Here is a 45046-nt window from a genome sequence, read left to right as displayed (position 1 = left end):
TTTAATAATTCTTTAAAAAACTGTTTATTTTCTTCAAAAGCAGTACCAATTACTACAAGATCTGCTCCAGCAATGTATGCGTTTTCTAGTTGTTGTAGAGATCTAATTCCGCCTCCAACAATTAAAGGTATTTGTAGACGTTTTTTAGTTTCTGTTATAATATCTAAAGCAACTGGATAATTTGCACCACTACCAGCTTCTAAATAAATAAGTTTCATTCCTAGAAATTCACCTGCTTTTGCCGTTTGACTTATTATCTTTTTATCGGATAATGGTAATGTTTTGGTAACACGTTGTACGGCTGTTTCTTTACCACTTTCAATTAAAATATAACCTGCAGAGATAATTTCTAAATCGGTTTTCTCTAATAAAGGCACACTTTTTACGTGTTTACCTATTAAATAATCTGAATTTCTACCAGAAAGTAAAGACAAAAATAAAATAGCATCTGCAGCATCAGAAATTTGAGTCACATCTCCGGGAAATAAGACTAAAGGTAAATCTGTCTTTTGTTTTAAAGCTTTTACAAGTTGTTGCGTAACATTAGCCTCAACAGTACTTCCACCAATAAAAATATGTGTAGCAATAGTTTTGTGTATGTTCTTTAGAAAGACATCTAATTCACTTAAAATAAATTTATCAGGATCTATTAAAACGGCTAATAGTTTGTTTTTATCAGTAATTGCTTTTTCAATATGTTTTAAGATTTGTTTCATTTTTCTATAGCATAAGCACAAGTAAATCCTTCAAACTCTAAAAAAGACGTGTTATAACGTTTTTTTATACCATTGTAATCTATCCAAGCTATGGTGTTTTTGTCTTCAACAGAAAATGGAATTACTAAAAAATGTTCTCTAAACAACATTCCTGGTGTAGCAAATAATTTATATAACGATTCTTTAATACACCAAATTACGGTTAACTTATTAATATAATCTTTAGATTTTTTGTTCAAATATTTAAACTCATAATCCACAAATTTATCTGCTATACGAGTTATTTTATCACGTTGTTTTTCAACATCAATTCCTACTTTTTGAGAGCTTACAATAACTGCCGAAAACGTAAAAGAATGTGTTATAGAAATTTCTTTACCGTCTTTTAAATGTGGTTTTCCATTTTCGTCGTAATACAAGTCAAAATCTGTATAACCAAACTCAGCTAATAATTGTCTCACACTTAAAAACCCACGTTGGTGTAGCTCACTTTTCATCCCATTTACGCGCTCTAAACTTCTTGGTTTAAGCTGTTCTGGATTGAATAAATCCGTGAAAGATTCTTCAATCTTCCAGATTTTAACAGTAGTTTGTGAGTTTACACTTATGGATTTATAAAGAGGCATTTAAATTTCTAAAGGTTATTGCTTACCTTTGCACTGCTATAATGCATGAGTAATAATTTAGTAGCGAATTTAACCAAATATAAGGCTAATCGCAAAGTTGTTTCTCGTATAATATTTCAAAAGAAAAAAATGAGTACAAAAACTGTAGCTTACGTACCTAATAAGGTAAAAGATATGTCTTTAGCGGCATGGGGAAGAAAAGAGATTTTATTAGCTGAAGCAGAAATGCCAGGTTTAATGTCTTTGCGTGAAGAATATAAAAATGAGCAACCTTTAAAGGGTTCAAGAATTGCTGGTTGTTTACATATGACTATCCAAACAGCTGTTTTAATAGAAACATTACAAGCTTTAGGAGCAGAAGTTACTTGGAGTTCTTGTAATATTTTTTCTACACAAGATCAAGCTGCTGCTGCAATTGCAGAAGCTGGAACTGCGGTTTATGCGTGGAAAGATATGACAGAAGAAGAATTTGACTGGTGTATTGAGCAAACTTTGTTTTTTGGTGAAGATAGAAAGCCATTAAATTTAATTCTTGATGATGGTGGAGATTTAACTAATATGGTTTTAGATCGTTACCCAGAATTAGCAGCAGGAATTAAAGGTTTATCTGAAGAAACAACAACAGGAGTACATAGATTATACGAACGCGTTAAAAATGGTACATTAACAATGCCAGCTATTAATGTAAACGATTCTGTAACAAAATCTAAATTCGATAATAAATATGGTTGTAAAGAATCTGCAGTAGATGCAATTCGTAGAGCAACAGATGTTATGTTAGCTGGAAAACGTGTAACGGTTTGTGGTTATGGAGATGTTGGTAAAGGTACAGCAGCTTCTTTTAAAGGTGCAGGTTCTATTGTTACTGTTACAGAAATTGATCCTATTTGTGCTTTACAAGCTGCAATGGATGGTTTTGAAGTTAAGAAATTAGAAACTGTAGTTGGAAATTCTGATATTGTAATTACTACAACAGGAAACAAAGATATTGTTCGTGCAGAACATTTTGAAGCAATGAAAGACAAAGTTATTGTGGCTAATATTGGACACTTTGATAACGAAATTCAAGTTGGTTGGTTAAACGAAAACCACGGACATACAAAAGATACGATTAAACCTCAAGTTGATAAATATACAGTTAACGGAAAAGAAGTTATTTTGTTAGCAGAAGGTAGATTAGTAAACTTAGGTTGTGCTACAGGTCATCCAAGTTTTGTAATGTCTAACTCTTTTACTAACCAAACGTTAGCTCAAATAGAGCTTTGGAAAAATAGTGAAAACTATAAGAATGATGTGTATATGCTACCTAAGCACTTAGACGAAAAAGTAGCAAAATTACATTTAGCTAAAATAGGTGTAGAGCTTACAGAACTTAAGCCTTACCAAGCAGAATATATTGGCGTAACTGTTGAAGGACCATACAAACCAGAACATTATAGATACTAATAATTAATTTAGAATCTTAATATTTAAAAATCCCAAACCTTAGGTTTGGGATTTTTTGTTTTAAACTTAATGTTAAATTTTTTTAACATATTAAAAAAAAATCGTTTAACAAGATGATATGAAATCGTTACAATGTTTTATATCAGCAGTTAAACGAAGTTCGGCTAAAAAAATGACAAAGTCAACTTTTATAGCCTTTTGTGTAATATAAAATCCCTTTCAAGTTAAACTTAAAAGGGGTTTTAATATTTTAAAATAATCTGTTATAGATTACATCATTTGCAACGTATTTAACTCTAAAGCACTTAAATGTTTCCAATGTCCGCGAGGTAAATCTTTTTTAGTTAAATGTCCAATAGTAACACAATCTATACGTTCCATTTCGTAATTAAAATGATCAAATATAGTGTGTAAAATAGTGTTTCCAGTGTTTTTAATTCGTAAACCTATTTCTTTTTTATTGTTGTTATCTGTATAGCTAATCTCTTCAACAGTAACCATTTTCCCATCGACTCTAAAACCTTCTTGGATTTGTTTAAAATCTTCGAATCTTAAGTTTTTATTTAGTTCTATATGGAATAAACGTGGAATTCCTTTGTTAGAGTTTGTAAACTTACTAGAGATGTCTATGTCGTTAGTAAACAGTAATAATCCTGTAGTACTTCTTCCTAATCTTCCAATTGGTTTAATTCTAGATGTTGTAGCATTAGCAACTAAATCCATTACAGTTCTACCTTTTCCTTCGCTTGTAGTTGTAGCAAAACCTTTAGGTTTATTTAATAAAACGTAAGCTTTTTTCTCTGGGTTAATTCTGGCGCCATCATATTTAACTTCGTCTTCAAGTTTTACTTTGTAGCCCATTTCGTTAATAATCTTACCATTAACAGTTACTAATCCCATGGCAATAAAAGAGTCTGCTTCTCTTCTAGAGCAAACACCAGAATTAGCAATATATTTATTTAAACGAATTACATCTGGATTTGCCGGTTTAGGCATTTTTGTAACTATTTTTTTAGCATCAAAAGCTTTGTCTTTTGTTTTAGGTTTGTCTGCTGAGTTTTCTGCAGATTTACTAAAACGTTTTTTAGCAGGTCTTTTAGAAACAGGTTTGCTTGGTCCATTAGTTTTGTTTGGATTTCTTTTGTTGTTTCTGCGTTCTGACATGGTATTTTCCTTATTTAAATGCTTAGCATTTTACATTATATGCTACAAAGATAATCTTTAATTGTAATAGACCATTTTTTGGACTAGATTTTATGTTAATTAATGTAGCTTATTTAAAACCAAGTTAATATCTATTAGAACAATACAAAAAACGCCTGCGGCTATAATAATTTTAAGAATATTGTGAAGCCAATTATAGTGTTGCTTACTATTAGATTTCCAAAGCAAAAGAATAAAAAAAAGCAGTAGAGCTGAACAAATATAAAAATACCAAGACATTAAGCCAACCGCTTTAGTGCTTAGTAAAAAGTAGATTGGTATAAGTGTTAAGCTGAGTAAAAAAGTAATTAACAACTTTGTTGTTGTAAGGCCAAAAACAATAGGAACTGTTTTGTAATTTTGAGTTAAATCGCCTTTTAAATTCTCTAAATCTTTAGTTAATTCACGAACTAACATAATTAAAAACAAAAACACTGCATGTATAAATACAATAGTCCTAAAACTTGAATAATACAGTACAACAATAAAAAAAGGAGTTATAGTTAGTAGAGTAGACGTTATATTACCAATAAAGGTAAGTCGTTTTAATTTATGTGAGTAAAACCATATGCCAAAAATATATGCAGAAAAAAATATTACAGCTTTAAACGACACATAGCTTGCTAAAATTATAGCTAAAAAATTAAGCACAAAGTAAAAAGACAATTTGGTGTTTTGACTTACCAGTTTATCCAACATACTTTTGTTTGGCCTATTGATTAAATCCTTCTCAGAGTCGTAAAAGTTATTAATAATATAACCAGCTGAAATAGTAGCTGAAGATGCCAACACTAGCATTAATAAATTTAGATCTAAAAGGACCTCTTTAATAGTTAATTGAGGTGCAAAAATGTATATAGAAGCTAAATACTGTGCAATAATTACAATAAGTACATTGTAGCCTCTAACGACAGAAAACATACTAAAAAATTTTAATAATATATGTTTCTGATTACGCTTTAGCATAGTAAGAATAAAAATGAAATAAATTAATTATGTGATAGAAGCTAGTTTTAGAAGTTATAAACTACTTCTAACTTATAATCTTTTAAAGATTCTTGAGCCTTATCTATATCTTCAGTAAACCCTAAAATATATCCGCCGCCGCCAGAACCACATAATTTCAAATAGTAATCGTTAGTTTCTAAACCTTTTTTCCATAACTCGTGAAATTGTTGAGGTATCATTGGTTTAAAATGGTTTAAAACAACTTTACTTAATTGTTTTGTGTTGTTAAATAGTGATTTAATATCTCCTTTTAAGAAATCTTCTACACAAGCATCTGTATGTTTAGTAAACTGATCTTTAAGCATATTACGAAAACCAGAAGCTTTCATGTTCTCCATAAAAATACTAACCATAGGAGCGGTTTCACCTATTTTACCGCTATCTAATAAAAAAACAGCACCTTTACCCGTAGCACTTTGTGCAGGAATTCCAGTAGCTTCTATGTTATCTTTAGAGTTTATTAGAATAGGTAAACTTAGATAACTATTTAAAGGGTCTAATCCAGACGATTTTCCATGAAAAAAAGATTCCATTTCAGAAAAAACAGTCTTCAGTTTTAATAATTTTTCTCTTGTTAAGTTTTCTAAAACGGTAATTTTATCATTTGCATATTGATCATACAAAGCGGCAACTAAAGCACCAGAACTTCCAACACCATAACCTTGTGGTATAGAAGAGTCAAAATACATTCCTTTAGAAATATCTTCGTGTAAATTATCTATATTAAAAGAAACAATATCAGAATTAATTGTTGCTAGATAATCTGCATATTTTTTTAAGTTAGAATTAGACTCTAAAGCAATTTTAGAGGTGTTACCATCATTTTTTAGTGCACCATTATAAAAACTATAAGGTATAGAAAGTCCTTTAGAATCTTTAATAATTCCGTACTCTCCAAATAATAATATTTTCGAATAAAAAAGTGGTCCTTTCATAACCTAATATTTTAATTAATTAAGACTTATAATTGCTCTAAGCCTTTACCAATATTATCACAAATATAATGACCATTTTGGCAATACACAACTAACTCATTTTTAATAAACTGTAAAACAGAATCTTTCTCTGATTCAGGATATAAAACATGTACATTTGCGCCTGCATCTAAGGTAAAACAAACTTTTGAATTTGTTGCTTTTCTAAATGCCCAAATTTTGTTAATTATTTCTAAAGTATTTGGCTTCATTAATATGAAATAAGGCATACTAGACATCATCATAGCGTGAAGTGTAAGCGCTTCACTTTCAACTAAAGAAATAAACTCGTCTAAATTTCCATTCTGAAGAATAGCTGTGATTTTTTCTAAATTCTGATTTGCCTGAACAAAACGTTGTTGAGAAAACGGGTGATTATGCATTAAGTTATGACCAATAGTGCTACTCACTTGTTTTTCTCCTTTATCTACCAAAAGAATTGTGTCTTGATAGTTTTTAAAGTTATTGTGCGTATTAAATGGAAATTTTACACCAAATAAATTACTGCTATTTACTATTGATTTATGTTCTCCCCAAACTACTAAGTCTCCTTCTAAACTTCTGCAAGCACTTCCAGAGCCTAATCTTGCAAGAAAAGATGTTTTTTGTAAAATAAATTGAGAGTTCATTTCTGGATTTAGCTCTTTATCTATAGACATTAAACAAGCTGCTAAAGCACTCATTCCTGATGCTGAAGAAGCAATACCAGAACTATGTGGAAATGTGTTTTTTGTTTCTATTTTAAAATGAAAATCTTTTAAAAATGAAAGGTAAGGCGTTATTCGATTAAAAAAAACTTCGATTTTAGGTTTAAAATCATCTTGTTTTTCACCATCTAAAAATACATCAAAACTAAAATTTAAATTGTCCTCTTTTTTAGTATAAGTTAGATTGGTAATTGTTTTGCATTGATTTAAAGTAAAACTAATAGACGTGTTTTCTGGAATTTGCTCCTTTCTTTTACCCCAATATTTCACTAAAGCAATATTACTCGGTGAAGACCAGGTTGTTACACCATTTTCTATAGATTTTTGTTTGGTGTTAGCTAAAAACCGTATCTCTTTCATTTATTATCATTCTTTAAGGCAAAGATAATGCTATTTTGAATATTATTTAATGAAATAAATATTCGGATATAAAGAAGAAAACTTTACATTTGTAAATCATTTATTACAGAATAAACATTACGATTTCCTCTTAAAATGGATAAAAAACAACGTATTTTATTAACAATGCTAGAACTGTCTGCTAAAAACGGACTAAACGCAACTCCTATATCTAAGGTAGCAAAAGAGGCTAATGTAGCTGTTGGTACCATATATCATTATTACGATACTAAAGAAGATATTGTTAAGGAGCTTTACACGATGATTGTACAAGATTTAGCCAGAATGTTAGTGCTAAATAGAGATCAAACAAAACCTTTTAAAGAGCAATATAGACAGTTGTGGATTAATTTTTATAATTATTTTATATCAAATCCATCTGCATTTTACTTTATGGACATTGTTGCTATTCCTCCTATTATTGATAGTGAAGAAGTAGATAAAAACGTTATTCATTATAAAGGGATGAAAGATTTTATGATTCAAGGGATAGAAAATAAACATCTTAAAAATGTTGACTTAAAGCTTTTAATGCAAATGGCTTTTGGGAACTTAATTACTATTTCTAGAATTAGATTACGTGAAGAATTAGAAATGGACGATAAACAAATTGAAGACGCCATAGAAATGTCTTGGGACTGTATTCGTTTAATTGAATAACAGATTACAAACCTATATTTTGGGCTACAATATATCCGCTAGTCCATGCGTTTTGAAAATTAAATCCACCAGTAACAGCATCAATATTTAAAACTTCGCCAGCGAAATATAAATCTTGATGCTGTTTGCTTTTATAGGTTTTAAAGTCTATTTCTTTTAGGTTAATTCCGCCAGCTGTAACAAACTCATCTTTAAAGGTGCTTTTTCCATCTATTTTAAATTGTGCCTGACACAATTGTTTGGCTAAAGCTTCTAATTGTTGTTTGTTTAAATCTGCCCATTTAGTGTCTTCTTTTATATTAGCTTCTAATACTAATTTATGCCATAAGCGTTTTGGTAGCTCAAATTGAGCAAATTTGTATACTGTTTTTCTCGCTTCTTCTAATTTAAGGTCCTTTAAATCGTTTAAAACCGTTTCTAAATCTAAACTTAAGAAGTTAATTTCTATAGTAAATTTGTAGTCTAATTTTGCCAACTCTAAAGCGCCAAAAGCAGATGTTTTTAAAATTGAAGGTGCGCTAAAACCCCAATGAGTTATTAGTAATGGTCCTTCGGATTCTAAGCTGGTGTTTAAAACTTTTACATTAACATTTTGCGCAACTACACCAGGAATATCTGATATGCGATTGTCTTTACAATTAAACGTAAATAAAGAAGGTACAGGATTGGTGATTGTGTGGTTTAATTTTTTTAAAATTTCCCACATTTTGGGACTGCTTCCTGTTGCTACCAAAAGTTTATTTGATGTAAATATATCTGATCCTGTTGTTATTTCCCACTTGTCATTGCTGTAAATAATATCTTTTACACCTTGATTAGTTAATATTTCTATGTTATGTTTTTTAGTTTCGTTTAAAAAACAATCTATTATAGTTTTCGAGTTGTTAGAAACTGGGAATATGCGTCCATCATCTTCAATTTTTAATTCAACACCACGATTATCAAACCATTCCATTGTGTCACCAGTCATAAAGGTATGGAAAGGTCCTAATAATTCCTTTTCACCTCTAGGGTAATTGTAAGTAAGCTCTTTAGGTGTAAATTCTGCATGTGTTACATTACATCTTCCGCCACCAGAAATTTTAACCTTACCCAAAACATCTTTCCCACGTTCAAGTATTACAATTTTTAGGTTTGGAAATTTTTCAGCAGTATTTATAGCTGCAAAAAACCCTGCTGCTCCGCCTCCAATAATTATAATGTCGTAATGTTTCATTTATGCAAAATCACTTTAAAAACTTAATTTATACAAAAATAGCACCTTTACAAGGAATAATGTTCTTGTAAAGGTGCTATTTTTTGTTCTCTAATTTTTTGCGATTAGTTTGTTTCTGGCGGATATGCTTCTAAAATTTTAGAGACAAACTCTTTAATTCTGGCTTCTTTTTTTTCAACATTACCCGTTGTTAAATAACCAGAACCTTTTCCTTGCCAAATTAATTCGTTGGTTTTAGTATCAATTAAGTCAATATATAAAATACCTTGTGTAGATCTAGAAACGTTTGTTCCAAAACTTCCTCCAATAAATCCTCCGCCAAAGCCCCAACCAAAATTGTTTCTGTTCACGTCAATTTGTTCGTTAGATTTTGTAAAAAAACTTACTAAAACCTCTGGATTTTCAGACTTTGAAAACCCTTTTATTAGAAGTTCTGCATCTAATGCTCTTAGGATTCTCTTTTTATCTAAATCGTTGATTTCTGCTTTATCAATACCTGATTTTGAATATGCAAAAGTTGAATAACTACTAAAGTTAGTTTTAGAATCGTAATCCGAACTAACATTAACACTGATACATGAACTTAAAAATAAAGTTAAAAAAGCTAAAATGTAAATATTGTTTTTCATGGTAAATGTTTTTAGAATTAGTCTAATAATTCATCATCTACTATATTAGGAATGGTAATTTTTAAATTAGGTTCTACCTGCATAGCACGTTTTATTGCAAAAACAGCTTCCTCGTTTCTTGCCCAACTTCGTCTTGCAATACCATTATTAACATCCCAGAATAGCATTGATTTTAATCGCTTTTCAGCTTCCTTACTACCATCAAGAACCATACCAAATCCACCATTTATAACTTCTCCCCAGCCAACGCCACCACCATTATGTATACTTACCCAAGTAGCGCCACGAAAGCTATCTCCAATAACGTTATGTATTGCCATATCTGCTGTAAAACGAGATCCGTCGTAGATATTACTTGTTTCTCTGTATGGAGAATCGGTTCCAGAAACATCATGATGATCTCTTCCTAATATAACTATATCTATTTCTCCTTTAGCAATAGCCTTATTAAATGCATCAGCAATTTTCATTCTTCCTTCAGCATCTGCATATAGTATTCTTGCCTGAGAACCTACTACTAATTTGTTTTCTTGGGCACCTTTTATCCATTGGATATTATCCGCCATTTGTTGTTGAATTTCTTTTGGTGAATTTTTCTTTATTTCCTCAAGAACATCACAAGCAATTTTATCAGTTTTAGCTAAATCTTCTGAATTACCAGAAGCACAAACCCAACGAAATGGTCCAAAGCCATAATCGAAACACATAGGCCCCATAATATCTTGGACATAACTTGGGTATTTGAAATCGATATTATTTTCAGCCATAATATCTGCTCCAGCTCTAGAGGCTTCTAATAAAAAAGCATTACCGTAATCGAAAAAATAAGTTCCTTTTGCGGTATGTTTATTAATTGCGTTAGTGTGACGACGCAATGTTTCTTGAACTTTTTCTTTAAACAATTCAGGTTGATTAGCCATCATATTATTAGCTTCCTCAAATGGAATATCAACAGGATAATAGCCTCCAGCCCACGGATTATGTAAAGAGGTTTGATCGCTTCCTAAATCTATATGAATATTAGCTTTATCGAATTTTTCCCAGACATCAACAATATTACCTAAGTAAGCGATAGATACGGTTTCTTTTTCTGCTTTAGCTTTATTTACTCTTTCTACTAAAAGATTTAAATCTGTTATTTTCTCGTCGATCCAACCTTGATCTAATCTAACTTGAGTAATTTTAGGGTTAACTTCTGCGCATACTGTAATACAACCAGCAATATTTCCTGCTTTAGGTTGTGCTCCAGACATTCCTCCTAAACCAGATGTTACAAACAAATTCCCTTTAGGTTCTTTTTTTATTTTTCTAAATCCATTTAGAACTGTAATTGTTGTTCCGTGAACAATACCTTGTGGACCAATATACATATAACTTCCAGCAGTCATTTGACCATATTGTGTTACTCCAAGTGCGTTGAATCTTTCCCAATCGTCTGGTTTAGAGTAGTTAGGAATCATCATACCATTAGTAACTACAACTCTTGGCGCTTCTTTATGACTAGGGAATAAACCCATTGGATGACCAGAATACATAACCAATGTTTGTTCATCATTCATTTCGGCTAAATATTTCATTGTAAGTAAATATTGTGCCCAATTAGAAAAAACACCACCATTTCCGCCATAGGTAATTAGTTCATGTGGATGTTGTGCAACTGCATGATCCAGGTTATTTTGAATCATTAACATAATGGCTGCGGCTTGTTTTGATTTTGCAGGATATTCAGAGATTGGTCTTGCGTAAATTTTATAGTCAGGATGAAATCTATGCATATAGATTCTTCCATAAATCTCTAGTTCTTGTTTGAATTCTGGCAGAAGTGTAGCGTGATCTTTTTTATCGAAATAACGTAACGCGTTTTTTAAGGCTAGTTTTTCTTCTTCAGCCGAAAGAATTGCTTTACGTTTTGGTGCGTGATTTATAGATGTATCGTATGCTTTTTGTTTAGGTAATTGTTGAGGTATACCTTGTAATATTTGATCTTTGAATGTCATAATGTAATCGTTATAGTTAGTAATTTCATTTTATTAAAAAAAGTGAAAAACTATGGGTAACGAATATCCACACGATGATATGTACAAGCTATTAATATTTTATATGTTGTAAATGTAATATCCACAATTTAGTTTGTTTTTTGCTTTGTTTTGTTAAAACCATACGGGCAATGTCTACAGCCACTTTCACAACAATATCCTCTTTTTAAATGGTATTGCTCTGTAAAGCATCTATAACCTTCAGGTGTTAAATAATAATCACCTTCTTCTAAAGGAATAATTTTCTTCATTTAACAAATATAGCAGATTGTATTTGAGATAACAACATAAAAAACCTTCAATAAAAATTGAAGGTTTTTTATGTAGAAATAAGATTTACAACCTTACTTTCAAAAGCTTTCTCTTAAAAAAAAGTGTTATCACTTAAGAGTATTATTTCTTTTGAGATAATAACATCTTTTTGATTAAATTAATTTCTTCTTCTAAATGATTAATTCTTTCTTCTTGAGATTTAATTTTTTTTTGTTGTTCTTGAATTGCCTTAACTGCTAATACAGAAAAACCATCATAATTTAAACTTAGATATCCATTTTTTTCATCTACTAGTTCTGGAAATAACTCTTGAACTTCTTGAGCAATAAACCCATTTTGTAATAGTTTGTTTTTATCTTTTTTATAGATATAATTTACAGGGTTTAGTGCTAAAACCTTTTCTATAGTACTATCTTTTATTGGTGAAATATTCTTTTTTAATCTTCTATCTGAAGTAATTTGAAAAGCTCCAGATCCATCTAGTATATATGCTTCAAGCGTTCCATTAAAAGCAAAATTATAATCATCTGCTACATCTACATAAGTCTCCCAATAATCTGGAGATACAACACCACTATTGTCTGAAATTCTAAGTTTTTTATCTTGAGTAATTCTTAAAGTTTCACTAAAATTCTCATCTGTATCATTTGTACTAATTACAAAATCCCTATTCCCAGAAGCAACTTGAAATGTTCCTTTTTCTGCAAAACCTGAAGTTCCACCAGTATTTACATAGCCAACATGTCCTTTATAGTTTGTGCTCTGAAAAAAATAGATTCCTGCAAAACCTCCAGAGGTGTCATTTTGAATTTTCATAACACCTGCATTATCTTCATTATGCTCTACGTGTAAACCGTGAGTAGGAGATATAGTTCCTACGCCTACATTTCCAGAGTTAGCATTATACATATCATTACCAGAAATAATCCAATCATTATCTGCTGCGCCAGCTGTTGGTATTTGCCAAGATGCATTTCCATTAGCATCTGAAGTTAGAACTTTTCCTGTTGCTTGTCCACCATCAACAATTCTAATAGCAGAGCCAGAAGTGCTTGGTGTTATTACAATATCATCTATATACACTTCATCTCTTAAACTAGAGGTAGAACTGTCTTTTTCGTATGACCAACGTAACGTTTGTGTTCCAGCAGCTAAAGCGTAACTTATGGTTGTGTACGCAACATCGCCAGACCATTGATTTTGTTGTATACCATCTATATAGAATCTTAAAAAATCATAGTTTGATTCACTTGATACTCTATACGCAAATGATAATGATGCTCCTCCAGCCGGAACAGTTACTGTGTATTCTATAAATGATGTTTGACTATCTCCAATAGCACCAGAAGAAGCGGCATAAGTTCCTGTGTTAACTTCTTGACCAGTAGAAGTAATAAACCAATCTGTACTTGTAAATGGAGCTAATGAATTATCTTCAAAACCATCGTTTAATAAATCTGTAACAACAGCTATATCTTCGATATGAAATTTTGAAGATGGTGTAGTTGTTCCAATACCTACATTTCCTGAATTTGCATTATACATATCATTTCCAACAACAGTCCAGTCACTGTCTGCGGCTCCTCCAAAAGGAACCCAAGCAGATCCATTATAGTAATAAAACCCAGGTGCATTATTTGTTTGGTAAATAAGTAAACCTATTGTAGTTGCATCAACAGCTATAGCATCTCTTTCTGTTTCAGTCATCCTTGGAATTAATATTCCTGCTTCAGAAGATTCTATATCTAACATTGCACTTGAATTTGGACTTGTTGTTCCAATACCAATTTGTGCATAGTTTTTGTTTGTAAAAGCTATTATTAAAACTATAGCTAATAGTTGGGTAATTTTTGTCATAGATTTGGGTTTTAAGGGGCGACAAATCTAATAAAACAAATAACTTTTAACTATTCTTTTTGTGTTATTTTAAAATCAAGCGTAAGTATTTGATCCTTATTTGATTAGAATTAGAATATTATTGTATTAAACCTAGAAAAAATAAGAGTTATTTTGAAATAGTTGCGGGCTTTACTTTCGCGTCAAAAGACTCGTTATATTCGTTAAGTAAATTTAGATTTGCCTTTAATAAATCTTTAGTTTCTGTAAGTAAGCTAAAGTACAAGGTTGTATTTTTTGGACTAGACTCTTCTGTTCTTGTTCGCTCTACTTGTTTACTTATTTTTTCTTTAACAAGAGATCTTACAGTCATGTTTTCATCTACTAAAGCTTCAATATCATTAAAAGAATTTGTTTCAAAAGCTGTTTTAGTATTTTCGAATAGCTTTTCTAAATTATTATTTACTTCCTGCAATTCTTTAATTTGAGAAAACTTAAGGTTTTTATGATTATTGTTAATGTGTTTATGACTTATTTTAGAAATGTATTCTAAAGACTGTGTCATGTCTTGTAAGTAACTTAATATGTTTATATAAAAATTACTTGCTCCAACACTAGATTCGTCTAGGTTTTTAATGAAATAAAAGATATTATCCCTCAAGTTTTCAACTTCATTAGTAAGTTTAGCAACTTGTTTTTTGTTTTTCTTTAATGCCGATAAATCTTGTTTTGCTAAACCTTTAACAGCATTTTTGTATATGGTTTTTGTACTATGTACCACATTAGCAATATGGTCTGAGCTTTCTAAAATAACACCTTGAATACTTTGGTTTTCTACTTTAGTATATTTTGCTTCTTGAGAGTTTTCCTTCGCTTTTTTGTTATGAGATAAGTAGTTTTTTATTATAATTACAGCAGTTAAGGTTAGTAATACAGGTAGCATAAAAGCAACACTAATATTTAATATAAAAGCAATAAAACCAGCGGCAACAAAAGCAATAAAAGCAGTGAAAAACCAACCACTAATCACATTTAAAACACCTGCAACTCTATAAACAGCACTTTCGCTTCCCCAAGCTCTATCTGCTAAAGATGTTCCCATTGCTACCATAAATGTAACATAAGTAGTAGATAAAGGAAGCTTCATTGAAGTTGCAATAGATATCAATACAGCTGCAACCATTAAATTTACCGCTGCTCTAACTAAGTCAAAAGCAGGTAAATCTTTAGTTGAAGTGTTTTTTTTGTTAACTTGAATAAATTGTTGATCTATTTTTTGTTTTAAAACACTAGGTATTAATGCATTGGTAGCTTTTGAAGAAAACATTGCAAATCGAACAAAGTAGCGCGATAAAGAATTTGGTTGGAATCTTTCTTTTGTGTCTGCTTGACTGGATAAATCTAAAGAAGTCTTAACAACATCTTTAGCCTTGCTAGAAAACCATAATGTTATTACCATAACCATTCCCGCAATAAAAAGTAAAATACTTGGTGTTTCTACTTTTCCTGTTAAAAAACTCATGCTAAGTTCTTCTGGACTAATACCAGAAGCTACCCAAAATTCATAAGCTTTAAGAGCTGTAATTGGTACACCAATAAAGTTTACTAAATCGTTTCCTGCAAAGGCAAGTGCTAGTGCAAAAGTCCCAACAATTATAATTATTTTATAAATATTTATTTTTAGTACCGATGTAAGAAAAAATGATACTGAAGTTAATAAAGCAAAACTTAAGCTTATTATATACGTTACATTAGAATTTAGATATTCTTTTAAAATAAGATTATTAGTAAATCCAAATTTTTGATCTGCATATGGAGTACCTTTTATACCTTTTACTAAAATAAAATAAGTTAAAGCTGTTAGTGCAATACCGCCAAAAACAGCACCGTAATAGCGTGGCTTTTGCTCAAAGTTAAAAGATAGAAATACTCTAGTAATCCATTGTATTAGAGCACCAATAGAAAATGCAATTACCACAGAAAGTAAAATACCTAATATAATTTTTGTGGCTGTAGAGGTATTTATATAATTTATTAAGTCTGAAAAATCTCCGTTATTGTTGTAAATTTTAATTAATGCAATTGCAACAGCAGCACCAAGTAATTCAAAAACAATAGAAACAGTTGTAGATGTAGGCATTCCAATTGAGTTGAAGAAATCCAGTAATAAAATGTCTGTTATCATTACTGCCATGAAAATAATCATGATTTCATTAAACATAAATTGATCAGGATTAAAAATACCTTTTCTAGCAACTTCCATAAGTCCGCTAGAAAAAATAGCGCCTAAGGCAACACCAAAACTTGCCACAATCATTATAGTTTTAAATGAAACAGCTTTTGAGCCGATTGCAGAATTAAGAAAATTTACTGCGTCATTACTTACTCCAACAATTAAATCAGCAATAGCAAGTACAGCTAAAGCCACTATCATTACAATATAAATGTGTTCCATTTTACAAAAAAAAGTTTATACAAATTTCCTTTTTTAAACCTTTATTAATGTTAACTTAATGTTATGAAATATAAACTAATTAACATCTTTTCTATATTAAATAATTCACTTTCTTACTCATTCTTACTCATTCTTACTGATTTTGTAATATTTCTCAGAAGCTTATGTGACATGTAATCATCTGAAAATAAGATAACTAAACACTTAATGTTAACTTAATGTTACCTAACTATTGTATAATTGTAAAAAAGAGTCTATATTTGTAAAGTAATTATTAATTAAAAATTTATTGAGGTATGAAAAATTTAGCATTTATATTAGTTATGTTAGTTGTAGGTTTAGGTTATTCACAAAGTGATAGAACTTTAACTTTAAATGAAAAAACTAACTTAATTGAAGTTTCATACTTTCACGATAATGGACAAGTAAGTCAAACAGGATTTTACACTGCTGAAGGAAAACTCCAAGGTGAATGGATTACTTATGACTTACAAGGAACTAAAAAAGTATCAGCAAAATATGATAATGGTATTAAAACAGGTAAATGGTTTTATTGGTCTGCAAGTTCTTTAAAAGAGGTAGATTACTCTAATAATACTATAGCTACTGTTAGTTCTTGGGTAAATGAAAATACAATTGCAGATAGTAAGCAGCCATAATTACTTTTAATTTAAGTTTATTAGCATTATAAAACATAAAAAAGCCTCGCATTGCGAGGCTTTTTTATGTTTTATGTTAGTTGTGAATGAATTATTCTAATTCAGCTACCCAAGATGGTTTAGATAAACCTGATCCAGCACCTACTAAGCTAGAATTTGAAGTACCTAAAACGCCTTTTTCATCATAAGTTGCGTTTACAGTATCATCTGTTCTAAAAGAAACAACATCTAATTTACCAGCAGTTACGTTTGCTTGTGTTGTATCATCAGAAGAATATTTAGCAAATTTATCAAATCCTGTAAAAGCTATGTTAGTGTAAGTTTGGTTTCCTCCACCTTCTTTGTAGTTTACAACATTCTCAGAAGCAGCAAATAATGTAGCATCACCTCTAACAATTGTTGCATTCATTACTTTAGCATCTGTTTCTGGAGTTTGAGCTTCGTTATCTCCATTGTTAGAGATTTCCATAGCTCCTTTAGTTACACCTTCAATGTATAATCCGTCGATAGTACCTGAGAATCCGTCTGCACAGTCTAAAGAATCGTCATATGCATTAATAATAGCTAATTTAGATGCATTAACTGTACCTCCAAAAAATTCAATACCGTCATCACCAGACTCAAAAGCTAAGATGTTTTTAACTTCTGTTCCAGCACCTACACCAAAGAAAGAAACACCATTAAATTCTTTAGATGCATTAAATGAAGAACCTGTATACTCAATTCTTAAGTATTTTACTACACCTGAACTATGATTAGTTTCGTTACCACCATAAGTTAATCCAGCAACTTCAGATACTGAATCATCACCTGTGTTAGATGGTGCATTTCCACAAATTACTAAACCACCCCAATCTTCTGCAGCTGGACTAGCTGCACTTGAAGTCATTACAACTGGGTTATTTGGTTCTCCATTGATGAAAATTTTAGAATCTCTGTCTACAGCTATATAGGTGTTGTTTCCTCCTTGAGCTTTAATTACTGTACCTGCTGGTATAGTTAACTGACCACCATTAAGAATTTCTAACTTCCCTTGTAATGTGTACTCAGTTGTAGCGACTAAACTTGTGTTTCCAGTTATTTCAGCATTTGATAAATCAGATCCTACAAATATTGGAGTTGATCCTGAAGCTGTAGTGCTGTTATCATCATCATTTGAACAACTTGTAAATAATGCTGATACAGCTAAAATTGATAAGAATAATTTTTTCATTTTAATTTAAATTAAAGTTTAATTTTATTTTTGACAAAATTCCTAATATATTTTTGATTAAATATTAACTGATTGTTAAGGGTTTGTTATTAAATCGTGCTTAAAACTTGTAGTTGAAAGATAATCCAAATTGGCGACCTCTTTTATATGATCTTTGTAATACATCTTCACCGCCATTTGTTGTTTCAGATTGTTCTTGGAACGTCTCGAATTTTGGGTCTAATAAGTTGTTTGCAGATATTTTGATTGAAAAATTCTCGTTAAAATCTATGCTGGTATTGAAATTTAAAATAGAAACAGCTTTATCAACTAGATTTCCTCTTCCTTGTGTACCAAGAACAGTTAATTTATCAGAAAAATACCCGTAAGTTACTGTTGCGCTAATGCCCGAGTTTTTTGTGAAATCTTTAATAAAAGTTAAGTCTGCATTCCCTATGATATCTGATGCTCCAGATAACTTAGAGTCTTCAAAAGTGAATCTTGTTGCTAGGTCTGTTTCTTCTATTACTTTATCATCACTAAGGTCTTGCGTGTGATTTAGATATGATACATTAATTCCACCAATTAATTTTGAAGCTAAATCATTATCATCACTTTTATTAAAATTGATTATATTTTTCTTTAATTCAAGTTCTGCTCCAAAAACAGTTGCTTGCTCTCCTGAATTTACCCAGCTAATATCTCCAGAAGCAGAATTTATAAAAACCTCATTAATTGGGTTTTGTATGATTTTTCCAAAACCTGTAATAGATAAAATTTCACCTTTACCCATAAAATGTTCCCAACTTAAATCTGCATTATAGTTTGTAGATTGGTATAAGTTTGGATTCCCTATATAACCTTGATTAACTTCTTCATAAAGTATTGGGACTCTTTCTTTAAACTGTGGTAAAGTGTAAGATTTACTTGTGGCAAACTTTAAATTGTTTTTTTTATTAATTTTATAGCGTGCTATTAAAGACGGAAGGATGTCTTGAAAGTCATATTTAGATTCTTCACCTAAAGGTTCTGTTTCGGTAATATAATCTACATTTTGAATAATAGCTTCAGCTCTAGCACCTAAAATTAATGTGAACTTCTCTGAGAAATTTCTTTGAAAAGTTGCGTAACCAGAAATAATGTTTTGAACTCCATTAAATAGTTGATTTATTTCTTGGTTTGTATTTATTAGATCGTTTGTAAAAACGTTATTTACATTATGTACATCACTAAATATTATGCTATCCTCTAATGGTCTAAAAGAAAATAAGTCAGATACAAAATCAACATCTTTTTGTCTAACAGCTCCACCAAAAACGATAAGATTCTTAAAATCATCTTCTTCTTCGTCTTTTTGGAATTTATACGTTGCATGTAAATCTCCAGATAATTCTTTCTCTTTTAAGTCTTGGTAATATCTTGAATTATTTACTGCACCGTTTGTGAAGAATGTGAAATTTTGTCCATCAACACGATCTCTAATAAGTGTATTTTGCATACGATCTGGCATTGAGTTTTGCATAGTTGTATAACCAACAGCCCAGTTTAAATCTAGTTTTTTACTAAATTTATTTTCTCCTATTAATTGATTTACAAATAACTTAGTTCTATCAAAAGTTCCACGTTTTATAAAAGCATATCTACTCTCAGATCCTATACCTCCATCAAAATCGTCATTAAAACCTTCAAATTCGCTATACTGTTGATTTGTAGAATTTAAATATAGAGATGAGAATAATATGTTATGATTAGTGTTTATTTTATATTTTAAAGAACCTAATACTTTAGAATTTGTTTGGTATTGTGTTCTTCTTTCAATATAATCTGATTTCACGAATCCTGAACCGGTGATACGTCCGTTATTTACTCCTTCTCTATATTGGCTGTTATTATCAAATCCTGCCGTTATAAAAGCATATAACTTACTCGTATCATTTAATTTAAATGTATTTCCTAAAGAAAGAGACAAGTTAGTGTTTAACATTTTGTCCTCTTGGTTTTGTCTATCCCAGCTAGTTGTATGACTATCTAAGTTTGTTGGGTTTTGTGGTATGTTTATATTATCAAACCCTAAAAAAGAAGGTCCGTCTTGTAAATAAAAGCCATCCAAATCAACCACGTTTGTGTTAACATTAGATCCAACTTTAAGTGCAGCCATAAATGGACCATTGTGAATTTTTGATATAATATCAACATTAGCTCCACCAAAATCGGCGTAGTTTTTAGACTCTAGTGTTTTACTAATAGAGATCTGCTGTACAATATCTGTTGAGAAAATCCCTAAGTCCATATTTTTAGTTTGAGGATTATTAGATGGTAATGGAAGGCTATTTAAGGTAGTAATATTATAACGATCTCCAAGACCTCTTACAAAGATAGCACCAGATCCACTATTTTCATCTTTAGTAACTCCAGCCGTTTTAGTAACTGCGGTTGCAACATCGCCAACACCTTTTCTCGATAATTCTTCAGCACCAATACTTTGTTTTATTTCTATGGCTTTTCTTTGTTGTGTTAGTAAAGCAGATTCTGTTTCTTTAGAGGTTTCAGCTTTAATAATAACCTCGTTTAATTGTGCAGCACTAGCGCCAATAGATATGTTTAAAGTAATCTCTTTATTTGCCTCTACAGTTACGTTTTTTACAATAGTTTCATAACCTACAAAGCTAAATTCAACTTCAATTGTTCCTGGTTCTATTTTAGATAATAAATAATTACCATCCATGTCTGTAGAAACTCCAATAGATGTTCCTTTTATCAATACACTTGCAAATGGCAATGGCTCATCGTTAAAATCTTTGTCTGTAACAATACCTTTAATAGATCCGGTTTGAGCGTATGATAATACCGATAAAAATAAGGTTAAAATAAGTGTGAAATGTTTCATTTTTTAGCGTTGTTTATGCGCTGCAAACTAACGTTGCTTATTTTTATTATGGGTTAAGTTTAGGGGAATTGTAGGTTATTAAAATGTTAAGTTTTTAGTTAAGGTGTTAACATTTGCTTAACATTATGAGAAATAAAAAGAGGAAACAATTAAGTTTCCTCTTTAAAAATATAACTAATTTCTCTTAATTAGTTTACAACTAATTTTTTAGTTGTAGTTAAATTGTTTTGTGTAATGTTTAATAAATAAACACCAGCTTTTAAATTACTAACGTTTAAAGTGTTGTTTTCTACTTTGCTTTTAGAAATTTGCTTCCCAAGAATATCAAAAATAGTAACATTCATTGTTTCAGTAGAAGCAGACTGAATTGTAACAAATCCTGAATTTGTTGGGTTAGGATATATTTTAAAGCTTTTAGCTGAAGAGAAGTTAGAGTTAGATAAAGTTGATGGAGTAACTTCAGACCAACTAGTTCCTATTCTTAGTTCATCAATAATCAAAGTAGGTGTTTCAGTTCCAGAGTCTTGTCTAAATAAAATTTGATTAAAAGTATTACCCGAAGAGCCAGAAGCTTCAGTTAAATCTGCCGCCGGTTCAGCAACTCCTAAGGTAGGATTAATCCATGCGCTAACTGTATCATTATCTATATCATAATTAAATACTATAAATACAACATCATTAATGTTATGAGGTGTTACTGCGCTTATTTGTGTAAGTGTTCCTCCATTACTAACTCCAATATTATATGTTGTAGCTGTTACAGGAGATATCCATACTCTAGATTCATAACTACCTCCAGAGTTTCTTAAAGTAACAAAATATCCATTAACAGGAGCTGCATCTAATGCAGTAACTTGCAACATAAAAGAGCTATAAATTGATCCACTACTTGTAGGTGTATAGTCTACAACTGGATCTGCTCCAGAACCATCAAAAGCCATTGATGCTCCTGATCCAGATAATGTAGAATATGTTAGGTTAGCTGCGTCAACCAAAGCTTCGTCTCCAGAAAAATAATTAGTCCAAGGTGCTTGCTCAGAAATGTTCTCCGCTATAGTATAATTAAAGCTTTCTGTGAATGGTAATGTTTGTATCTGTGATATAGTAAATGAAACTGAAGATACTACTGCTGGAACAAGTGCCATTCCTCCATTATCTACTAATTCCATATTTAATATATGTGATCCATAAGCTAAAGTTGTAAAATTTATATCTGCTACGTCAAATTTATCTACGTTTGGAGCTCCATCTAAACTATAAACTACATATCCGTCTCCAGTTCCATTAGCTACATTAAAATTTTGAACACTAAATGCAACATCAACATCTTGATTGTATAAAATTGCTCCATCTGTTGGAGAAGTAATTGCCATACTAGGCGTTGCCTGTGGAGTAATTGTAAAATTATCAATATACATTAATGATGGTCCACCTGCAAAAGTTGCACTATCGTAAAAACGTAAACCAAAATCAATATTTCCAGTTGCGCCAGCTGTGTATGTATAAGTTATAGACTGCCAGGTGTTAAGTATAGTCTCATCAGAATATCCTTGATAATTCCCAGCATATAAACGAGCTCGAGCTTTATCATCTGTATGGTAAACATCTACAGATACATCGTAAACGGTTCCAGCTGTTACTGGAACAGATTGTCTAAAATCTGTATTACCTTGATCTCCAGTTGTAACACTAACTTCCATAGAAGATGCTCCTTCGCTAAAGGTAGTTGTGTTTTCAATAAGAGTTGTTCCAGTTTCAAAAGTCCAGTTGTCTGGAAAAGTTGGGTCTGTCCAAGTTTCAAAACCTCCATTTGTAATTTGTCCAAAAGACAGTACTGAGGTAATTAGAAATAAGAATAAGTAAATTTTCTTCATAATTATTGTGATATTAGTGTATGTGCAAAAGTATTCAAAATTCATCACGTTAAATAGTATTTAAGGATTTTATAACATGACTTTACGATAAAATAACATTAATAAAGGATATAAAGTTCTTGAGTGAATTAATATTTTATTTTTTGGATAAAATGCACCATAGTTTTTAAGTGTTATTAAAAGGTTATATATTAAAATTTAATACGCTTTTAGTATTTAAGTTTTATATTTACAATTCAATTAGATTGAAATGAATGAGAATGATATTAAAATTTTATTAGTAGATGATGAACCTGATATTCTTGAAATTGTTGGGTTTAATTTATCTAATGAAGGTTATCAAGTTATAAAAGCTGAAAATGGTATTGAGGCTGTAAAAAAAGCAAAAAAACACAAGCCACATTTAATAATATTAGATGTAATGATGCCAGAAATGGATGGTGTAGAAACTTGCGAAAAAATTAGAGAAATTCCAGATTTAACTAATACAATTATTGCATTTTTAACAGCAAGAAATGAGGACTATTCTCAAGTTGCTGGTTTTGAGGCTGGAGCGGACGATTATATTACAAAACCTATAAAACCAAAAGTTTTAGTTAGTAAAGTAAAAGCTTTACTTAGACGTTTAGGCGCAGAAGTAAATAAAGCTTCTGATATAACAAAACTAGGTGACTTAGTAATTAATAGAGATGAGTATAAAATTGTTTTAAATAAAAAAGAAATAATTTTACCTAGAAAAGAATTTGAGTTGTTAGCATTGTTAACATCTCAGCCTGGTAAGGTCTTTAAAAGAGAAGATATTTTGGATAAGGTTTGGGGAAGCGAAGTTGTTGTAGGAGGAAGAACCATAGATGTACATATTAGAAAATTAAGAGAAAAAATAGGCGACAAATGCTTTAAAACAGTTAAAGGTGTTGGTTATAAATTTGTAGGATAGTTTGGCGGTAAAAAAAACATATTCATTTGCTTTAAATACGTCACTTTTAATAACTGCGTTTTTAACCGCTTTTTTTTGTTTCTATCTTATTCAAAATGAGCAGAATTACTGGTATAGTGTTTTATTTCTTGTAATATGCTTTAGTGTCTGTTTTATTGTTATTCAAAATAGAGTTCAGAACTTTATTTATAAGCGTGTAAATAAAATTTATGAAGATTTAACATTGTTAGAATCAATTGAATTTAATGAAAAACGTGTCACTACTGATATGGCAACACTTACTCAAGAAATTGATAAGTATGCGCGCGATAAGAAAATTGAAATAGAATCTCTTAAAGGCAGGGAACTCTACCGTAAGGAGTTTATGGGAAACGTATCACATGAGTTAAAAACACCTTTATTTACAGTACAAGGTTACATAGAAACGTTATTAGATGGTGCGTTAAATAATGAAGAAATTACTGAAAAATATCTAAAAAGAGCTAGTGTAGGAGTAGAACGCTTAATTTATATTGTTAACGATTTAGACATGATTACTAAACTTGAAGTTGGTAGCTTGGTTCTAAATAAAGAAGTTTTTAATATTATAGAATTAGTTCAATCTGTATTTGATTTATTAGAATTAAAAGCCGCAAAACGAAAAATAACGTTGACTTTTGATGTAGATTATTCCAAACCAATTTATGTAAAAGCAGATAGAGAAAGAATACAGCAAGCTTTAGTTAATTTAATTGTAAATTCCATAAAATATGGAAGAGAAAAAGGAACCACAGAAGTTAGTGTAGAACAATTAATTAAAAACAAAATAATTGTTCGTGTTACTGATAATGGAGAAGGAATTGACAAGAAAAACATTCCAAGATTATTTGAACGCTTTTATCGTGTAGATAAAAGTGGTTCAAGAAAAGAAGGTGGATCTGGTCTTGGACTCGCTATAGTAAAACATATTGTAGAAGCTCATGACGAGAAAATTTATATAGAAAGTGAATTTAATGTTGGTAGTGAGTTTTCTTTCACCCTAAATAAAGCAACTGAATAATTCTTCAGCTAAATCTTCTTTAAAGGGCAAGTTTTTAAATCCAGAATAATTCTCAACTTTAGCTAATTGTTCTAGTGTAAATATATCCTGATTACAAAACGGTGCAATGTTTTGTGTTTCTATATGTTTAGCCAAGTATTCTTGTTCAGATTGTCCAGGAGTTGGAATAAAAAAAGCTTTCTTTTGTAGTTTAGCTAAATCCATAATAGATGTATAGCCCGATCTACAAATAATTAAATCACTCTCATTTAAAGCAATTTCTAATCCTTTTGAAGTAAGAAAATTAATAGTTGTTATATTTTTTAAACGTTCTGTTTTCTGATTAATCTCAATTTTGCCTTGAACAAACAAAACAGGTCTAGAACATTTATTTAATTCCACTAAAAGTTTTTCTTCTAACAAAGTACGTTGAGGTTCTGGTCCAGAAAGTAAAACCATAATAGCATATTTGTGCTTAATTTTAGATGGTTGAAATCGACTTAAACCACCAATAAAACGTGTAGGTGTTTTTACTTTTATAGATGAAAAATGACTTAGGATACCACTTAAATTAGGCGAGTTTTCAAAATCTGGAATCCAGCATTCGTTAAATTTTTTTATAAAACGATTGTGAAAAAAACTAGACAACCAAGTTGTTGAACCACTGAGAACCTTTAGTTGATGCGTTACAAAAACAGAATATATTGTGCTACTGTATACGCCAAGTCTGTTATCCGATATAATACCATCAATTTTAAAATCAATAATAATTTGCTGAGTTGCTTTATATTCAGCTTTTATTACTTTTTGAATTTTTGGTAATTGTTTTAATAAATGTGTTTTAAATTTTTTTCTAGATTCAGAATAAGTCACGTTGTAAGAAGGTAGTTCCGTAGATTCTAAATTCGGAAATTCTTTTTGTAAAAGCAACAAAGCTTCTCCATCGCTTGCAATTACAACATTAAATTTTAGTTTTAATAAAGTGTTAATAATTGGGATACATCGACATGCGTGTCCAATTCCCCAATTTAAAGGCGCAACAAGAATTCTTTTTTTCATTGATTACAAAGATACATTATAAATAAATCTGTTTAATTTTAATATCTTTAGTAAAAGATAGACTTCAAACAAATTAGTGTAAATAAAAATTTCTACTTTTGGAGTCTAAAATAAATTCTTGTGGGAAGTAAAAACAAACAAAAAAGATTTAACGAAAACGCCACATTTCCTCATGTATTTCAACCAACTCGAGAAGAGATTGTTGAAGAAGAGTATAAAATGAAAGGTAATTTGAATAAAGCGTTTTTTAAAAACGATAACCCATTAGTATTAGAATTAGGATGTGGTAAAGGTGAATATTCTGTTGCATTAGCTAAAAAATTTCCTAATAAGAATTTTATAGGAATAGATTTAAAAGGTGCTCGTTTCTTTTTTGGTGCTAAAGAAGTTGATAATGCTAAAATGGAAAACGTAGCGTTTCTAAGAGCTCAGATCGAGTTAATAGATAAGATTTTTGCGAAAAATGAAGTTGATGAAATTTGGATTACATTTCCAGATCCGCAAATAAAATATAAGCGTACTAAACATAGAATGACAACTGAACCTTTCTTAGCACGATACAAAACCATTCTAAAAGAAACAGGAACTGTTAACTTGAAAACAGATAGTGAGTTTATGCATGGTTATACTCTAGGGTTATTACATGGCGCAGGACATGAAGTTTTATATTCTAATCATGATATATACAGGCAAGAAGGCGCGCCAGAAGAAGTAATTGAGATTCAAACCTATTACGAAAGTCAGTACTTAGCAGTTGATAAAGCCATTACTTTTATTAAATTTAAAATAAAATAAATTGGAGATTACAATAACCTTTTTGTTAAGTTTTTTTATAGCTGTAATTGGAGTAGCTCCTCCAGGCTTGTTGAATATGACAGCAGCTAAAATTAGCTTAAAAGATGGACACGCAAGAGGTTTAGTGTTCTGTGCTGGAGCATGTGTTATAATTGCAGTTCAAACTTTTATAGCGGTTTTGTTTGCAAGATATTTATCTAATCATCCAGAAGTTGTTAGTGTCTTAAAGCGTGTTGCATTTGTAATTTTTGTTTTAATTACTGTTTATTTTTTATTAGTTGCAAAAAAAATTGCAAATAAACCAAAACAAGAACGCGAACCAAAAAATAAGAAAAGTCGTTTTTTCTTCGGGATAATTTTATCCGCTTTAAATGTTTTTCCTATACCATATCAAGCTTATATGGTTATTACAATAGCGTCTTTAGGTTGGTTTAATTTTGAAACTATAAATATGTACACTTACATAGCTGGAGCAGTAACAGGTTCTTTTGTAGTGTTTTATGCTTATATCTTCTTTTTTGATAAGATAAAAAGCAACAAGTTAAAGTCTCAGAAAAACATGAATAAGTTAATAGGCTTAGTAACAGGAGTTATTGCGTTAATTACTTTAATCAACATAATTCGAGAGATGTAATGAAACCAGAAACATTACAATTTTACGATAAAGTCTATCAAGTAGTTCGTAAAATTCCATTTGGAAAAGTAACTAGTTATGGTGCAATAGCAAACTATTTAGGGGTAAAACGAAGCGCTAGAATAGTTGGTTACGCAATGAATAATTCTCACAGTAAAAACGTTCCAGCACATCGTGTGGTTAATAGAAAAGGTTTGTTAACTGGTAAGCATCATTTTCAAGGTACAAACCTTATGCAGCAATTGTTAGAAAGCGAAGGTATTGTAGTTTTAGAGAACCAAATACAAGACTTAGAAACCATTTTTTGGGATCCGTTTTTGGAACTTTCGGAATAACTGCTAACTATTATTTTTATAAAATATTCTATTTTGATTAGTATAATCTTCCTTGATTTCTAACCATAAACAAATCTTATTATATCATAACAATTCTTCGAAAAAACGACTTTATTCTTCAAGGTTTAAGTCGTATATTTGTGCTTAGAATAAATCTAAATTAAAATAGCATCGCTATTTTAATTTCACTATAAAAATTGCAAATTCATTTTAAATGAAAATATTAAAAGAAGACGTTTTAAAAGCTTTGTCAACAATAACAGTTCCTGGTGAAGGACAAAATATGGTTGAAAGTGGCGCAGTAAAAAATGTAGTAACTTTTGCAGATGAAGTTATTGTGGATATTACTATTGCTAATCCAGCATTACAAGCCCGTAAAAAAACTGAAGTTGAAATTTTAAAAGTTATTCACGAGCAAGTTGAAGCTAAAGCTCAAATAAAAGTAAATATTAAAGTAGATGCGCCAACAAAGGCAGCTACAGAAATTAAAGGAAAAACTATTCCTGGAATAAAAAATATAGTCGCTGTCGCCTCTGGAAAAGGTGGCGTTGGAAAATCTACAGTTACTGCAAATTTAGCCGTTTCTTTAGCTAAAATGGGTTTTAAAGTAGGTGTTTTAGATGCAGATATTTATGGGCCTTCAATGCCAATAATGTTCGATGTAGAATTAGAGAAACCATTATCTGTAACTGTTGATGGGAAATCTAAAATGAAGCCAGTTGAGAGTTATGGTGTAAAAATACTATCTATAGGGTTTTTTACAAAACCAGATCAAGCAGTTGTTTGGCGTGGTCCAATGGCAGCAAAAGCATTAAATCAAATGATTTTTGATGCAGCTTGGGGAGAATTAGATTTCTTATTGTTAGATCTTCCTCCTGGAACTTGAGATATTCATTTAAGTATTATGCAATCGCTTCCAATTACTGGAGCAGTAGTTGTAAGTACGCCTCAAAACGTGGCTTTAGCCGATGCTAAAAAAGGTGTTGCAATGTTTCAACAAGATAGTATAAATGTTCCTGTTTTAGGAATTATAGAAAATATGGCTTATTTCACGCCAGAAGAATTGCCAAATAATAAATATTATATTTTTGGAAAAGAAGGCGCTAAAAACTTAGCTGAAGATTTAAGTGTACCACTTTTAGGAGAAATTCCTTTAGTACAAAGTATTCGCGAAGCTGGAGATTATGGTCGTCCAGCAGCATTACAAGAAGGAACAGTTTTAGAGGATGCTTTTCAGAAAATCACACAAAATGTAGTTCAGGAAGTGGTTAATAGAAATGATAACCTTCCAGAAACCGAAGCTATTAAAATTACAACTATGGCAGGTTGTTCAGCGGTAAAATAATATAGATATGACAGTAGAAGATACAAGACTTAATGTTGAAAAGGCATTAGAAGAAATACGTCCTTTTTTACAAAGCGATGGTGGAGATATTTCGCTTATTTCTATAGAAAACACTAAAGTTACTGTACAGCTAGAAGGTGCTTGTGTAGGTTGTAGTGTTAATCAAATGACACTAAAATCAGGTGTAGAAATGACAATTAAAAAGTATGCGCCACATATAGAAGATGTTGTTAATTTAAGTTAATGGACTTATAGTAGCGTTTTCATTTTTTTGAGAAAATAGAATTAAAAAAGCTTACCAATACTATGATTAAAACAGATATCTTAATAATAGGTGCAGGACCAACAGGATTATTTACCGTTTTTGAAGCAGGATTATTAAAATTAAAATGTCATTTAATCGATGCATTACCTCAACCAGGTGGACAATGTTCAGAAATATATCCAAAAAAACCTATTTACGACATCCCGGCTTATCCAGAAATTCTTGCAGGCGATTTAACGGAGAAGTTAATGGAACAATGCAAGCAATTTGAGCCAGGATTTACTTTAGGGGAAAGAGCAGACACTATAGAGAAGCAAGAAGATGGTAGTTTTATTGTAACTACAAATAAAGGAACAAAGCATCAAGCACCAGTTGTAGCAATTGCTGGAGGATTAGGAAGTTTTGAGCCACGTAAACCACAAATTCATAATATTACTGATTTTGAAGATAAAGGTGTAGAATATATTATTAAGAATCCAGAAATTTATAGAGATAAAAAAGTAGTTATTGCTGGTGGAGGAGATTCTGCATTAGATTGGAGTATTTTTTTATCAGACGTTGCGTCAAGTGTAACTTTAGTTCATAGACGTAATGAATTCCGTGGGCATTTAGATTCTGTAGATCAAGTTCAAGAACTTAAAGATGCAGGTAAAATAAATTTAGTAACTCCAGCAGAAGTTGTTGGGATACTTGGAGATTCTAAAGTGTCTGGTGTTGTTGTTAAGCAAGCAGAACATATAGAAAAAGAGTTTGAAATAGAATGTGATCATTTTATTCCACTTTTTGGATTGTCGCCTAAATTAGGGCCAATAGCAAATTGGGGATTAGAGATAGAAAAAAATGCTATTAAAGTAGATAATAGCTTGGATTATCAAACTAATATCCCAGGCGTTTATGCTATTGGAGATGTTAATACCTATCCAGGGAAGCTAAAGTTAATCCTTTGTGGTTTCCATGAAGCCACTTTAATGTGCCAGTCTGCTTATAAAATTATTAATCCAGGAAAGCGCTACGTTATGAAGTATACAACCGTAGCAGGCGTAGATGGTTTTGATGGTACACGAAAGGAATCTCCTAAAGCAGTGGTTAAAAAGATTGAGTAGAGGTTTAATATTTTCTGTTCTTTTGGTATTGTTGTTAATAATTGTTTTTTGTATATTCGAAAACGTTAATTGTTTTAAGACAAGTAAACTAACTAGAAATCCAGTTTTACTCATTAATAAGCATAGGTTACTCATTTTAATTTTTTTAAATAGAATAAAACCTAAATATTTGCGTTTACATAATTATTAATTAAATACTATATGCAACAAGTCAACAAGTCAACAAGTCAACAAGTCAACAAGTCAACGGGTTAATTGTTTTTTTCTTCTCGTTTTAATTTCACTCTTTTTTGGTTGTGAAAAAGATGATATAAAATCATCTGAAATAAATGACGCTAACGTATCTAAAATTAATATAGATGCTAAAATTATTAATCAGTTAGTTTTAAATTATAATAAAAAAGTAGAAAACCATAATTATAAAGTTACCAAAAGATTATCTTCACAAAGAGGTAGAGGGAATAGTAACGGAAATAAAAATAACTACGAGCCTACTTTTGAAGAAAAGTATGGTATACTTAGAACAGATTTGAGTTTTAGAGCCTTAAATACTATTACAGAAGGTGAGGCAATTGTAATTCCTATTCATAAAAAAAACGGTAGATGTAATCATCCAAGCCATAATGGAAATGGAAACGGACATCAAAATCACGGGAATGGTAACGGAAATGGTCACGATAATCACGGAAACGGTAATGGTTATGGACACCATCATAATTGTGATAATTTAGACCCAGACCCAACAGATGTAGACCCATTAAAAGATGCTTATTATGCCTTAGTGGCACGTTATACAGAACTAGGATTAACTTATACTGTAATTAATGAACAAATTACCAGATGTGTACAAAATAATGACCCAGTTTTAAACAATATAGATTTTGTAAATATTCTAACGCTTTCAACAGACTTTATTGATGCTAATGCAAAGGTGGCAGCTACATGTCCAACTTTAGTTTCAGTCCCTGGAAGTAGATGTACAGGTGCTGCAAACCACAGTTGGTCAGATATATTAGAGTTAGAAGACGTTAGTGATTGTATCGATTATGGAACAGTAAATATGCCAACACCAGATAGTTATGCTTGGGCAGATTTACCTTGCTCTGGCGGAGGTGGCGGAGATGATGGAAATGGAACTACCGGCCCAATTGGTGACGGAGGCGGAGGAAACCCAACTGGTAATAGTGGAGATGATGGTGACGATGATCCATGTGGTATTGATTTAGGTGGAAATGGACAAATTGATATTGAATTACCTGAAGAGCCAGAAGAAGATCCTTGCTTAAACCAAGATGATGATATTACTGCTTTAAATAATTTTCTTGCAGATACAAATATTAATAATAAAATTACTGCTTTAGAAACTATTGCTAATCAAAATGGCGGTAACGAAGACGGACAAGAATACCAACAAAACCCAGATGGAAGCTTTACACCTATTGCCCCAACAGCATTAGGATCTGGAGAAACTACTTTTCCTGATGCAGCTGGTAATTCTGTATTAAGAATACACGCACATACCAATGATAGAACGCATTCTCCTTCTTGGGATGACACATTTGCTGCGTGGCCTGCTTTTTTACATCAACAAATTGCAGCTGCTAATACTCAGTTTGAAAACAGCTTAACTAACGAGTTAACATTTATGGTTGTTAGTAAATCTGGAATTATTGCTTTTAGAGTAGAAGACTTAGCAGAAATTGCAAATACATATAGTTTTTATGCTCAATTAGATGAAGATTCTTCAGAGAAACACGCCAAAGCTAGCGCTTTATTAAAATGGGAAAATCAATACAAAATAGAAGCTGTTAAAGATTGTCAATCTAATGGTGGTTGTACCGATAACGAGTACCAAGAAAAAATTGTTGAGAAATGGCTTGAAAAAATAAAGAATAACAAATTAGGAACTTCAACATACAGAGCTATAAAAGATGCAAACGGAGATTATCAATGGGAATGTTTAAATTAAAACTAGATACAATGAAAAAAATACTTTTTATACTAATACTTTTTATTTGTGTTAATTTACAGGCACAGGATATCATAATTCCAATAGAGGATACTTCTGAACATACCTCGGAAGACAATCATTACTACAAAGATGTTAACAACCTTTTAGATAAATATACAGGTACTTGGATTTTTGATAATGGCATAGATTATTTTGAGATTGTTTTTTATGTTGAAGAACGTGTAGAAATATCGTTAGGCTCTATATCTTTAGTAACATATTATGCTGATGAATTGCGTTCAAGTTTTATTTATAAAAAAAATGGATTAGAAATATATAATACAGTAGGTTCTACTGATATAGCATCTGTTTCTTGTTTTGCCACTACAAACGTAGGATCTTTCAATAAACTAGGCTGTATTTATTTAGAACCTGAGCCTTTTATAAGAGTACAACAGGCTAATTTAGATCTGGAATATATTCCAGGAATATCTGGTAACTCCGATGAAATGATTTGGGTAAGAAACGAATTACCTAGTTTATCTTTATTAACTCCTGATGGTAATGGAAACACACCATCAAACGTGGAGTTTAATATCCCTGCAAATATGACTTTAGTAAAACAATAATATTTATAAAAGCCGTTCTTAATTAAGAATGGCTTTATTTTTTTAAATGAAAAATATAAAAACACTTTTTATACTAATAGGCTTTATTTGTGCTAATATACAAGCGCAAGATATTATAATTCCAATAGAAAATACTTCTGAACATACCTCGGAAGACAATCATTACTACAAAGATGTTAACAACCTTTTAGATAAATATACAGGTACTTGGATTTTTGATAATGGCATAGATTATTTTGAGATTGTTTTTTATGTTGAAGAACATGTAGAAATATCGTTAGGCTCTATATCTTTAGTAACTTATTCCACTTTTTGGATTATCCCCTAAATTAGGACCAATAGCAAATTGGGGATTAGAAATAGAAAAAAATGCCATTAAAGTAGATAATAGCTTGGATTATCAAACTAACATTCCGGGAGTTTATGCTATTGGAGATGTAAATACATATCCTGGTAAACTAAAGCTTATTCTATGTGGTTTTCATGAAGCAACATTAATGTGTCAATCTGCATACAAAATTATTAACCCAGGAAAACGCTACGTTATGAAATACACAACTGTAGCAGGAGTAGATGGCTTTGATGGTACACGTAAAGAATCGCCTAAAGCTGTGGTTAAAAAGATAGAGTAGAAGAGAAATAGGCTAAATATGAAAACGTTAAATGAGCTGCTTTGTTCGAACGGTTTTCGTGAGAAAACTAAATTATATATTGGATCAGATTCAATTCTTACCTTGAGAACATTTCTAGATGGTTTTTACGATTTTGTAGTAAATTATTATAATTATTTTGAATCAACTTCTGGTTGGAGTAATATTATTTTAAAAGAAAGTGACGGAAATGAACAAAAAGCAATAAAACAGTTCTTTGTTCTTTATGATTTATTTAAAATCAATCCGTCTTATAATCCTCAAGAGGAATAGGACCTTCTAATAGATGTCGCACAATTTGTAAAACACCTTCATCGTTAGTATTAATTTGCCATTTAATTAAAGAAATACAACCATTTTCTATTTCCATTCCTGTAATACTTCTTGGATGAACACAGCTTCCATCGTTAAAAAATGCAATATCGCCTGGTTCTGGAAAACGTGGTCTATGTGTATGTCCAACTACAGTTAGTAAGTTGTTGTTTTCTGTAATCCATTTTTTTGTACGTTTCTCAACTTTTATAAGCTCTTTGTAGTTTTTTGCAGGACTTGTTGGATCTGCAATTCCCATAACGTTTAAGGGTTTCCAAAGTACACGAACCATAAATCTGCTCCACTTCCAGAAAATATAATTCCACCAATCTGCTTGGTGTCCGTGTGTTAAAAATAATTGTTGATTCGTATCGCAATGATTTAAAATTACAGCTTCGTTATACTTTAAGTCTGTAAAAAGAGGTTCATTTTTTCCTGTTTTAGGATCAAAATAAGCGTGTAGATGTTTTTTAACGTAAGCATCACTTTTGTAAACCATATCATGATTTCCCCAAATTAGATGTAATCGGTTATCGTCATGAAATTGTTTCATTAATAAATACACGTTTTTATGAGCATGTAATAATGAAGAGAAGTTGAGATTTTCCCATAATTCATCGCCATCTCCAAGTTCTATGTAAGTAAAACCTTCTTGATAGTATTGTTTAAGCGCATGGAAGTATATGTTTCTGTTATTTGCAAAATCATCAGCAAAACTATTATCACCTCTATGGCAATCGCTAAATAGAATAAACTTACTAGAATTGTCGAAAGAGATAATTTTAGCTTCTTTATAAGCTTTGTTTAATCTTTTTTTAGCTGAAAACATAATGGGACTAACTTCAAATATTTTATATAAAAATAAAAAATGCTTCTCGATTAAAAGAAGCATTTTGTAAAAATAATTTATGTTATGTTTTTAAGGCTTATTTAAAAGCGTTTAAACCTGTAACATCTAAACCTGTAATAAGTAAATGAATATCATGAGTTCCTTCGTAAGTTACTACACTTTCAAGGTTCATCATATGTCTCATAATACTATATTCTCCAGAAATTCCCATTCCACCTAACATTTGCCTAGCGTCACGAGCAATTTTTAACGCCATATCTACATTGTTTCTTTTTGCCATAGATATTTGAGCAGATGTAGCCTTACCTTCATTACGTAAAGTTCCAACACGCCATGCTAATAATTGAGCTTTAGTGATTTCTGTAATCATTTCAGCTAATTTTTTCTGTTGTAATTGAAATTGTCCAATTGGTTTTCCAAACTGTAAACGTTCTTTAGAATATCTTAAGGCTGTATCGTAGCAATCCATTGCAGCACCAATTGCTCCCCAAGCAATACCGTAACGTGCAGAATCTAAGCAGCCTAATGGTGCGCCTAATCCAGATTTGTTAGGTAATAAGTTTTCTTTTGGAACTTTTACATTGTCAAAAATTAATTCTCCAGTTGCACTTGCGCGTAAAGACCATTTGTTATGTGTTTCTGGTGTTGTGAAACCTTCCATTCCACGTTCTACAATTAGTCCGTGAATTCGTCCTTCTTCATTTTTAGCCCATACAACTGCAACTTGTGCAAAAGGTGCGTTACTAATCCACATTTTAGCACCATTTAAAAGATAATGATCTCCCATATCTTTAAAATTAGTTACCATTCCGCTTGGATTAGAACCGTGATCAGGTTCTGTTAAACCAAAACAACCTAGCCATTCTCCACTAGCTAATTTTGGTAAAATGCGTTTACGTTGTTCTTCATTACCGTATTTCCATATTGGATACATTACCAAAGAAGATTGTACAGAAGCTGTACTTCTAACTCCAGAATCACCTCTTTCAATTTCTTGCATAATTAAACCATAACTAATTTGGTCTAAACCAGCACCACCATATTCTTCTGGAATATAAGGTCCAAAAGCTCCTATATCTGCTAACCCTTTTATAATTTGAGTTGGGAATTCTGCTTTTTGAGCGTATTCTTCAATAATTGGAGAAACGTCACGCTTTACCCATTCACGAGCAGCATCACGTACTAATTTATGTTCATCGTTTAATAAATCGTCTAAATTTAAGTAATCTGGCGCTTCAAATAAATCTGGCTTCATGCGTATAAATTATGTTTAGAGCTAAAAAGATAGCCTTGTTTATAATAGCAAAAATAACGAAAACGATTGCATTGACAAATGAAAAACTACATTTTAAGATAAAAGTCTTTTGTAAGTGCTATGTAGTCTTCTGTGAATTGATGTCTTTCTGTTTCTATAATTAATTCTTTTGTAATGATTCTTTTGTTTTCAAACGAGAAAGTAATGTAGCTTCTTTTTATCTCAGCTGTAGGATTTCCTTTAACATTTAATCTTTTATTTGGGTACAAGTTAACTTTTTGAGCTAACTCTATTAATTTTGTAGTTTCAGAAAAAGGAACAACAACTGAGAATAATCCATTTTTAGAAAGTAACTTAGAAACACAAATCACTAAATGTTCAAAAGGCATCGCGTCTTGAAAGCGTGCTAAATCTCTTGAAGCATTTTCTGTTTTATAATCTTCACTATAGAAAGGTGGATTGCAAACTATTAAATCATATTCATCATCAATTTCTTCTGCAAATTCCTGAATAGATGCGTGATAACAAAATAAGCGGTCTCTCCAAGGCGATTGCTCAAAATTGTCTACACATTGCTCGTAAGCATTGTCATCTATTTCTATAGCATCAATAACTTCGGCAGAACTTCTTTGAGCTAACATTAAAGCAATTACACCAGTCCCAGAACCAATATCTAATACGGAAAAAGGGTTTTGTGTTGTTGGAGTCCAAGCACCAAGTAAAACACCATCTGTGCCAATTTTCATTGCACATTTATCTTGATTTATGGAAAACTCTTTAAATTGAAATGGTTTGCTCATAGTAAAACAATATCTTTTGATTCAGTGTTTATGGTGAGATATTACTCTTCTAAATACAAATCGATTAAGCCCTCTGGGGTATTCACAGAAATAGTTTTATTAGGTTTGTCTACTTTGTCAATAAAAGCATCATTCATTGGAATTAAAATGTCAATACCATCTTTGTTTACTTCAAATAAAGCCTGAGAAGTAGTGTCATTTATTCCGGTAATAATTCCAACGTTGCCATAATTAATATCTACCATTTCAAAACCTATAATTTCATGGAAGTAGAATTTATCGTCAGCAAGTTTTGGTAAGAATTCTAAAGGAAGATATAGCTCACTTTTCATAATAGCATCCGCATCCGCTTCTGTATCTACATCTTCAAATTTTATACGTAATAATTCAGATTTATGAAGCTGAGATTTTTCAACAAAAAACGGAACTAGGTTTCCTCTTAAATCAAGAAATATAGCATCTAGGTTTTCGTATAATTCAGGTTCGTCTGTATCTAATTTTGCTAATAATTCGCCTTTAAAACTGTATTTTTTTACAATTTTACCTAAATAGAAACAGTTGTCTTTAGTCATAATAAAAAAGTTTAAAGCATAAAAAACTCCGATAGTTATATCGGAGTTTAAAAGTATAAAAAATAATTTTTATTCTTCTTCGTTAGTTGCTTCTGTTTCAGTTGCAGGAGCTTCCTCTTCAATAACTGGTGCGTTAGCAGCAATACGTGCAGCGTTAACCGCTTTTTCAGCATCTAAAGCTTTTGCTTTTGCATCTTGTTCAGCTTTACTTAAATCTTCAACTTTAGCAGTAACTTTACCTTCTTTTTCTTCTAACCAAGCAGTAAATTTCGCTTCAGCTTGTTCTTCAGTTAAAGCACCTTTTCTAACTCCACCAGCTAAATGGTTTTTTAATAACGCACCTTTGTACGATAATATTCCTTTAGCAGTGTCGGTAGGTTGAGCACCATTTTGTAACCATTTTACAGATGAATCAACATCTAATTCAATAGTTGCAGGATTTGTGTTTGGATTGTAAATTCCTAATTTTTCTAAAAATTTACCATCTCTTTTAGCTCTAGCATCTGCTGCTACAACCCAGTAAAAAGGTTTCCCTTTTTTACCGTGTCTTTGTAATCTAATTTTTACAGGCATAATAATTAATTTGTTGAGGTTCTCGACCTCTGTTATTAATAAGTTTGCAAATATACTATAATTATTTAATTATCAACTTTTTGTAATAAAAGTATTTTTTAATTTTTTTTATCTTATTTTTGATTTTCCCAATTAAATATATAGAAATGAAAAAAATATTTTTTTTAGCACTTTTATTAATAACCATAGTAGGTTGTAAAGAAGATTTAACGTTTAACACACCATCTTTTGATGCTGTTAAAAATAATGAGCCTTGGAGAGCAGATGGTTTTGTTGCATATAATAATGATGATGGTGGTTATAGCATAAAAGGTGAGTTAGGTGTAGAGACAGTTATCATAAATATAAACGAAGCTGTAGAAGGAGAATATATTTTAAATTCTGGTTCTTCTGCGTCAGCAGTTTACAGAGATGCTACAGGGACGGTTTATTCAACAAAAAATGATCCAGATGATTCTGTAACTCTTTACCCTGTTGGTGGTAAAATTTTATTAGATGATGTTGCAGGCTCAAGTATAACTGGTCGTTTCCAATTTAGTGCTTTTACTGCTAATGGGTTACAAGGTGTTACTTTTTCAGGAAACGCAAATAATGCTTTTGATACTGAAAGATATGGTGTTTTTTATAAAGTAAATAGATTTGGTGGCTCAGTAGCTACAACAAGTAATTCGGGTGCTTGTCAGGCAGCTGTAGATGCTGCTCTAATTGCTGAGACAGTTTATGACGCTACACCAGATACAGATGCTAATTACGCTACAGTTTGCGTAACATATCAGTCTGCATTACAATTAGTTGTGGATACTTGTTCTGGAACTATTTTAACAGATGCACAAGCAGATTTAGCATTATTAACGTGTCCATAAACATATAGAATAAAAAAACAAAAAAAGAGCCACTTAACAAGTGGCTCTTTTTTTGTTTATAATCTAATAGAACTTCACTTTATTAAACTAATAAATAGTTGTAGTTTTATACATTCTCTAAACTTAAATTTTTAGTATGTATTTAATTTTCGATACAGAAACTACTGGATTACCAAAAAAATGGAATGCACCAATTACGGATACTGATAATTGGCCAAGATGTATTCAAATTGCTTGGCAATTGCACGACGAATTAGGTAATTGTATAGAGCACGAAGATTATTTAGTTAAGCCAGATGGGTTTAATATTCCATACGATGCAGAGAAAATTCACGGTATTTCTACGGAATTAGCAGAGGAACAAGGTTTAGTTTTATCAGAAGTTTTAGAGAGATTTAATATTGCATTAAGTAAAACTAAGTTTATAGTTGGGCAAAATTTAAAGTTTGATTTAAATATTATGGGTGCAGAATTTGTGCGTCAAAATGTAGAAAATCAACTTCAAGAATTACCAGTTTTGGATACGTGTACAGAGCATACAGCTAAATTATGTATGATTCCTGGTGGTAGAGGTGGAAAATTTAAATTACCAACCTTAACAGAATTGCATCAATATTTATTTAATGCGCCTTTTGGTGAAGCTCACAATGCCACTGCCGATGTAGAAGCAACAACACGTTGTTTCTTTGAATTAATTCGTTTAAGACAATTTACTAAAGAGCAGTTAGATGTAACTCCGGATTATTTTAAGAATTTTTCAGAAGCTAACCCACAACCTATAAAATTTATAGGGTTAAAACATATTAACCTTAAGCAAGAAAGTGAGAAAATCGCAAAACGATTAAAAGTAAATCAAGATTCTGAAATTTCGAAAGAAGAAATAAAACAGAATCTTCAAGATTTACAGGAAACAGATTTTGTGCATTTACATAATCACTCACAGTTTTCTGTATTACAATCTACAATTTCTATAAAAGATTTGGTAAGTCTTACTGTAAAAAATAATATGCCTGCAGTATCAATTACCGATCACGGAAATATGATGGGCGCATTTCCATTTGTGAAAGAAGTAGGTAATTACAATAAAAGTGTAAACGTTAAAATAGAAGAAGCATTAGCGCAAGGAGAAACCCCAAAACATAAAGTTATAAAGCCTATTATTGGTTGTGAGTTTTTTGTTTGTGAAGATCATACCAATAAAAGTGTAAAGGATAATGGATATCAAATCGTATTAATTGCTAAAAATAAAAATGGGTATCACAATTTAGCAAAATTATCATCACACGCATTTACAGACGGTTTTTATTATTTACCAAGAATAGATAAAAAGCTAATAGAACAATATAAAGAAGACTTATTAGTACTAACAGGGAATTTATATGGTGAAGTGCCAAGTAAGGTTTTAAATGTTGGAGAAAGTCAAGCAGAAGAAGCTTTGTTGTGGTGGAAAGAGCAATTTCAAGATGATTTATATATTGAGATTATGCGCCACAATCAAGAAGACGAAAATAGAGTTAATGGCACTTTAATAGAGTTTTCTAAAAAACATAAAATTAAGCTAGTTGCTACAAATAATACGTATTATGGTGCACAAAAAGATGCTAACGCACACGATATTTTGTTATGTGTAAAAGATGGAGAAAAACAAGCTACACCAATAGGTAGAGGAAGAGGTTATCGTTATGGATTACCTAATCAGGAGTATTATTTTAAGTCGGCAGACGAAATGAAAACCCTGTTTAAGGATTTGCCAGAGGCTATATCTAACTCTATAGAAATAGCAAATAAAATTGAATCGTTTGAATTAGCTCGAGATGTATTATTACCTGCGTTTGATATTGGTGAAGAATTTATGCATCCCGAAGATTTAGTCGATGGTGGAAAACGAGGCGAAAATGCATTCTTACGTCATATTACTTACGAAGGTGCAAAAAAGCGTTATGGTGAAGAATTAAGTGATGAGGTTACAGATCGATTAGATTTTGAGCTAGATGTTATTGAGAAAACGGGTTATCCAGGTTATTTTCTTATTGTAGAAGATTTTATTCGTGAAGCACGTAAAATGGATGTTTCTGTTGGTCCAGGTCGTGGTTCTGCAGCTGGTTCTGTAGTAGCTTATTGTTTATGGATTACCAATATAGATCCTTTGTTATACAACTTGCTTTTTGAGCGTTTTCTAAATCCAGATCGTGTGAGTATGCCCGATATTGATATAGATTTTGATGATGAAGGTCGATCTAGAGTAATGGATTATGTCATAGAAAAATATGGAGCCAATCAAGTAGCTCAAATTATTACATATGGAACTATGGCTGCAAAGTCAAGTATTAGAGATACTGCTAGAGTTTTGGATTTACCGCTTTTTGATGCTGATAGGATTGCTAAGTTAATCCCTAATATGTCTAAGCTGAATAAAATATTTGGTAAAAGTGAAAAGGAATTAGCACAAAAATTTAGATCCGAAGAATTAGCTTTGGTTAACGAACTTTTAAATATTGCCGATGGTAATGATTTACAAGCTGAAACTTTAAACTTAGCAAGAACACTTGAAGGTTCTGTTAGAAATACAGGTATTCACGCTTGTGGAGTAATTATTACTCCAGATGATATCACTAAGTTCGTTCCAGTCGCTTTAGCAAAAGATTCAGATTTATATGTTACTCAATTTGACAACTCAGTTGTAGAAGATGCAGGGTTGTTAAAAATGGATTTTTTAGGGTTAAAAACATTAACCTTAATAAAAGATACTGTAAAAATCGTAAAAGCAAAACACGATATATTACTGGATCCAGATAACTTTCCTCTAGACGATGTAAAAACATACGAGTTATTCCAACGAGGAGAAACAGTTGGAGTATTTCAGTATGAATCTCCGGGAATGCAAAAGCATATGAAGAATCTTAAACCTACGGTTTTCGATGATTTAATAGCAATGAATGCCTTGTATCGTCCAGGTCCAATGGAATATATACCAAGTTTTATTGCACGTAAACATGGGGATGAAGAAATTGAGTATGATTTACCAGCAATGGAGGAGTACTTAAAGGAGACTTATGGAATTACAGTGTACCAAGAGCAGGTAATGTTGCTGTCTCAGAAATTAGCAGATTTCACTAAAGGTGAAGCAGATGTACTTAGAAAGGCAATGGGTAAAAAACAAATTGCTGTTCTAGATAAAATGAAGCCTAAATTTATTGAACAAGCTAGTGCTAAAGGTCACGATGCTAAAAAGCTTGAAAAAATTTGGAAAGATTGGGAAGCTTTTGCAAGTTACGCCTTTAACAAATCGCATTCAACTTGTTATGCTTGGATTGCTTATCAAACAGCATATTTAAAAGCACATTACCCAGCAGAATATATGGCAGCAGTTTTATCAAACAATATGAATGATATTAAGCAAGTGACATTTTTCATGGAAGAATGTAAACGTATGAAATTACCTGTTCTTGGTCCAGATGTAAACGAATCGTTTTATAAATTCTCTGTAAATCAAGATAATGCTGTGCGTTTTGGAATGGGAGCAATAAAAGGCGTTGGCCATGGTGCTGTATTAACCATAATAAATAATAGAAAAGAAGATGGTAATTATGAATCTATTTTCGATTTAGCAAAACGTATAGACTTACGTGCTGCTAATAAAAAAGCATTTGAAGGTTTGGCTTTAGCTGGTGGTTTTGATTGTTTTGAAAACCATAGAGCACAGTATTTTCATAAAGAAGGTAGTGATTTAACGTTTTTAGAAAAAGCAGTTAAATATGGTGCTAAACATCAAGAAAATGAAAATTCTGCACAGGTTAGTTTGTTTGGTGCAGCTAGTGAGGTTCAAATAGACGAGCCTCAAGTTCCAGCTTGTGAAACTTGGGGAAATATGGAAACTTTAGCTAGGGAAAAAGAAGTGGTTGGAATTTATATTTCTGGTCATCCGTTAGACGATTTTAAAACAGAAATGAAAACCTTTTGTAACGGAAATGTTTCAATGTTTAAAGATTTAGAAGCTAACATTAATAAAGAAGTTACTTTTGGAGGTGTAGTTACTGATGTTCAACATCGAGTTAGTAAAGCCGGAAAAGGTTGGGCAATGTTTACTATAGAAGATTACGAGGATAGTTTTGAGTTTAGAGTCTTCGGAGAAGATTATTTAAAGCACAGAAATCACTTAGTTGTTAATACGTTTGTATTTGTAAAATCTCGAATAAACCAAGGTTGGGTAAATAGAGATACAGGTAAAGTTGGAGAACCTAGAATACAATTTAATAGTTTTCAGTTACTACATGATGTATTAGAAAATTACACACGTAAACTATCTCTTCAATTAAATGTAAAGCACTTAGAAGAACAGAAATTACGTCAATTAAAAGAACTAATAGCAATGCATCCTGGAAATAAGCCTTTAACTTTTGAGGTTTTTGATATGAAGGATAATGTAAAAATTACAATGCCAAGTCGAAAGCAAAAAGTAGCAATATCTCAAGAGTTATTGCATGAGTTAGAGGAGCAAGATGTACATTTTAAAATAACGTAATATTCTAGATCTCTAAAAAAAAACAAATAAGTTGAGTGAGTTTTCCTATGTTATAAACTACGCCAATCTGTCAATAAATAAATCGAATAGTAGGTTTGTAAGTTTTGGCATTTTTTTTGACTAACATTGCATATAAACAGTTAATAACACAATTAAATTATAATATTATGGCATTAGAAATTACAGATGCAAACTTTGAAGAATTAGTATTAAACAGCGATAAGCCAGTAATGGTTGATTTTTGGGCAGCTTGGTGTGGACCTTGCCGTATGGTAGGACCAATTATAGATGAAATTAGTAACGATTACGAAGGAAAAGCAGTTGTTGGTAAATTAGATGTAGATGCAAATCAGGAATTCGCAGCAAAATATGGCGTACGTAACATTCCTACAGTTTTGGTATTTCAAAACGGAGAAGTTGTTGGACGTCAAGTTGGAGTAGCTCCAAAAAACACTTATGCAGAAGCAATTGACGGATTATTATAGTCAATTATAGTATATAAACTAAAAAAGGTTTGCCTATATGGTAAACCTTTTTTAGTTTAGAAAAGTTTTACAATCTTATTTTGAATGATTTGTTATAAAGATTTTTTACGCAAAGTTTAAAGTAAGTTATTAGGATAAGCAATACTTGTATGGTTATTAGAGATGAAGTTAATAAAGTAGGTGGTTTTAAAAACTTAGATTTTTTAGCTAAGCAGGTGGTAGAAGGGTTTATTTCTGGAAAGCATAAAAGTCCATTTCACGGATTTTCAGCAGAATTTGCAGAGCACAAAATATACAATCCAGGAGAAAGTACACGACATATAGATTGGAAGCTTTTTGCAAAAACAGATAAGCTATACACTAAGCGTTATGATGATGAAACTAACTTACGATGTCATATTGTAATCGATAACAGTAGTTCTATGCATTATCCAGAGCTAAAAACACAATCTATAGCAAACTTAAATAAAATTGGTTTTTCAGCTTTAGCAAGTGCAAGTTTAATGCATATGTTTAAAAAGCAACGTGATGCTGTTGGTTTAAGTGTTTATAGTAATACTTATGATTTTTACGCTCAAGAAAAAGGAAGCGAAAGACATTATAATATACTATTAAATCAATTGGATGATTTATTAGTGAATACACCAGAAAAGCAGCAAACAGACACATACAAATATCTGCATTTAATAGCTGAAAAAATACACAGACGTTCATTAATATTTGTGTTTACAGATTTATTTCAGACCACATCTACAGCGGAAGAATTATTTGAAGCATTAAGGCATTTGAAATATAATAAGCATGAGGTTATTTTGTTCCACGTTACGGATAAAGCCAAAGAAATGGATTTTGATTTTATGAATACTCCAAAACGTTATTTTGATGTTGAAACAGGAGAAGAAATAGATTTATATGCGGATCAGATAAAAGAGACGTATCAAGAAACAGTAAAAAAATATTTTAATGACTTTAGACTAAAGTGTGGACAGAATAATATAAAATATATTTTAGCAGATGTAAACCAGAATTTTGACTCTATTTTGTCAACTTATTTGGTCGAACGACAAAAAATGAAGTGATTTTTTAAAAATAAATGTATTTTTATTTTGCGTGTTAGAAAAAGGGTTTTATATTTGCACTCGCAATAACGCAACGGTCTGGTAGTTCAGCTGGTTAGAATGCCGCCCTGTCACGGCGGAGGTCGCGGGTTCGAATCCCGTCCGGATCGCATTTTATAAATATTTTATGTTTATAAAATCATAGAAAGTTAGTCAATACTTTAAAAAAAATTGATCCG

39 protein-coding genes, 1 tRNA gene and 2 pseudogenes are annotated in these 45046 nt (G+C 31.2%); 21 read left to right on the top strand and 21 right to left on the bottom strand.

All coding sequences use genetic code 11. The features are described from left to right. Together ACFDSN_RS02925 and ACFDSN_RS02920 are read right to left on the bottom strand one after the other, a co-directional pair. Positions 1–716 (bottom strand): geranylgeranylglyceryl/heptaprenylglyceryl phosphate synthase (locus tag ACFDSN_RS02925; RefSeq protein WP_375238329.1); only part of this gene is annotated, 716 nt, incomplete at its 3' end. Beyond that, entirely contained in the window at positions 713–1342 is a 630-nt protein-coding gene (locus tag ACFDSN_RS02920) for a 4'-phosphopantetheinyl transferase family protein (protein WP_375238328.1), read from the bottom strand. The genes ACFDSN_RS02925 and ACFDSN_RS02920, both read right to left, overlap by 4 nt. 129 nt (positions 1343–1471) lie before the next feature. On the opposite strand from ACFDSN_RS02920, the gene ahcY reads away from it, so the two are divergent. After that, positions 1472–2788 (top strand): adenosylhomocysteinase, encoded by a 1317-nt coding sequence (gene ahcY / locus ACFDSN_RS02915; RefSeq protein WP_375238327.1) that lies wholly within the window; start codon positions 1472–1474, stop codon positions 2786–2788. 270 nt (positions 2789–3058) lie between these two features. Here the strand turns inward: ahcY and ACFDSN_RS02910 are convergent, their stop codons facing one another. The 4 genes from ACFDSN_RS02910 to ACFDSN_RS02895 form a co-directional block, all read right to left on the bottom strand. Beyond that, complete coding sequence (locus tag ACFDSN_RS02910; protein WP_375238326.1) at positions 3059–3952, bottom strand: pseudouridine synthase; 894 nt, start codon at positions 3950–3952, stop codon at positions 3059–3061. A 99-nt stretch (positions 3953–4051) separates the two neighbouring features. Next, positions 4052–4957, bottom strand: a complete 906-nt coding sequence (locus tag ACFDSN_RS02905; RefSeq protein ID WP_375238325.1) for a geranylgeranylglycerol-phosphate geranylgeranyltransferase — start codon at positions 4955–4957, stop codon at positions 4052–4054. A gap of 47 nt (positions 4958–5004) precedes the next feature. After that, a complete protein-coding gene (locus ACFDSN_RS02900) occupies positions 5005–5934 on the bottom strand; it encodes a mevalonate kinase (RefSeq protein WP_375238324.1) in 930 nt (309 codons plus the stop codon). Positions 5935–5960: 26 nt separating this feature from the next. Next, positions 5961–7040 carry a diphosphomevalonate/mevalonate 3,5-bisphosphate decarboxylase family protein gene (locus tag ACFDSN_RS02895; RefSeq protein WP_375238323.1) on the bottom strand — a complete coding sequence of 360 codons (1080 nt, stop codon included), beginning with the start codon at positions 7038–7040 and terminating at the stop codon, positions 5961–5963. A 135-nt stretch (positions 7041–7175) separates the two neighbouring features. On the opposite strand from ACFDSN_RS02895, the gene ACFDSN_RS02890 reads away from it, so the two are divergent. Continuing rightward, a complete protein-coding gene (locus ACFDSN_RS02890; RefSeq protein ID WP_375238322.1) occupies positions 7176–7739 on the top strand; it encodes a TetR/AcrR family transcriptional regulator in 564 nt (187 codons plus the stop codon). Positions 7740–7743: 4 nt separating this feature from the next. On the opposite strand, the gene ACFDSN_RS02885 is transcribed toward ACFDSN_RS02890, so the two are convergent. The 6 genes from ACFDSN_RS02885 to ACFDSN_RS02860 form a co-directional block, all read right to left on the bottom strand. Then, a complete protein-coding gene (locus tag ACFDSN_RS02885; RefSeq protein WP_375238321.1) occupies positions 7744–8955 on the bottom strand; it encodes an NAD(P)/FAD-dependent oxidoreductase in 1212 nt (403 codons plus the stop codon). Positions 8956–9059: 104 nt separating this feature from the next. Next, positions 9060–9584 (bottom strand): DUF4136 domain-containing protein, encoded by a 525-nt coding sequence (locus ACFDSN_RS02880; protein ID WP_375238320.1) that lies wholly within the window; start codon positions 9582–9584, stop codon positions 9060–9062. Between the two features lie 17 nt (positions 9585–9601). Then, positions 9602–11581: a urocanate hydratase gene (locus tag ACFDSN_RS02875; protein WP_375238319.1), complete on the bottom strand. Its 1980-nt coding sequence runs from the start codon at positions 11579–11581 to the stop codon at positions 9602–9604. Between the two features lie 128 nt (positions 11582–11709). After that, on the bottom strand, positions 11710–11871 hold the full coding sequence (locus ACFDSN_RS02870; RefSeq protein WP_375238318.1) for a DUF5522 domain-containing protein: 162 nt from the start codon (positions 11869–11871) through the stop codon (positions 11710–11712). 142 nt (positions 11872–12013) lie between these two features. After that, positions 12014–13750 (bottom strand): tail fiber domain-containing protein, encoded by a 1737-nt coding sequence (locus ACFDSN_RS02865; protein ID WP_375238317.1) that lies wholly within the window; start codon positions 13748–13750, stop codon positions 12014–12016. Between the two features lie 148 nt (positions 13751–13898). Beyond that, positions 13899–16184: an anion permease gene (locus tag ACFDSN_RS02860; protein WP_375238316.1), complete on the bottom strand. Its 2286-nt coding sequence runs from the start codon at positions 16182–16184 to the stop codon at positions 13899–13901. A 296-nt stretch (positions 16185–16480) separates the two neighbouring features. Here ACFDSN_RS02860 and ACFDSN_RS02855 point away from each other — a divergent pair, with 296 nt between their 5' ends. Then, positions 16481–16843 carry a toxin-antitoxin system YwqK family antitoxin gene (locus ACFDSN_RS02855; RefSeq protein ID WP_375238315.1) on the top strand — a complete coding sequence of 121 codons (363 nt, stop codon included), beginning with the start codon at positions 16481–16483 and terminating at the stop codon, positions 16841–16843. A 91-nt stretch (positions 16844–16934) separates the two neighbouring features. Here the strand turns inward: ACFDSN_RS02855 and ACFDSN_RS02850 are convergent, their stop codons facing one another. The 3 genes from ACFDSN_RS02850 to ACFDSN_RS02840 all read right to left on the bottom strand — a co-directional run bounded on the left by ACFDSN_RS02850 (position 16935) and on the right by ACFDSN_RS02840 (position 22796). Next, entirely contained in the window at positions 16935–18056 is a 1122-nt protein-coding gene (locus ACFDSN_RS02850) for a hypothetical protein (RefSeq protein ID WP_375238314.1), read from the bottom strand. 100 nt (positions 18057–18156) lie between these two features. Beyond that, complete coding sequence (locus ACFDSN_RS02845) at positions 18157–20922, bottom strand: TonB-dependent receptor domain-containing protein (RefSeq protein ID WP_375238313.1); 2766 nt, start codon at positions 20920–20922, stop codon at positions 18157–18159. Between the two features lie 188 nt (positions 20923–21110). Beyond that, on the bottom strand, positions 21111–22796 hold the full coding sequence (locus ACFDSN_RS02840; RefSeq protein WP_375238312.1) for a T9SS type A sorting domain-containing protein: 1686 nt from the start codon (positions 22794–22796) through the stop codon (positions 21111–21113). A gap of 250 nt (positions 22797–23046) precedes the next feature. Between ACFDSN_RS02840 and ACFDSN_RS02835 the strand changes: the two genes are divergently transcribed. Continuing rightward, a complete protein-coding gene (locus ACFDSN_RS02835; RefSeq protein WP_375238311.1) occupies positions 23047–23733 on the top strand; it encodes a response regulator transcription factor in 687 nt (228 codons plus the stop codon). Position 23734: 1 nt separating this feature from the next. Further along, complete coding sequence (locus ACFDSN_RS02830; protein WP_375238310.1) at positions 23735–24772, top strand: sensor histidine kinase; 1038 nt, start codon at positions 23735–23737, stop codon at positions 24770–24772. On the opposite strand, the gene ACFDSN_RS02825 is transcribed toward ACFDSN_RS02830, so the two are convergent. Then, complete coding sequence (locus tag ACFDSN_RS02825; protein WP_375238309.1) at positions 24752–25810, bottom strand: glycosyltransferase; 1059 nt, start codon at positions 25808–25810, stop codon at positions 24752–24754. The genes ACFDSN_RS02830 and ACFDSN_RS02825 overlap by 21 nt on opposite strands. Positions 25811–25930: 120 nt before the next feature. Here ACFDSN_RS02825 and trmB point away from each other — a divergent pair, with 120 nt between their 5' ends. From trmB to ACFDSN_RS02770, 11 genes and pseudogenes are all read left to right on the top strand, one after another. Next, entirely contained in the window at positions 25931–26605 is a 675-nt protein-coding gene (gene trmB / locus ACFDSN_RS02820) for a tRNA (guanosine(46)-N7)-methyltransferase TrmB (protein WP_375238308.1), read from the top strand. A 1-nt stretch (position 26606) separates the two neighbouring features. Next, complete coding sequence (locus ACFDSN_RS02815) at positions 26607–27239, top strand: LysE family transporter (protein WP_375238307.1); 633 nt, start codon at positions 26607–26609, stop codon at positions 27237–27239. After that, positions 27239–27574 carry an MGMT family protein gene (locus ACFDSN_RS02810; protein WP_375238306.1) on the top strand — a complete coding sequence of 112 codons (336 nt, stop codon included), beginning with the start codon at positions 27239–27241 and terminating at the stop codon, positions 27572–27574. The genes ACFDSN_RS02815 and ACFDSN_RS02810 overlap by 1 nt, the downstream gene beginning before the upstream one ends. Positions 27575–27788: 214 nt before the next feature. Continuing rightward, positions 27789–28919: pseudogene (locus tag ACFDSN_RS02805) on the top strand (P-loop NTPase). 7 nt (positions 28920–28926) lie between these two features. Further along, a complete protein-coding gene (locus ACFDSN_RS02800) occupies positions 28927–29163 on the top strand; it encodes a NifU family protein (protein ID WP_375238305.1) in 237 nt (78 codons plus the stop codon). Positions 29164–29225: 62 nt separating this feature from the next. Next, positions 29226–30287 (top strand): NAD(P)/FAD-dependent oxidoreductase, encoded by a 1062-nt coding sequence (locus ACFDSN_RS02795; RefSeq protein ID WP_375238304.1) that lies wholly within the window; start codon positions 29226–29228, stop codon positions 30285–30287. Positions 30288–30816: 529 nt separating this feature from the next. Beyond that, positions 30817–32256, top strand: a complete 1440-nt coding sequence (locus ACFDSN_RS02790; protein ID WP_375238303.1) for a hypothetical protein — start codon at positions 30817–30819, stop codon at positions 32254–32256. Between the two features lie 11 nt (positions 32257–32267). Then, positions 32268–32867, top strand: coding sequence for a DUF6705 family protein (locus ACFDSN_RS02785; RefSeq protein ID WP_375238302.1), 600 nt, complete (start codon positions 32268–32270; stop codon positions 32865–32867). A 46-nt stretch (positions 32868–32913) separates the two neighbouring features. Beyond that, positions 32914–33195, top strand: a complete 282-nt coding sequence (locus tag ACFDSN_RS02780) for a DUF6705 family protein (RefSeq protein WP_375238301.1) — start codon at positions 32914–32916, stop codon at positions 33193–33195. Further along, positions 33170–33499, top strand: a pseudogene (locus tag ACFDSN_RS02775) (FAD-dependent oxidoreductase); the annotation flags it as partial. The gene ACFDSN_RS02780 and the pseudogene ACFDSN_RS02775, both read left to right, overlap by 26 nt. Before the next feature lie 18 nt (positions 33500–33517). Beyond that, a complete protein-coding gene (locus ACFDSN_RS02770) occupies positions 33518–33790 on the top strand; it encodes a hypothetical protein (protein WP_375238300.1) in 273 nt (90 codons plus the stop codon). Here ACFDSN_RS02770 and ACFDSN_RS02765 read toward each other — a convergent pair. The 5 genes from ACFDSN_RS02765 to ACFDSN_RS02745 all read right to left on the bottom strand — a co-directional run bounded on the left by ACFDSN_RS02765 (position 33759) and on the right by ACFDSN_RS02745 (position 37879). Then, the gene (locus ACFDSN_RS02765; RefSeq protein WP_375238330.1) at positions 33759–34658 is read right to left on the bottom strand and encodes a metallophosphoesterase; all 900 of its coding nucleotides are present in this window, start codon (positions 34656–34658) and stop codon (positions 33759–33761) included. The two genes, ACFDSN_RS02770 and ACFDSN_RS02765, sit on opposite strands and share 32 nt — an antisense overlap. Positions 34659–34755: 97 nt before the next feature. Further along, positions 34756–35934, bottom strand: coding sequence for an acyl-CoA dehydrogenase family protein (locus ACFDSN_RS02760; protein ID WP_375238299.1), 1179 nt, complete (start codon positions 35932–35934; stop codon positions 34756–34758). A gap of 86 nt (positions 35935–36020) precedes the next feature. Next, the gene (locus ACFDSN_RS02755; protein ID WP_375238298.1) at positions 36021–36734 is read right to left on the bottom strand and encodes a tRNA1(Val) (adenine(37)-N6)-methyltransferase; all 714 of its coding nucleotides are present in this window, start codon (positions 36732–36734) and stop codon (positions 36021–36023) included. A gap of 41 nt (positions 36735–36775) precedes the next feature. Next, entirely contained in the window at positions 36776–37306 is a 531-nt protein-coding gene (rimM, locus tag ACFDSN_RS02750; protein ID WP_375238297.1) for a ribosome maturation factor RimM, read from the bottom strand. A 69-nt stretch (positions 37307–37375) separates the two neighbouring features. Further along, complete coding sequence (locus ACFDSN_RS02745) at positions 37376–37879, bottom strand: 30S ribosomal protein S16 (protein ID WP_375238296.1); 504 nt, start codon at positions 37877–37879, stop codon at positions 37376–37378. A 146-nt stretch (positions 37880–38025) separates the two neighbouring features. Here ACFDSN_RS02745 and ACFDSN_RS02740 point away from each other — a divergent pair, with 146 nt between their 5' ends. The 5 genes from ACFDSN_RS02740 to ACFDSN_RS02720 all read left to right on the top strand — a co-directional run bounded on the left by ACFDSN_RS02740 (position 38026) and on the right by ACFDSN_RS02720 (position 44977). After that, positions 38026–38742 (top strand): DUF6252 family protein, encoded by a 717-nt coding sequence (locus ACFDSN_RS02740; protein WP_375238295.1) that lies wholly within the window; start codon positions 38026–38028, stop codon positions 38740–38742. A 136-nt stretch (positions 38743–38878) separates the two neighbouring features. Beyond that, on the top strand, positions 38879–43264 hold the full coding sequence (gene dnaE, locus ACFDSN_RS02735; RefSeq protein ID WP_375238294.1) for a DNA polymerase III subunit alpha: 4386 nt from the start codon (positions 38879–38881) through the stop codon (positions 43262–43264). A 167-nt stretch (positions 43265–43431) separates the two neighbouring features. Beyond that, positions 43432–43749 (top strand): thioredoxin, encoded by a 318-nt coding sequence (gene trxA, locus ACFDSN_RS02730; RefSeq protein WP_375238293.1) that lies wholly within the window; start codon positions 43432–43434, stop codon positions 43747–43749. Between the two features lie 149 nt (positions 43750–43898). Next, complete coding sequence (locus ACFDSN_RS02725) at positions 43899–44828, top strand: DUF58 domain-containing protein (protein ID WP_375238292.1); 930 nt, start codon at positions 43899–43901, stop codon at positions 44826–44828. Positions 44829–44903: 75 nt separating this feature from the next. After that, a tRNA-Asp gene (locus tag ACFDSN_RS02720) sits at positions 44904–44977 on the top strand. The last annotated feature ends 69 nt before the right edge of the window (positions 44978–45046 follow it).

The sequence above is a fragment of the Aurantibacter sp. genome (assembly GCF_042094015.1).
Lineage (GTDB): Bacteria > Bacteroidota > Bacteroidia > Flavobacteriales > Flavobacteriaceae > Aurantibacter.
This window is presented reverse-complemented; position numbering and strand designations above follow the sequence as displayed.

Bases quoted from the DNA above. Each gene is read 5' to 3' on its own strand.
- ACFDSN_RS02910 (WP_375238326.1), bottom strand. From the start codon at position 3,952: ATGTCAGAACGCAGAAACAACAAAAGAAATCCAAACAAAACTAATGGA.
- ACFDSN_RS02760 (WP_375238299.1), bottom strand. From the start codon at position 35,934: ATGAAGCCAGATTTATTTGAAGCGCCAGATTACTTAAATTTAGACGAT.
- ACFDSN_RS02780 (WP_375238301.1), top strand. From the start codon at position 32,914: ATGAAAAATATAAAAACACTTTTTATACTAATAGGCTTTATTTGTGCT.
- ACFDSN_RS02840 (WP_375238312.1), bottom strand. From the start codon at position 22,796: ATGAAGAAAATTTACTTATTCTTATTTCTAATTACCTCAGTACTGTCT.
- ACFDSN_RS02810 (WP_375238306.1), top strand. From the start codon at position 27,239: ATGAAACCAGAAACATTACAATTTTACGATAAAGTCTATCAAGTAGTT.
- dnaE (WP_375238294.1), top strand. From the start codon at position 38,879: ATGTATTTAATTTTCGATACAGAAACTACTGGATTACCAAAAAAATGG.
- ACFDSN_RS02865 (WP_375238317.1), bottom strand. From the start codon at position 13,750: ATGACAAAAATTACCCAACTATTAGCTATAGTTTTAATAATAGCTTTT.
- ACFDSN_RS02895 (WP_375238323.1), bottom strand. From the start codon at position 7,040: ATGAAAGAGATACGGTTTTTAGCTAACACCAAACAAAAATCTATAGAA.
- ACFDSN_RS02855 (WP_375238315.1), top strand. From the start codon at position 16,481: ATGAAAAATTTAGCATTTATATTAGTTATGTTAGTTGTAGGTTTAGGT.
- trxA (WP_375238293.1), top strand. From the start codon at position 43,432: ATGGCATTAGAAATTACAGATGCAAACTTTGAAGAATTAGTATTAAAC.
- ACFDSN_RS02920 (WP_375238328.1), bottom strand. From the start codon at position 1,342: ATGCCTCTTTATAAATCCATAAGTGTAAACTCACAAACTACTGTTAAA.
- ACFDSN_RS02850 (WP_375238314.1), bottom strand. From the start codon at position 18,056: ATGAAAAAATTATTCTTATCAATTTTAGCTGTATCAGCATTATTTACA.
- ACFDSN_RS02770 (WP_375238300.1), top strand. From the start codon at position 33,518: ATGAAAACGTTAAATGAGCTGCTTTGTTCGAACGGTTTTCGTGAGAAA.
- ACFDSN_RS02800 (WP_375238305.1), top strand. From the start codon at position 28,927: ATGACAGTAGAAGATACAAGACTTAATGTTGAAAAGGCATTAGAAGAA.
- rimM (WP_375238297.1), bottom strand. From the start codon at position 37,306: ATGACTAAAGACAACTGTTTCTATTTAGGTAAAATTGTAAAAAAATAC.
- ACFDSN_RS02860 (WP_375238316.1), bottom strand. From the start codon at position 16,184: ATGGAACACATTTATATTGTAATGATAGTGGCTTTAGCTGTACTTGCT.
- ACFDSN_RS02765 (WP_375238330.1), bottom strand. From the start codon at position 34,658: ATGTTTTCAGCTAAAAAAAGATTAAACAAAGCTTATAAAGAAGCTAAA.
- ACFDSN_RS02740 (WP_375238295.1), top strand. From the start codon at position 38,026: ATGAAAAAAATATTTTTTTTAGCACTTTTATTAATAACCATAGTAGGT.
- ACFDSN_RS02755 (WP_375238298.1), bottom strand. From the start codon at position 36,734: ATGAGCAAACCATTTCAATTTAAAGAGTTTTCCATAAATCAAGATAAA.
- ACFDSN_RS02890 (WP_375238322.1), top strand. From the start codon at position 7,176: ATGGATAAAAAACAACGTATTTTATTAACAATGCTAGAACTGTCTGCT.
- ACFDSN_RS02870 (WP_375238318.1), bottom strand. From the start codon at position 11,871: ATGAAGAAAATTATTCCTTTAGAAGAAGGTGATTATTATTTAACACCT.
- ACFDSN_RS02835 (WP_375238311.1), top strand. From the start codon at position 23,047: ATGAATGAGAATGATATTAAAATTTTATTAGTAGATGATGAACCTGAT.
- ACFDSN_RS02845 (WP_375238313.1), bottom strand. From the start codon at position 20,922: ATGAAACATTTCACACTTATTTTAACCTTATTTTTATCGGTATTATCA.
- ACFDSN_RS02905 (WP_375238325.1), bottom strand. From the start codon at position 4,957: ATGCTAAAGCGTAATCAGAAACATATATTATTAAAATTTTTTAGTATG.
- ACFDSN_RS02725 (WP_375238292.1), top strand. From the start codon at position 43,899: ATGGTTATTAGAGATGAAGTTAATAAAGTAGGTGGTTTTAAAAACTTA.
- ACFDSN_RS02745 (WP_375238296.1), bottom strand. From the start codon at position 37,879: ATGCCTGTAAAAATTAGATTACAAAGACACGGTAAAAAAGGGAAACCT.
- ACFDSN_RS02875 (WP_375238319.1), bottom strand. From the start codon at position 11,581: ATGACATTCAAAGATCAAATATTACAAGGTATACCTCAACAATTACCT.
- ACFDSN_RS02885 (WP_375238321.1), bottom strand. From the start codon at position 8,955: ATGAAACATTACGACATTATAATTATTGGAGGCGGAGCAGCAGGGTTT.
- ACFDSN_RS02795 (WP_375238304.1), top strand. From the start codon at position 29,226: ATGATTAAAACAGATATCTTAATAATAGGTGCAGGACCAACAGGATTA.
- ahcY (WP_375238327.1), top strand. From the start codon at position 1,472: ATGAGTACAAAAACTGTAGCTTACGTACCTAATAAGGTAAAAGATATG.
- ACFDSN_RS02900 (WP_375238324.1), bottom strand. From the start codon at position 5,934: ATGAAAGGACCACTTTTTTATTCGAAAATATTATTATTTGGAGAGTAC.
- ACFDSN_RS02785 (WP_375238302.1), top strand. From the start codon at position 32,268: ATGAAAAAAATACTTTTTATACTAATACTTTTTATTTGTGTTAATTTA.
- ACFDSN_RS02880 (WP_375238320.1), bottom strand. From the start codon at position 9,584: ATGAAAAACAATATTTACATTTTAGCTTTTTTAACTTTATTTTTAAGT.
- ACFDSN_RS02825 (WP_375238309.1), bottom strand. From the start codon at position 25,810: ATGAAAAAAAGAATTCTTGTTGCGCCTTTAAATTGGGGAATTGGACAC.